Origin of the sequence: Clostridium moutaii, assembly GCF_041205085.1 — a bacterium.
Taxonomy (GTDB): domain Bacteria; phylum Bacillota; class Clostridia; order Clostridiales; family Clostridiaceae; genus Clostridium_B; species Clostridium_B moutaii.
Genome location: NZ_JBGEWD010000017.1, coordinates 1 through 53,054, shown reverse-complemented (window position 1 = coordinate 53,054; position 53,054 = coordinate 1). Strand labels below are relative to the sequence as shown.

The following is a 53,054-nucleotide window of genomic DNA, read 5'->3' as shown; positions in this document are numbered from 1 at the left end:
CCCATAAGTTAGATTTTTAGGTCTAACTTATGGGGGTCAGTTCAATGTACAGGTTCTTTTTTATGGGGAACAATATTAATTGTTAATTGTGTTTATTTGAAATATCTGTTTAACAATCCTTGAAATGCACATCCATGCCTTGCTTCATCCTTGCACATCTCATGTACTGTGTCGTGAATTGCATCATAATTTAATTTTTTAGCCAGAGTTGCCAGATCTTTTTTGCCTTTGCATGCTCCCGCTTCTGCATCTATTCTCATCTGAAGGTTTTTCTTTGTATCTGGCACCACCACTTCTCCCAATAATTCAGCAAATTTAGATGCATGCTCTGCTTCTTCAAAAGCTATTCTCTTATATGCTTCTGCAACTTCTGGATATCCCTCTCTATCAGCTTGACGGCTCATAGCAAGATACATTCCTACCTCAGAACACTCTCCAGTAAAATTAGCTCTCAATCCTTCTAGTACTTCAGGATCTACTCCCTTGGCAACACCTATTCTATGCTCATCTGCCCAATTAGCCGAGTCCTCTGACTTTTCTACAAATTTATCTGATGGAGCACCACATACAGGACATTTTTCAGGTGCTTTTTCTCCTTCATAAACATATCCACATACTGAACAAACAAATTTTTTCATATAAAATTCCTCCTAAATTTATTTTATGTAATTAATTTTATTAACTCTTTTGAACAATTATTATTATATAACATTAATTATTATTTTGCAAGAACTTTTTAGTTAAATTATATAAAAAAATTAGAGGTATGCCATAGGCATATCTCTAATCTAAAATTTTACAATTTCCTTCAATATATCATTTCCCACTTTGCTGCAGTCTGGTACATAACTTTTAAGTAATTTCATCTTTCCTTTTAATGTATAATCTCCTAAAAATGCAGGGATAAGAAAGCTATCTCCTTTAAATATGTTTTCGGCTCCATCGTCATATATTATCTGTCCCTGTCCATCAACGCAAGTAAATATATAAAACCTTTCCCTATCACTTGTTTCTGAAGCTTTATCATAAATATCATACAACTCCAGTGAGAATTCCCTGGCAAGGCATAAATAAGTTTTCTCAAATCCATTCCTTTTTAAAGTGATACCACTGCTTTTTTCTCCCTTTAAGCTGAGATCCACTACATCCAATGCCTTTTTAACATGAAGTTCCCTTCCTCTGCCATAGTCATAAACCCTATAGGTGACATCACTGCTCTGTTGAATTTCAGCTATGATAACTCCTTCGCATATAGCATGAACGAGTCCGCTTTTTATAAAATATACATCACCTTTTTTAACAGGCACTCTATTCATAAACTTCTCCAGATTTCCCTGTTTAATAGCATTTCTAAACTGATCCATAGTACATTCTCTTTTAGTTCCCACTATTAAACTTGCACCTTCAAAAGCATCTACAACATACCACACTTCTGATTTACCGGAATCATTTTCCACCTTATTAGCATACATATCATTTGGATGAACTTGTATGGAAAGTTTATCTGTAGCATTGATTAATTTTATGAGAAGGGGAAATCTTTCTTTTTTAATTTCAGTTCCTAAAAGTTTCTCCCCTAGTGTATCAATGAGTTTGTCAAATTTAACTCCTTTTAATTTTCCATTAGCTACTGTTCCCATACCATTTTTATGGCATGCAATGTCCCAGCTTTCCCCTATCTTTCCTTCCGGAAGGTTATTCCTGAAAGCTTCTAAATCTCTTCCTCCCCAAATTTTCTTATAATACAAATTTTCAAATTTTATAGGATACAAAGTAACCCATCTCCTTACATTAAAACTACGTAATTATATTATAACTCTACAAGACAGCCTATTTTCATCACTATAAAAAAATAATACACAGAAAAATTTTATCCGCTGGATAAGTTTTTCCATATATTATGATTTAATCTTCAATATATTTTTTTATCTCTTCAAAACCAGTCTTATCTAAACTGCTGACTTTAAACACGGGTTCAGCACCTGCCATATTTAAAATTTCTTCTACAATCTCAATGTCACTGCTTTTTTCGCAAAGATCTGTTTTAGTTATTATACCTATAACAGGCTTGGCAAACATACCTGCAAAACTAGGTGGAAATATTATATCCAAATTTGTACACTCCTGAAAAACAGCTATTACATCACAATCTGCCGAAAGAACTGAAATTGCACTATAGAGCCTGTTTTCTATATATTCTCCCGGTGTATCTACGAATGCACCATTTAAAAATTCTGGAGCCTGAGTTTTTTTATAACTTATTTTCTGACCTGCCATAGCCTGACAAAAAGTAGTTTTCCCAGATCCCGCTTTGCCTATCAATAATAAAGTTTTCATAATAATTCCCCTGCAATCCCTATGATTTAGTTATATCAGCTACAGAAAATTTAAGTATTTTACTCAATACATTAATCACTTCTCTCAGTGCAGATTCCACACTGGAAACATCCCCAGTTATAACTAAGGATCCACTAAATCTATCTACAAAGCCAATATAAACCTGTGCCGCTTTCGTGGCTACATCTGCTGCTATGATTGCCGCTTCACTTGGAGTTATAGTGAGTATTCCTATGGCGTTCATATTTTCACTTATTAGTCCAAGTTTCCTGTATAAATCTTTATTGGGATTTGCTATTACATGTGCTAGTGTAACCTGTTTGCCTGGAACATATTCTTGTATTACCCTTTGCTTTTCTTCCATAATCATCACCATAAATACCTTTACAAATATTAAAAGATATACCTTCCATAAATACCGTCCTTGTATTCTTATGTTTAAATTTTATACTTGAACTAAATATTTGTCAATAATTATCCCTTTCCGAACCTTATTGCTCCATAATATTAAAAATGCAAATTATACTGTTTATTAATAAATATCTTCAAATAATTTTTTTACATCCTCTTTTTTCGGTTTTCTGGGATTTGTACTGGTGGATCTGTCTTCTATAGCTATTTGAGCCATTTCTTCCAAACTATTATGAAATTCTTCTTTTGGAACCCCAAACTCTCTCAATGAATCAGGTATATTCATGTTCTTCAACAGATCCTTTATAGCATCCATAAGATTTCTAACAGCTTGCCTTATGCTTGTAGAAGGCATTCCAATAATGTTTGCCAGATATGCATACCTTTGAGCTGTCTTTGTATATTGACTGGAATTAAAGTCCATAATATTCGCATTATATTCTATTACGTGAGACAATATTATTGCGTTACTCCTTCCATGAGATATATGATATCTGGCGCCAATGGTATGGGCCATACCATGGTTTAGGCCCAATGAAGCATTATTAAAGGCCATACCTGCCATACAGGATGCATTATGCATCTTTTTTCTAGCCTCTAAATCATTTCCATTTTTATATACCTTCAAAATATTTTCAAAAACAAGTTTTACAGCCTTTTCTGACAGTGCATCAGTGAAATCATTAGCTTTAGTGGATACATATGATTCTATGGCATGAGTAAGAACATCCATTCCGGTGTCCGCAGTAACAAAATCTGGAACTGTCCTTACTAAATCCGCATCCAATATTGCTTCATCAGGTAAAAGTTCTTCTGTTACAAGTGTAGATTTTATATTATTTTTTGTATTCGTTATAACTGAAAAATCAGTGACTTCCGAACCCGTTCCACTGGTGGTGGGTATAGCTACAAATTTTATCTTCTCGTCATTATTTGTTTTCTTTATTTTTGAGCTAAAATATTTTATGGCCTTTGCCGAATCTATAGCCGAACCTCCTCCTAAAGCTATTATAATATTAGAATTAAATTTTATCATGGTTTCCGAGCCCTTTACCACTACTTCTGTAGATGGATCAGGAGTTATATCCGAAAATACCAGATATTCAGCATTGGCCTTTATTAATTCATCAGTTATCATATTTATAGTTCCGGATTTAATCATAAATGGATCTGTCACTATAAATACCCTCTCATTTTTAAATTCACTTAACCTCTGCAGAGGGTTGTTTCCAAAATATACTTGAGTTTGAACCTTAAAATCACTCATAAATTTTCCTCCCTTAGTGTAAAAAACAGCTTCTATATTTATCCCATGGCTTATATTAAAAAAATATTATTATAATTATACCTATTGTATAATTAGTATGTAAAATATAAAAATATATTATTCTTCAATACTTTAAGAATAACCTTAAATTAATCATGTAAGTTAAAATTTAAATTTATGGGAAATTAGATAATTTGATGCAAAAGCAATTTTTAGGCATCAGGTATTATTAAGAAGAAGGTAGAGGGTAAGATTTTTGAACTTTTTCTTTTGTAGTTTATCCGGTGGCTGCCATTGCTAACGCCCACAGTTTCATAAAGTGGGAGATGATAAACAATGCTACGCCCCCGGATAAATTTTTCTAAGATTCGGTACGAAAAGCATTTCTTATGAGAAAGCTTCACCTTACCTAAGAACCACTTGATAGTTTTAAAAACTACTTTTCTATTACAACTACCGGCTTAATTAAATCCTTAGGTTTATCTTTCATAAGTAAAAGCGCCTTTTCTATATTTTCAAAGCCATTATACACATGAGTGACAAGCTTACTTATATCAACCCTGTTATACCTTACAAGATCTATTAATCTCTCAACTCTCAGCCTTCCTCCAGGGCAAAGTCCCCCTCTTATGGTTTTATGAGCCATCCCGCATCCCCATGCTTCACGAGGTATAGGCAAGAAGTCTCCTTTCCCATGATAATTTACATTGGAAACCACTCCTCCGGGTTTAACCATGGTTATGGCCTGTGCCAAAGTATCAGTATTTCCTCCAGCTACAATTACACGATCAACACCTTTTCCGTTGGTTAGATCCATAATTTGATCAACAATATCTCCCTCTTTATAACTTACTATATCAGTTGCCCCATAACTCTTAGCAACTTCAACACAAACTTTTCTGGTTCCAACACCTATAAGCCTACCTGCTCCACGAAGCCTAGCTCCTGCCAAAGCCATTAATCCAACTGCTCCTATACCTACAACTACTACGCTTTGTCCTAATTCTATTTCTGCCAACTCTGCGCCATGAAAACCCGTAGTCATCATATCTGTTATCATGACAGCACTTTCTACAGGTATCTCATCCGGTAAAATTTCAAGATTCGCATCTGCTTCATTTACGTGAAAATAATCTGCAAAAACTCCGTCTTTAAAATTTGAATATTTCCATCCTGCAAGCATTCCACCTGAATGTTGTGGAAATCCTGCCTGAGATTCTAATGTTCCCCAATCAGGTGTGGTACATGGGACTATTACTCTATCACCTGGCTTAAAATATTTAACCATACTTCCTACTTCAACTATTTTCCCTACTGCTTCATGTCCTAAAATCATATTATTTCTTTCGCCAAGTGCTCCCTCAAATACGGTATGAATATCAGATGTACATGGTGAAACAGCTAGTGGAGAAACTATAGCATCATATGGACCTGCTTTTGGTTTATCCTTTTCAATCCATCCCGTCTTACCAGCACCTATCATCGCAAAACCTTTCATAAAATAAAACCTCCTAAATTGCAAAATGTTATATCTTCATTATTAAAAAGAGCAAGATTCATTCCAACATGTTAAAACTTTAACCGAATCATCATATAAATGGAGTTTTTAACTTTATGAGAAGTTTATTTACATCACAAGAACAATTAGGATTGCACCTATGCACTGCCTACAACGAGTTTAAAATAAATTAAACGTTTAATTATTTATTTATAGGCTAATTTTTTTTTAAACATAAGTGTTGTAAAATGCTACAATATTCATTAAAAAAGCGTAGTGTTTTACAACACTGTTGTCTTTTTATACAATATTTTAAATTATAGAAGATAAAAATTTGACAAATATTTATCATCGAATTTCTATGTTGAATTTTTTTATTTTGCTATATAGGGTACTCCTGTTTATCTGCAAGACCTTAGCCGCCTTAGTAATATTGTAATTACATTTTTGTATGCAATCCACTATGGCCATTTTCTCCCATTGCTCCAGCGAGTACATGCTATACTTAAAGCCTTTCTGTTCATAATTCATTTTCATTTCATGATAGCCTGTATCTTTAAAACTAAATGAAGTATTTCCATTCATATTTACAATGTTTTCAATACAATTTTCAAGCTCTCTAACATTGCCGGGCCAATTATAATTCAAAAGTTTTTCATATAATTCACCATCTATTCGAGGTATAGGTTTTTTCAATTTAATAGATTTAACCTTCAAAAAATGTTTAATGAGTATTTCTATATCTCCTTCTCTGTCTCTAAGAGGTGGAACATAAAGCGGAATTACACTCAATCTATAATACAAATCTTCTCTAAAATTTCCCTTTTCAACTTCCTCTTTCAAATTCTTATTGGTTGCTGCAATAATTCTCACATCCACACTTATGCATCTGTTTCCACCAAGCCTTGTAACGCATCCTTCTTGAAGTACTCTCAATAAGTTGACCTGCATATCCAATGGCATTTCACCTATTTCATCTAAAAATAAGGTTCCATCATCTGAAAGTTCAAATTTTCCGGCACGTCCACCTCTTCTAGCTCCCGTAAAAGCACCTTCTTCATATCCGAACAATTCACTTTCTATTAAATTTTCAGGTATTGCACCACAGTTTATAACTACAAATGGATTGTTTCTCCTACTGCTTCCATTATGAATTGATTGAGCAATCAGTTCCTTACCTGTCCCACTTTCACCTTGAATTAGAACTGTAGATGGACTATTTGCTATATTTTTTGATTGATTTATCAATTTACGTACTATTTCGCTTTTCCCTATTAAATCATCGAAAGTGTAGGTAGCCGTTTTACCTATATATTTGTTTACAAGATTGTATACTTTATTCATGTTTTTAAACATGGCCACCATTCCTATTATAGTACCATCTTGATTTTTTATAGGATATACATTTAAATTAAACCTTTGTCTTTTATCTCCATAAGAATATACGATCTCCCTATTCTCATAAATTTGGCCTTTTTTTAATTCATTAAATATATCTGCCCAATTATTTAAAATATTGTCTACACTCTTACCAACAACTTCTTTTTTTACATATAGAATATCACAGGCACTATTATTTATAGCTCTTATCTTTCCATTATCATCAACAGCAAGAATTCCCGAGCTAATAGAATTTATAACTTTATCCATATATTGATGAGCTTGAAACAATTCATATTGAGTTTCTTCCACTTTTAATTGGTTTTCAACATATCTTACTGATGCAACTACAAGTCCTAAAGTATGAGGATGCACCAACTGACGTCTTCCCGTTAAATTTAAGCATCCTATTATACTGCCTTCTCCATTATGGATGATATCTGCTGAACAAGTCCAAGTATAATATGTAGTTATAAAATGTTCTTCTCCTGAAATCTGAACTGCACAATTTTCATAAAGGGCAACACCTATGGCATTAGTACCTGTGCTTTTTTCACTCATGTCAGCACCTTCTACAATGCCCATTTTTTTTTCTTGTTCTATTATATCTTTATCACCTATAATAGTAAGGACAATACCTTTTGCATCCGTAAGATACAGTGAAAATCCTGAATTTTTCAAAAATTTATACAGTATTTTCATAAACGGCTTTACAATTTTTATAAGTCCTCTATTTTTTTCTACTACTGCATGAAATTCCTTATCCTTAAGTATTTTTGTAGGAAAAACTCTGTCTTTATTTATTCCATACTGAATACATCTTTTATGAGATTCTAATATTTCTTCATCAATCTGAAAAATAATAACACTTCCTTCTTAAATATTTAAAGAAAATATAGGATAAATTATAATAAAATTATCTATATTTAAATTATAATATACAACCTTAAAATTTCATATCATAACTTTTTCAAATAATATGTGCAATCTGTAACTATAAGATAGGCATAAACATATCATTAGAGTAAGAGTAAAAAATAGGAGTTGTATACATGTACGATTATGATTGCTTTAGATTTGAAGATGAATACGACAATGAGATGGATGACAAATCCTTTGAGCAATTTTACTGTCCTTACTGCCAATTTTGTGCCTCCCAGTATCCTATGCAAATGGCGAGACAACAAAATAAACTTCCTCCAGGCCCTCCTCCATCTAATCCCCCTTCAAAAGAAAAATCCACTTTAAAATCCGGTTCTCAACTAAAAGCAGTTGATTCCAGTTCTTTAAGACCCTGTGTATTTAAATACGTATATATCTGGCCAAAAAGAGGAAATCCATTCTGGGCATGGATAACTACTGTAGGAAGAAGATCTGTTTCCGGATATAGATGGTACAGAGGTAGATGGGCATACTTCGGAATGGACTTAAATCAAATAAAAAGTTTTATATGTTATTAGAAAACTTGCAGGGACGATTTTGCATCTATAATTTAAAAAAGATAACGCAATATTATATACATTGAATGGTGTAAATATTATAAACCTCTTCCAAGTTTAATTTAATAACTAACCTTGAAAGAGGTCTTTTACTTATAAGTTATCGTTTTCTCCTGGCTACAGCCAAACGTGACTTGTTAACTCTTTTTATACTAGAAGGTCCCATTTTTAAAATTAATTTTACATAAAGTATATCTATGATAACAAGTTGTACAATTCTTGAAACCATTGCATCTGAACGATATTTCGTCTCATTCGTAGAACTTAACAATACTGCATCTGCAACTTTAGTTATTGTGGAATGTATATAACTTGTTAAAGCTGCAACTTTAGTGCCATTTTCCTTTGCTATATCTATACAATCTAAATCTTCACTGCTCTCCCCCGAATGTGAAACTATAAATAAAAGATCAGAGGGAACCGTATGAGCACATACTATATTCATTATATGGGAATCATCACAGGTAAAAACATTTAACCCAATTCGTGAAAATTTATGAAATGCATCTTTTGCAATTATACCTGAAGCACCCATTCCAAAAAACAGCACTCTCCTGGCATTAAAAATTAAATCTATCACCTTATCAATTGATTCATCATCTACCATTTTGCTAATATCTTTTATAGAATTTACGGTGGAAAATATAACCTTTTCTTTAACATCCCCGGTACTATCATCAGGTTTGATTTCTTCATATATGGCTTGAGTTGATTCTGCGGATATATCCTGTGCAGTTCTCACTCTAAATACCTGATATGAACTAAATCCTATTTTCCTTAAAAATCTCATTATAGTTGTCTCACTAGTATTACACTGTCCGGCAAGATCACTTATAGAAAGAAGAATAACTTCATTTCTGTTATTTAAAATAAAATCTGCAATATTCTTTTGTACAGGGGATAATAAATTATATTTTGTTCTTATTATAGTAAATACATTATTATTCACACTAATTTTCTCCTTAATATTAATTAAAACTATTACATGCTATTAGCCAACAAATTAATTATAGTAAATATATCACCATTTTACACTAAAAGCAGTAATTAATTTACTATAACCAATGATAATACATTGTATTATCATTGTCAATAATTATGACAAACTTGCTTCAGCCACTTGCTGTAATTGGCATGAAAAATACATAATGCTATACTTTGGATAAAATCATAATTATACGAATATTCATGTCTTATTTATTACAAAAGTTTTGGTTGGTATAATTTTTGATTTTTGGTTGCAGACATAACCCTATCTAATAAATATAATTGATTGTATCAAATATATTTACTTGGAGATGGAAATATGATTAAATATTTTATACAAGGTCTTTTATTGGGGCTCTCTTATGCAGCACCAATAGGTATGCAAAATCTCTACGTTATCAATTCTGCCATATCAAATAAAAAAATTGATGCATATAAGGTAGCTTTCATAACAATATTTTTTGATATTTCTCTTGCACTTACTTGTTTTTGGGGAATTGGAACTATAATTCAAAAATCAAATGCTTTAAAAAGAATTGTTTTATTGGTTGGCTGTATTGTGGTCATATATATTGGAATAAACCTTATAATAAACAAACCAGATACGGACAAAAGAACAGTTAGGGAAAAGAGTTTAATTAAAATAATTGCATCTTGCTTTATTGTGACTTGGATGAATCCTCAAGCTATTATTGACGGTTCCCTGCTTCTTGGAGGATTTAAATCATCCCTTTCCCATGAAGCTTCCTCATTTTTTATATTAGGATCTTGCGTTGCATCAGCCTTTTGGTTTACATGTCTCACAACTATTGTATCTACTTTTAAACATGGCTTTAATAAAAAGTCCATACGGATAATCAATATAATATGTGGTATAATAATAATTTATTATGGACTAAAACTTGGCTTTAATTTTATCCGAACGCTACCTTGCTAAATTAGCAGCAAACACCGCTAAGCACCTGTATAAGTTCTTCCCCTAAAGGATAACGTATTCTAAGCGCTAAAGACACTAAGAATACTGTTAATAAAGTTCAGGTACGGAAATCATCCCTTATAGACAAACTCCACCTGAATCTAAGAATCACTTGATATAATATAGATAAAAGGATCTGAATGTGTATGGTAAATATAGATTGGAAACCTGATAGAAAATCTTCCATTTCCCTGTACAGACAAATTGTAAATTACATAAAAGAAAAGATAGGAAATGGAGAATGGACTGTAGGGTCCAGACTTCCAGTACAAAGGGATTTAGCAAAAGTATTTCAGGTAAACAGAAGTACTGTAGTGGAAGCCTTAGATGAATTAAAAGCAGATGGATTAATTGAAGGCAGGGGTAAAAACGGCACTGTAATTTTAAATAATACCTGGTCTTTAATGGCTTCAAGACCTGCTGGAACCTGGGAATACTATATAAAAAACGGAATACAAAAGCCCAATTTATTTACAATTCAAATTATAAACAAACTGGAGTACAGAGATAATATAATAAGGCTTGGTACGGGAGAACTTTCACCGGAGCTATTTCCAAAAGAAATGATGAAAAAAGTACTTGGCCACATTTCCAGTAAAATAAAATCACTGGGATATGAAAGACCTAAAGGCTCATTATATTTGAGAAAAGTTTTAAGTCAATATGTAAAAAAACTTCATATAAATGCATCACCTGCTTCCATATTAATTGTTTCAGGCTCGCTTCAAGCGCTTCAATTGATTTCAATGAGTATATTAGAACCTGGTTCTACTGTACTTGTGGAAAAACCTTCTTATATAAAATCGCTTCATGTATTTGAGTCCTCTGGAATTAAATTAAAGGGAATATCCATGGATAAAGATGGAATTATATTAAATGAGTTTTTAAAAAACTTAGATAAGACGACCTCACTTTTATATACTATTCCTGTATTTCACAATCCTACGGGAATAGTAATGTCAGAGGACAGGCGAGATAAATTATTGAGTTTATGTATGAGGGAAAGGCTTCCTATTATTGAAGATGATGCCTACAGAGAATTATGGTTGGATGAAATTCCTCCTGAAACTTTGAAGTCAAGGGATAAAAACGGAGTTGTACTATACATGGGAACTACTTCAAAATCTCTAGCCGCAGGAATGAGAATCGGATGGGTCATAGGGCCTGAACCTGTTATAGAACGTCTGGGAGATGTTAAGATGCAGACAGACTATGGCGCCAGCTCTATTTCACAGTACACAGCGGCAGAATGGATAGAAAGTGGATTATATGAAATATATCTAAAAGAACTTAGGAAAAAACTCAATTTAAGAAGGCAGGCTGCATTAATAATTCTTGAAAAATATTTTTCTGATATAGCTGGATGGAATGTTCCAAAAGGAGGATTCTACATATGGATGAAATTGAAAAATAAGCTAGACATGCAAAAGCTGTTTTACAAGTGCTGTAAAAATGGAATACTGATTAATCCCGGGTACATATATGATTTTACTGAAAACTACAATATAAGAATCTCCTATTCTTATGCTTCAATACATGATTTACAATTTGGTCTAAAAAAACTTTCAGATATAATTAAAAGTTTATAGGGCAGCCTGAGGCCATACCTCGGGTTGTCCTTATTAACGGTTTTTACGTTTCTAAAAAAACATATTTAAGATTAATACTCCCGCCAAACCGCATAGCGAGATTATTGTAACCATAACGGACCATGTTTTAATTGTCTTCTGTATTGAAATATTAAAATACTCTTTAAATATCCAAAAACCAGCATCATTAACATGAGAAAAGGTTATACTTCCAGCACCCGTGGCAAGAACCATAAGCTCAGGACTCACATTAGATACTGCCACAAGAGGAGCTATCATACCAGCTGCGGTCATACCAGCCACTGTAGCAGAACCAAGAGTTATCCTTAAAACAGCAGCTATAAGCCATGCCATTATTAATGGTGAAAGTTGAGAATGCCCCATAAAGGATACTATATATTTATCCACTCCGCTATCCATAATTACCTGCTTAAATGCACCGCCGCCGCCTATAATCAATATTATCATACCTACTGATGCGATTGATTGTGAAACACTTTCCATTACCTCTTTCATCTTTTTTCCTCTGAATAATCCAAAAGTAAATATGGCAATCAATACGGAAAGCAACAATGCCGTTGCTGGATTACCAAAAAAACTTGAATAGGCAACTATAGGAGACTTTGGAGCAAAAATTTCAACAACGGCCTGAAAAGTCATCAATATAACTGGAATAATTGCTGTAAAAACGCTTATACCAAAACCTGGCATTTCTTCTTCTTTTAATTTTCTAGGATTAAACAATCCCTTTGGAATCTTACAATCCAGATCTTTAAGAAACTTTGGATATACTATACCTGCAATAAAAACAGATGGTATCATAAGTGGTATACCCAATAATAAAGTTTTTCCTAAATTTGCTTTATAAATATTAGCTATTGCAGTTGGACCAGGATGAGGTGGTAAAAAGCCATGAGCTGTTATGAGCGCTGCCACCAAGGGCATACCTACGTAAAGTATTGGCAACTCAGCCTCTGCTGCTATAGTAAATACCAATGGTATTAATATTAAAAAACCAACTTCATAGAATAATGCAATTCCAACTACCAGACCTGTTATAACCACTGCCAGCTGCACACGCCTTTTCCCAAATTTATCAATCAATGTAGTAGCTATTCTCTGGGCTGCTCCACTGTCCTCCATAAGTTTTCCAAGTATTGCACCAAAACCTATTATTAAAGCCAAGCTACCCAAGGTTGACCCTACACCATTTTCAACTGAAGTTAATGCTTTTACCCAAGGCATACCTTCCATGATACCAACTACAAGCGACACTAAAATCAATGAAATAAAACTATTTAACTTAAAAACTATCATTAATAAAAGCAGCAATAGTACCCCGAATCCTATAATAGCCAATTGCATTTTCCATTCCCCCTAATTTATTTATTTTTTATAAGTGTAAGATATGGGTATCTTACACTTATAAAATATTTAACGAAGTTATATTAACAAATTAACTTCTCTATATTATTTAATTATCGACATAATTTCAACTAAATAACTTATAAATATCACCTTTTTCCAAGGCATTATAAAGACTGTTTTTTCTTTTTAAAAGTTCTGCATATTTGATTGCATTATCTTTATCAGGTTCAAATATTTCCTGCTTGCCGTTACATATATTTTCAAATGCCTCATTATAATTATCATAAATACCTAATGTAACCGCCGAACTTATCAATGCCCCCAGTGAGCTTGCTTCACTGTTCTCATATTTAATCACATTTTTGTTGAATGTACTGGCCTGAATTTCATCAAACAAATCAAATTTAGTCATTCCACCTGCTACACTAACCATATTGATTTCATCAGAAATATTTTCAATAAGATGAATATTATCAGCTATTTCAAGTGCAATTCCTTCAAGTACAGCTCTTGCTACGTCACCTCGCTTAGTTCCTAAAGTAAGATTAAAGATTACTCCCTTTGCCATAGGATTCCAATAAGGTGCTGCGCTCCCCTGAAAGTGTGGAAGCAACAATACACCATTTGCGCCTACTGTGGATTCTAAAGCTTCATTGTTTAACATTTTAAATGAACTTTCAACACTTTCACTGTAAAATTGTTCTTTAACCCATCTATATATAGCGCCTGTATTAAAAATACCTGCTTCAGCTATCCATTTACCAGGCATGGCAGCAGCACTGCACAATGTTCTCATATCTTTATCAAAAGCAGGTTTTTCAGAAAATGCGATTACAAAAGAACCTGTACCTGTATTGGCTTCCGCAGAACCTGGTCTTAACACGTTTAAAGCCAACGCTGCACATTGCTGATCTCCGCCTCCTATAATTATAGGAATACCGGATTTCAACCCAGTAATTTGTGACATTTCCTCCGTCAAATTTCCAACTATGGAACCAGGAGCACAGAGTTCAGGTAACAATTCTGCATTTATTCCAATTCCACTGAGCAATTCTTCATCCCAATTAAAATCATTTATATTCATAAGCATGGTTCTTGATGCTTGTGTCCAATCAGTAATAAATTTACCCGTAAGCAAATGTATCACAAAATCCTGTACACCTAATAACTTATATGCATTTTTATATATTTCAGGCTCTTTTTCCTTGAGCCATAACATTTTCGGGGCTGAAAAATACGGATCCAGTCTTAATCCCGTTTTATGATAAAGATCATTAATGCCAATTACACTTGAGATTTCAGAACACTGTATGGTACTTCTTTTATCCTGCCACATGATGGCATTGTACAATGGTTGTCCTTTTATATCCACTGGAATTACGGATGCTCTCTGGGAGGTTACAGCAATTGTGCGTATATTTAACTTATTTTCCTCTACATATCCGGCAGTATTCATAAGTGCAAAAACCAATGCATCATGCCAAGTTTCAGGATCCTGCTCCACATTATTACCATTTGTTATTACCGTATGATATTCTTTAGCCTCTTCATGTATAATCTCACCTTTTAAGTTATAAACTATAGATCTTAAACTGGATGTACCTACATCAATTATAATTATATACTCCATAATCTACCTCCAAATTTTAAACCAATTCTACATAAAAACGTATTCATTTTGAAACAAATTACACTTCTTTATTAATTATTTAACAGTTTGTCCATCTTTGCGAATTCATCAAGTAATTCTTAGATTCAGGTGAAACTTGCTCATAAGGTATTAATTAAACTATTTTTTAGAGGAATACATACATATATTCCTCTGAAAATAGTTCAATATCTTAATTTAAAAAATGCAAATCATATAAATGCTTATGCAGCATAAAACATATTCATATATTTTTTTACAACTTCTTTAATATATTCTACTTCCATTAAAGATATCTTTGAAAGATGGTAATTTGTATTCGATTTAAGTGCTTCTTTTATTTTATTTACAGTGTACATTGATATTTCAGTGTTTACATTTATTTTGCAGATACCATTTGATATACATTCTTTAATAGTGGCCTCAGGAGTTCCTGATCCCCCATGCAGTACTAAAGGTGTATCTATCTTTGAGGATATTGCCTTCAATACTCCTATATCTATTTTAGGTTCTCCTTTATACATACCATGAACAGTACCTATTGATACAGCAAGAGCATCTACTTCCGTCTTTTTTACAAACTCTTCAGCCTGGCTTGGATCTGTATAAATTTGTTTTCCCTCATCTTCATTTGAATACTCTCCACGGGACAGTGCTCCAAGCTCTGCTTCTACTGTTACGCCTACTGCATGTGCAATTGATGTTATTTCCCTTGTCTTTTTTAAGTTCTCTTCAAAGCTAAGACTGGATCCATCAAACATTACTGATGTAAAACCTGCCCTGACAGCCTGTATAATATGTTTAAAAGACTTGCAATGATCTAAATGAAGTGCAACTGGAGTATTGATATCTTTTGCAAGAGAATTTACCACTTCATAAACCGTATCTACATCCATATTATCTAAATACTTTTCTCCAAATGCTACTATAACAGGCTTTTTCAATTCATCAGCTGATTTCAATACACCTTTTATAGTTTCAAAATTATAGACGTTAAAAGATCCTACTGCATATTTCCTTAAATGAGCATCTTTTAACATTGATGATAAACTGACTAGCATCCTATCACCTCATTAAGCCATTTCTTAAATTCTTCATTTTTAATAACTTCAGGATTTACCACAAATCTAGTTTCTTCATTCTTTAATAATTTTCCAACATCTTCCATGAGAAGCTCTGGTGATCTGCTCAATGCCTCTTTAGTCGTACCTGCTATATGAGTTGATAAAGTGACATTATCCAATTCTAGAAATTCATTGCCTTCAGGTATAGGTTCTGTCCAGAATACATCCAAGCCTGCTCCAGCTATCCTTTTTTCTTTTAATGCCTTTAAAAGTGCCTTTTCCTCTACAAGACCTGCCCTTGCAGTATTTATAAGATACGCTGTAGGTTTCATTTGTGCCAATTCTTTTTCACCTACAAGATTTTTAGTTTCTTCACTTAAACGAGCATGCAGTGTTATAAAATCACTTTCTTTAAATAAAGTTTCCTTATCAACAGGAGTGCAGCCTGCTTCCTTTATAACTTTAGGATCTACAAATGGATCATAAACCATGGTATTTGTTTCAAAGCCCGAAAGTTTTTTAGCTACAAGTCTTCCTATATATCCAAATCCAACAATACCAACATTTTTTCCTTTTAATTCTGGAACCCAGCTGGAATTAGAAAATTCTTTTCTCCACTTTCCACCTTTAATTGAATGAAAGGCTCTTGCAATATTTCTACATTCGCTCAACAGCATCCCCACTGCATAATCGGAAACTGCTTCTGCATTTCTTCCTTTAACATTAAAAACAAGAATTCCTCTCTTTGTAGCTTCTTCCACATTTACATTCTCAAGTCCTGCACGTGATACTCCCACAATACGTAAATTTGGCATAGCTTCAAAAACTTTTGAGGAAACAGGTAGAAATAATCCCATAAGCAGAGAAGCATCTTTTCCTTCAGCTTTTATCAAGGAATCAACTTCTTCTATTTCAGGGCCTTTCTTTTCTACTTCCAATCTTCTATTTTGAAGTTTGCCCCAATCAGATTCCCAATCACCAACTTTAACATCGTTTACGAATTCATTTAAATACTTTTCACAAGCTCCCTCAAAACTTTTTCCTGGAATCATAGCATCTCCAATTAACAATGCCTTAACTTTTTTTGTCATATTACGTCCTCCTTATTAAAATAATTTATTTTAAATTTTAATTGCAATAAATGTCAATATATTTTATCTTTTAGATATACTAAGTATATTTTATTCTTAATTGAACAAAATATTATTTTTTATATTAGTTTATTTACTACGTTATAGTGTATATAGCAGTAAATTTATTACTAAATACAGTATGTCATATTAAATTTTATTTGTCAATACATATTTCTTATGAAATCTAAGAGCAAAAACATAAGCAATTTAATATGGATTTATAATATGATTTAATCAAATCATATTATAAATCCACAAATACTTGCCTATAATAAAAATTGAACTTATATGCCTATTAACTTATACTCCGTAGATCCAAGACCTATTTCTTCTCCATAAATCAACTGAACCTCACCATAAGTATTTTTTCTCATAGCTTTAAATTTATCTTCACACTTATGATCATTGTGCGCTTCATTGTCTTTTAGAAAAGTATTACTCAATGCTGCTGCTTTATTCACCAAATCATAACATGCGCTGTCCAGAGCTACAGGATCCGTAGATGCCAATATTCCTATATCCGGTACTATAGGTGCATCACTCCAGGGAACACAATCACAATCAGGCGTTACATTAATGATGAAATTTATATATCCCACTTTGCCTTCTTTTCCTTTCACTGCTCCATAGGCATATTCAGTAAGCTTTTCTGTAAATATTTTTGATTCCATTTGGCCACCTGCTTCAATGGCCTTAACAGGACATACCGTCATACATTCCCCGCAACCTATACATTTCATTTTATCTATAGATGACTTTTTGTCTTCAACCGTTATGGCTTTTTGTGGACACACTTTTTCACATTGTCCACAACCTATACATTTTTCCACATCCACGCTTGGTCTTATAGAATGTTGGTCCTTTTTACCATCAGGATTTGCACATCCCATGGCCAAATTTTTAATAGCTCCGCCAAATCCTGCAACTTCATGGCCTTTAAAATGGGACATCACAATCATACTGTCAGCTCCAGCTATGGCACCGGATATTCTGGTATTTTTAAAGTGCCTTTTATTTATTTCCACTTCTTTTACATTTTCACCCTTTAAACCATCCGCTACTATTATAGGTGCATTTACCACAGCATAGTTAAAGCCATGCAATATGGCTGTATTTTCATGGTCAACTGCATTTGATCTACTTCCAGAATACAATGTATTCGAATCGGTCAAAAATGGATTGGCACCAGCCTCCTTTATCTTGTCAACCACTTGCCTTACAAATACAGGGTTGATATATCCATCACTGCCAAGTTCTCCAAAGTGGAGCTTCACGGCAGTCAGATCTCCTTTATTAAGCAGGTTCTTGAATTCAGCCCTGTCAAATAGCTTTCTTATCTTCGTTATTTTATTTTCTTTTGCCTTCCTAGCTCTCAAATTCACAAAATATACATTGCTTTTCATAAAATCACCTCATAACATTTTATAGCAAAACCTATTAGCTTGAAAATTTCAATACTTTAATTATTCAAGACTTTCAACCGCCCTTTTAGCCCAATTGGAATCTCTATATATAGCTCTGCCTACCCCGATGAGATCCGCTTTATTTTCAGATAACAATGTTTCAGCAGCTTGAACTTCTGTAATGCCTCCAGTTAAAATCACTGGAATAGATACTGATTTTTTAATTGCTTCAGTGAGAGGTGAAAAATATCCCTGCGAAGTATTTCCTGGTATGGTATATCTACAAAATCCACCGGAAATATCAAGAATATCCACTCCTGCTTTTTCAAACTCTCGGGCTGCAATTTTACTATCTTCAACAGTACTTCCCCCGGGCATATAATCAGAAGCACCTAGACGTAAAAGAATTGGGAAATCATCACCTACAGCTTCACGGATTGCCTTAATAACATCCATGTGTATTTTAATCCTGCCTTTTACATCTCCTCCATATTCGTCAGTTCTTTTATTGGTAAGAGGAGAAAAAAATTGATTTAAAAAATAACCATGTGCAGAATGAATTTCAACTCCATCAAATCCTGCTGCCTTTACACGAAGTGATGCCGCTTTAAACTCCTGAACTATGTCTTCAATTTCCATACAAGTAAGTTCTCTTGGCATATCTCCTTTTGTTGGATTTGCTACAGCAGAAGGGCCAATTACCTCAGTACCTGTAATGCTTCTGATAGCAGCACTGCCAGCATGGTTAATCTGCATTACAGTTTTGGATCCGTTTCTATGGATAATTTCCGATAATTTCTTTAAGCTCTCCACTACACTGTCATCTGCTATAGAGAGCTGTCTTTCACTGGCTTTTCCTGCCTGAGAAATAAAACTATGTTCAATAATAACAAGTGATATATATCCTCCCTTGGACTTTTCATCATAATACTTTAAAATATCTTCACTTACCTTGCCATCCTCTTCAGATTTTGAAGTAGCCATAGGCGGCATAACCAGCCTATTTTTCAAAACTAATTTGCCTCTTTTAAGCGGCGCAAGTAAATATGACATATTCAGTACCCCCAATCATGATTTTCTTCATAATAATATTATATCATATCACATGCTAAATTTTTTATTGATCAATAAACAGAATTTCACTATGTGATTATTATCTTTAAATGTAATCAAAATTATAAAAGTAATTTATATACCATTTTAAAGCACACTGTCATTTTTACTTTAAATTATACTGTAGGAATAAAAAAAGCTGTCCTAAGAACTATTTAGAGCATCTCTAAATGGTTCCCAGAACATCCCTATATCTATCCAATCTTATTCATAAAATTCAGGAGCATGTTTTATTGTTTGAAAAAACTCCATGTCATGTGCAAAAATTACTTTTGCATTATACTTTTTCTCAAGTTTTCTCACTTTTTCTATTGATTTAAAAAATGCTAAACTGTCATATACTAAACCTGAAAGCTTTGCTGGAGGCCCGTAGTTTTCCCTTGTATAGACACAATCCTGTGGAAATATAAATGTACCATCTTTTTCCAAATGAACTACTATTCCTAAAATTCCCGGAGTATGTCCTGGAAGAGTGATTACTTCAATACCATCTACAATTTCAAAATCTTGCTCTACAAGGTGATATTGCTTAACAGGTACTTCTAAATCAGCTTTTATATAAGCCCCATGCTTATTTGGATCGGGACTTAAATGAACAAGAGTCTGCCCATATTCAAAATCTTTTTTATGGACAAAAACATCTGCGTGCTTAAACAAATCCAAATTTCCGGCATGATCTAAATGCATATGTGAAAGAATAACTGTTTTAATTTCTTCAGGCCTAGTATTGCACAATGCCAGTTGGTTTGTTAAATCTTGCTCATCAGTTTTATAGAATGGGAATACTTCTTTTAATCCTTCAGGCCAATACCCTTCCATTGCTTTAGGATTACATCCAACATCATATAATATTTTTCCATCCGGATGATCTATTAATATAGCCGGTACAGGTATTTTTATCCATTCACATTTCGCGTCCTTGTTACTTAATGTTGCTGCAGCTGACATAGCTACCATACTATTTTTGTCACATTCCAACCAACCTGTATTTAAAACATATACCTTCATAAATTAATCCTCCTTAAATTTTAACATATAACTATGGATAGCTCTTTTACTTTGAATTAAACCTTTTTTCAAATTCTTTCATCAGCGATTCTCTAAAATCCGGATGAGCAATGTTTATTAAAGCCCTTGCTCTATCTCTCAAAGTCTTACCTTTAAGATGGGCGATGCCATACTCTGTGACCACATAATCTGCGTCACACCTAGAAGTTGTAACCGCAGCACCAGGATCTATTATGGAAACTATTCTTGAAACCTTTCCTTTCGCTGCAGTAGAAGGTATGGCTATAATTGCCTTTCCATCCTCAGCCATATTAGCTCCTCTTATGAAATCCACCTGTCCTCCAACTCCGCTTATTTGTTTTAATCCTATACTTTCCGAACATATTTGGCCCATTAAGTCTACCTGAACACAGGAGTTTATTGACACCATCTTATAATTTTTCATAATAACCCGAGGATCATTTACATAATCAACAGGATAGGATGCTATAACAGGGTTATTATCCGCAAAATCATATAATTTTTTTGTGCCCATTAAAAATGTTATAACCATTTTCCCAGGATGAAGAGTTTTTTTACTATTATTGATAACTCCTGCATTTACCAGATCTACCACACCATCTGATACCATCTCAGAATGTATTCCCAAATCCTTTTTGTCCTTTAAAAACATAAGTACAGCATCTGGAATGGCACCTATCCCCAATTGAAGAGTTGACCCATCATCAATTAAAGATGCACAGTACCTTCCTATGGATTTTTCCACTTCTCCCAATTTAGATGGTTTCAGTTCTATCAATGGATGTGAAACTTTTACCATATAATCAATATCCGACACATGTATAAATGAATCCCCCAAAGTCCTCGGCATATTCTTGTTTACTTCTGCAATTACAAGTTTGGCATTTTCTGCTGCTGGTTTGGTATAATCATTAGAAATTCCAAAACTGCAATAACCATACTTATCCGGTTCACTTACCTGGATAATTGCTACATCCAATGGCAGATAACCTTTTCTGAATAGATCTGGTATTTCGTAGAAATAACAAGGTGTAAAATCTCCTCTTCCAGAATTTACAGCATCTCTAGTAGTGGCACCTACAAACAGTGAATTGTGGCGAAAATGCTTTTCCATTCCAGGTTTTGCATATTCACCTTTACCCATAGCTACCATATGAACTATCTCTACATTTTCATAATTTTCTCTATTTTCAACCAATGCATCTACTATATCCAGAGGCTCTCCCGTAGCATGTGCAATAATTATCCTATCATTGGATTTTATTTTAGAAACAGCTTCTTTTGCACTTACCAACCTACTTTTATATATCTCTTCCCAACTCATAAAAATCATTTCCTCCTACATTTTATTGGAATATTGATCTAATAGATTTTCAACCTCACTAAAGTCTTCTTTTGATTTTACCAATATCTTTTTAGACTTAAATTTAAACTCACTATGATTAACACAGCAACTATTACATCCACACAAAACTATAATTATGTCATAGACTTTATCTAACTGAACTATTTCAAAATTATAATGAAAATCTCTTTTTAAATCATATAGAAATTTTTTTCTGTCATATCTGGGATTACACCCTCCACAATATTTAATTCCTATATCTAACACCCAAGCACCCTATAAACCTTTACTTAATATTTTTTTTGCTAGATTTAAAGTATCTTCACTTATATAATCTATGATCTCTACTTTTTTTATCTCAGGAATTTCTGATTTTAAAGAAGATTCAATTACATCTTCTATAGTATATCTGGTTGAAATACAATTACTGCACTGACCCAAAAGCCTAATTTTAACTATTTCATCTTTTATTTCAACAATCTCAATATTTCCATTATGGCTATTCAAATAAGGTCGTATCTTTTCATCAATTACTTTTAATATTTTTTCTTTCATAAATCCAGCACCTCATTTTAAGATGAGGTGAGATCCACCCCATCTTATCCTTATTATTCCTCTATTCTAGCTATAGCTTTTGCCAGTGTTTTTTTCTGTCCCAGGTTTCCCTGTCTGGATATCATTATTCTTTGGGCTTGTGGTGACCCCGCTCCGTGCATGGACTCAGTTCTATAACCCACTGCTGCTGTACCAAGACTTAAGTTTTCTATCAATCTAAGTATCTTCATTCTGTTCTCTACAGGAACAGATGCAACACCAACTAAATACTTCTCTACATATTTTCCTACTTCCGGACTTTTGTAGTCCTTTTCAGAAGGCATAGTAACCATAAGTCCTCCAGCAATATCTTCTGCCAATCTTACAATTTCATAAGGAAATCTTGTTACATTTTGCTTACATACATTTGCAAGCAGCAAATCTATTTGATAATTACCCGCTTTTGTCGGATATCCCTCAGCTGAGCAGGCGATTCCACATGCATATAGAGTTTCATTCAAGTGCATCATTTCTATTAATTTATCCTTTATATGAGATGCCCTAGCAGCTCCATTATATTCAGCAGCCAGTGCAGCAGCTCCTATCAGCACATCTCCGACTCCTACTTTACATCCACCGTAGCTCTGCCTGTGGTAGCCCGCAAATCTTTCTACTAACATTCCTGCATATTCAGTTTCACCATTCAAGAATATTCTATCGTTTGGAACAAATACATTATCAAACACTGTCAGTGCCTCTACACCACCAAAATTTTTATTACCCACATCAATATCAGCATCTTTCTCCATCTTTCTTGTATCACATGACTGTCTTCCAATTATCATAGTTATTCCCTTTGTATCAGTAGGTATTGCAAAAGATATTGCATAATCTTTATCTTCAGGTTTCATAGCACTAGTTGGCATTACCAGAACTTCATGAGAATTACATATCCCCGTCTGATGGGCTTTTGCTCCTCGTACAATTACGCCGTCCGCTCTTCTTTCCACAACTCTTAAGTACAAGTCTGGATCAACTTGTTTGCTTGGTGACAGTCCCCTGTCTCCTTTTGGATCTGTCATTGCTCCATCAACTGTCAAATCGTTATCCTGGACATATGTCAAAAATTTTTTAAAATTGTTAAAGTAATTTGTATTATATTGTTTATCTATCTCAAAAGTAGTGCTGTATACTGAATTAAAAGCATCCATTCCAACGCATCTTTGAAAACAGGCAGCAGTTTTTTGTCCACATAATCTCTGCATTTTAACCTTTTTTACCAAATCCTCAGCACTCTGATGTAAGTTAGCAAATCTATTTATCTTTTTACCTGTTATATTTGATTTTACTGTCATAAGATCCTCATATTCCGGCTGCTGAGCTAAATCATAAGTCATCTTTACAGAATTGAGAGATGGGCGAAGTACAGGATTATCCACAGGGTTGTCTATTTTTTCCCCCAGATAATAAATGTTTAACTTTAACTTGCGTAAGCTTTCTACATATTCTTCTCCTGTCATTAGAGACATCACAATCATTCCTTTCATATAAACATAATTTTGTTATTATATTTATAATACAAGCAATTTTAATGCCAATTCTATATACAATATAAAAATTGATATAACCAACTCCTTAACTTGTCAAGTGCCTTTAAAGACATATCAATATTTATTATAATAAAAATGTTATATTTTAAATTAGAGATTTGATGTAATATTGCAATGTAAAAGTTTAGCATTCTATTAAATACGATATCTTTACCTGTATTACTTATTTAAACGGCATATATGCATAATTGCAACTAATTTCATTTCTGCAACGCACATTTATTTTTATATCTCTTTCTCTTTCTAACTAAAGTAGATGCATTTATTCCAAGTTCTTTGGCTGCACCCCTTACATTACCATATTTTTTAAAGGTCTTTTCTATTAAAGACTCTTCCAAATTTTCAACTGCATCTTTCAGAGTCAAATTCTTATTCTCCACATTAATTTCATCAACTTCAAATTTGTTACTACCCCAAATCTCCTTAATAGGCAGGTCACTTCTAAGTATTTTATCTCCTGCACTCATGATCATAACTCTCTCTATTATATTTTTTAATTCTCTGACATTCCCGGGCCATCTATATTCTTTTAAGGAATCCACCGCCCCACAGGTAATTACCTTACCAAAATTATATTTTTTATTGAATACACCTATAAAATAATTTATAAGAGGTTCAATATCATCCTTTCTTTCCCTAAGTGGTAAAATTCTAATAGGTACTACATTCAACCTATAGTATAAATCCTCTCTAAAGGTCTTTTTATCAACCATTTTTTCCAGATCCCTATTAGTTGCAGCAATTACCCTTATATCAATCTTAATAGTATCCGTTCCACCTACTCTTTTAATCTCCTTTTCCTGAAGTACCCTTAGGAGTCTAACCTGCATATCGAGATTAAGCTCACCAATTTCATCCAAAAAAACTGTACCACCGTCAGCTAATTCAAAAAGTCCTATTTTCCCTTCTTTATTTGCGCCTGTAAATGACCCTTTCTCATAACCAAAAAGTTCCGATTCTATAAGATTATGCGGTATAGAACCACAATCTATTCTTATAAAACTCTTATTACTTCTATTGCTGTTTTTATGTATATATTTAGCTACCTTTTCTTTGCCCACACCAGTTTCTCCCAATAAAAGTACAGTCGTATCCACTTTTGCCACTTTTTTTGCCATATCAAGTATATTAATCATTTTTTCATCTTCTACTATAATATCCGAGAATTCAAAAAGCTGCCGTCTCATTGCCTCCAACTGTAAATGATATCTTCCCATAAGTTCTTTATTCTTTTTTAATTGCTCTTTCAGCTCATAAAGCTCCGTAACATTTCTCACATTTGTAACCACCATTATTATTTCATCATTTTCATTAAAAATGGGACTGCTGGAAACCAATACTGTTTTACCGGTTTTAAATTTTTGTTCAATTGTAACGTTTTTTCTGCTATCAAGTACCATAAGCGTTCCGGACTTAGAAATGTAATTGTTTTTTACGAGATATCTCATATTTTTACCAAGCATCTCACTTTTTTTCATTCCTGTAATTTTTTCATAGGATTTATTTAGAAATATAGTATTTGCATTTCCATCTGTTATATATATACCATCATAAGAGTTTTCGATAACCTGATACAGCTGTTTTATATTGGATTGCAAAGATTTTGCATCCCCTTTTAACAAATTACCAAAATTCATCAGTTCCCTATTTTTCATAACATAAAACCTCCTCTTAAAATTACACAATACAACACTTAATTGTTAATTAAAATACAATCAAATATGTAGTATAATTTATATCCTATATAAAAATCATACCATACATTTGATCGTTTTCATGAATAGAAAATACTTTTTTAGAAAATTCAATTTTTATTTGATAGTGATTATAATACTGCTTATACGTTTTTAAAAATTTATACTACTTTAATGGAGGCATAACAAAAGCTTCACCGCTTAAAACTTTATAACCTCTACAATTAGTACAGGTAGTTTTAAGTTTTACTATATTCTCATCTTTATATATTTCTAAAACTTCTACTTCCACTTTTATAATATCTTCAAAATACACCGGCAAATTAAATCTGGAGTTTTGACTCAGATAAATAGTACCCGGACCTGGAAGATACATTCCTATACATGCTGATAAATAACCTTCTATTAGAGCTCCATGTGCTACTCTTTTCTTAAACGTATCCTTGTATTTCTTCTTATCTACATGAAGTGGATTGAAATCCCCCGTTATTTCAGCAAATGAATATACATCATCTTCAGATACAACTTTTTCAAAAGAGGCCTTGTCTCCAATTTTCAATTCACCAATAGGCAGTCCTTTCACAAATATACCCCCCATCCATAAATTCAGGTCAGCAGCCATTACTTAAAAGTCTCCTGCTCAATAAACAACCTTCTAAGTATCTAAACTACACCACATTACAAGTTCATTTATCATAAAATATCCATCCCATGGAGAATCATAATTATTCATGCTGCCAACATTCACTACTCTATTTACACCAACGGCTGTAACCATATCTGCAAATTTAAAAAGCTTGTTTTTATCCCCAATAGCATAACCTATAGTCTGTATTCTACGAGTAATTAAATCCTTTATATCAAATATGCTGTTTATTTTCTTTATAAAAATACACCTTCCACCTACTGGTTTTTCTAGAGTTATTTTATCGTCAATTAGAATAGTATATTCCAAACCTTTACTGCAACAGATATCTTTATCTAAACTAAGGCTGTATATTCCCCTTTGGTTTATAATATCTGCACATATACTTTCATCCAGGGTATTTTTATATCTTCTACCCATTTTTTGAAAAGATCCTTCCAACATTTTAACAATATCTTTTAAAGAAACATTACTTTCTTCTACGAAAAGTACATGAGGTGAAGAACAAGCTTTCTGCTCAAATAAAGCTATATCCATTACAAATTTATCCATATATGCACTGCATCTGTCACTTTCAACAGCATCCCTATCAAATACAGCGAAAGAATATTTGGGACCAAATATCACATCCTTGCAGGTGGTTTTTTTAGGAAGTGATGTAATATAATTTACTGCTTTTTCTCCTCCCCATATAATTCTTGAATCCGCCGCAATTGACATAGATTTATTAAGGAATTGGTCTTCACTTGGGAAATACACTAAGACTATATTTTTAAGTATATCCTTTGAGGAATATATTTTATTATTATATGGCACTTCTATATTATCCAAAGGTTTTAACAATTTTAATACTATAGGAATACTTTTCTCAGGCACTCTTACAAGGTTTGAATTTTTAGCTATCAGTGATTGAAAGATCGAATAAAGTGCAAGAGTGTACACGTTCCCCGCTATCCAGTGGCAGCTGTATCCTCTTCCTTGAGCCTTTATGAATCTACCATTCCCTATGGATACGAATTCATCTAAATATCTTTTATCTTTTAAATTAATTTTTATTAACTTTTCCACATTTGATTTTCTAAAATAAAAGCAAAGGTAGGCAGCTCCTTCAATCTTAAGGAGCTGTTTATCTTTAGATAATCTTTTACTATATTCATCCAGCATAAGGATAATAACTTCTACTGGCATTGAATTTAACAATTTCAGATTTTCTTTTAAGCTATTATTTATTTCAGTTAAATCATTAAAACTTTTCTTTATTTCATAGAAAAATCCATTTAATAGATAACAATCTATCACCTGATAGCCTCCTTTTCTGCAAAAGTATCACCACAGCCTCTAATCTCAGCTCTTTCTATTCTAGACTTGAATTTAAAATATTTACCCCGCCTACCACATTTGCAATCATCAATCCCCACTAATTCTCCTACATCTTCTGTTAAAATTCCTTGTGAAGGATAACTAGATCCCAAAATACTCATCACCTCTATAATTCCACGCTGACCAATTTTTACTTCGTCTAATGTGTTAAAATTTCTTATTATAACATCTGCAAAATCCGGTACATGCTTATATCCACATTCACAATCCACAAATATTACCCCCAATTGTTCAACCATACCATAAAAATCCAATATATTTTTTTCTTCAGTCCCAAATATTCCCGCCGTTCTTCTATTGAATTCCTCTTTGCCAACGCTTTCAGAAACAAGTTTTTTCCACCCACCACTGTGCAGAAGCTTCATTTTTGCAAGTGACAGTCTAACATTTCTTCTTTCCAATTCTCTTATGAATTTACTCCATATTATATAAGTAAATCCATATACCAATACTTCCTTATCTCTATTTTCATCTTCAAATTTCTTCAATCTGGGAAAATTTATTACCAAATCATTATCTTTCTCATCCATAATATAAGTTATGCTACTGGCAAAATTGCTAATTCCTCTAATAGCTGCTCCCCTGGCGCTTAATATCCCCTCTCTTCTATTCACAGCTTCTGTATCTAAAATTAAAAGAGGTCTTCTATTTCCTCCTAGAAAATTCTTTAAAGTGCTCATAAGTGCCTGAGCCTGCCTTATAGATGTAATTTTATCCAGATATATTTTACTTGGAATTCCTGAAGTGGTTGAACTGGAATTTAATATTCTTATTATATTTCTGTTGCTACAGGTTGAAAGGTCAAATTTTTTAAACATATTTACCGAGATAAATGGAACTTCACAAAGTTTTGAAATTTTAAGAATATCTACAGAAAGTTTTTCGTACATACTATTTATATTGGGATTGATTTTATTTAATTTAAGCTGTTCTTTAATTATATCCAGCAGCACACTTTCCTTTTTTTCTTGAAATACTTGAAACTGGTCATTTAACACTATGTCTTCTATTAAACGTTTTATTTCCATATATATTCACCTGTTTCACATTATTTTATATATGCTTTAACTTTTTAAACAATACTTTACCTGATGAATTCTTTGGAAGTGAGGATAGAAATCTTATATATTTAGGAACTTTGTATCTTGGCAATCTCTTTGAACAATAATCAATTATATACTTTGAATCTATGCCGTTATTATGAGCTTTTAAAACTATAAAGACCTTTACAGCCTCTCCTAAAATATCGTCTTCAACTCCTATAACAGCACATTCCACCACCTGTTTTATACTGCATATGGTATTTTCAATTTCCTTAGGGCTTATCCTATTTCCTGCACATTTTATTATATTTTTCTCTCTGGAAACCACAAATATATATCCATCTTCATCTCTAAAAGCTAAATCACCTGTGTATAAAAATCCATTTCTGAGTACCCTTTTTGTTTCCTCCTCATCATTAAAATACCCCTTCATTATATTGCCACCTCTAGCAGCTATTTCTCCAACTTCTCCAATTCCAGCATGAATACCCTTCTTATTTAAAACCATTAATTCTGTTCCTGGAATACCCTTTCCTATAGAACCCAATTTACTCTTAATCTGAGATGGTGGAAGATATGATAATCTGGCTGTAGCCTCAGTTTGTCCATACATAATATATATATCTATCCCTTTAAGTGCTTCACATAACTCCAATATAAACACTTCAGGTAGCCTACCTCCTGCCTGGGTTACATACCTTAATGAAGGCATTTTTGAATCTTTAAGATTGGTCATTCTAAGCAGTATCTGATATGTACTGGGAACTCCTGCAAAACCGGTACAATTATATTTTTTTATATCTTCTATAACAGTTTGCGGAAACATGAACCTATTATTTAACACAATACTTCCACCACATTTAAAATGTGTATTCAAAAGAGATGTTCCATAACAATAATAAAATGGAAGCACAACTTCAACTCTATCTTTTCCTGTCAAATGTAAGTACTCCACAATGGAATCAGTATTATACATCAAATTATAGTGGGTGAGCATCACCCCTTTAGGCTTTGAAGTGGAGCCAGATGTAAACATGATAAGTGCTGTATCTTTTTTTATATCTACAGAATTATCTAAAATAAGTGTATTTTCACTTACTTCTATACTTTCTTCACTATATATTGCTGTATTCTCAGAAATTAATTTCTTTATTTTAGACTGATATTTTCCTTGGCAAAATATCAGCTTTATTTTTAAAATATCTATAATATATATTATATCGTTTTCAGAGATATTGGGATTAATGGGTACACAAATACTTCCATTTTTAATTATACCAAAATAAGCCTCTATAAAAAAAACTGAATTGTCAGAGACTAAAAGTACACTATCTTTTTTTGAACAGTTTTTTTTTCGCAATAAATCAGATATATAGTTTATGCTCCCGTAAATTTTCCTGTAGCTTATTTTATCTTTATCTATTACAGCTGTTTTCTCTAAATTCCTAGATTTCTCGAACACATAATCCGTAAAGGTCATATTTCTACCCCATATTTTTTTAGTATCTTCTTTATATCTCCAATAGTGTACATTCTTGATATATCAACTACGTCAAAATTTACTCCAAATTCATCTCCAAGTGCTGTAATCAATTCTACATGGGCTAAAGAATCCCAATCTTTTATTTCATCTGGTCCCATTTCATCCTTAATACTGTTTGTATCCCCTATATTTAAAGTATCACAAATTATCTTATTGAATTTATCTAGGTTTTCCATAAACATACTCCTCCAATCAATCATATTATTTTCTATAGGAAGCACTTATTATACCAGAAGCTAAATATCCATATGATTAAAGAATTATGTAAATTTTCTATACATGGTTGCTGCATTAATGCAACAATTGCATCTAGAACCTGTATATCATAACAGCAATTGCCCTATATAACTTATATGTTGCAAATATACACTTTGTTTCCTTTTTGCAACATATTATCTTCAAATTTAATTTTTATTAATTAATTCTATACACACATACTGATATTCCTAAAATAATATCAAAAATAAAAGGCAGAGCTAGGATTATTTTCGCTAAAAACCCCGCTCTACCTTTTTATATTAAATATTAATTTTTTTCAAAATTATATTCTTACTAAATTATGAACATCAATAATTTATGGCAGGAATATACCTTCCGGATCAATATCCTTATAAAGTAATTCAACCTGCTTTTTCGTAGGTGGCAATGTTTCTCCAGACACCCTGGATACATTAAGCTTAAAACCTACATGATCAATAACATCCTGAACAGTAAAACCAGGATGTACGGTATCTAAATACATCTCGCCATTTTCGTCAAAGCGAAATACTGCCATATCTGTAATTACAGCAGAAACTCCACCCTTAAAATATGATCCATAAACTTCTTTCTTGGAAACCCACTCTCCAGATGGCCAATTTCTTACCTTCCAGCCCGGTGAAGTTACATAATCAACATGTTCTTTAAATCTACGTTTTTCCTGTACCATAATAAATACAGTTTTTTTGGCGAAAGAGCAGATATCTGCATTGCCGCCGCTTCCTGTAAATCTTTTTTTAGGATGATTATAATCACCAATTACTGTACAATTTACATTTCCGTACTTGTCAATTTCAGCCCCGCCTAAAAAACCTAAATCCACATAACCAGAATGCAGCTGTCCATAAAAGGCATCAAATAATCCTGTAGCTCTGGAAGCTTGATAAACGCAGCGAGCATCACCGACAGAAGTAGGTATATCAAGTGGTCTCCCATCAATGCTGCCGCCCTCGTATACACATACTGCATTAGGTGCCTGCTGATGCTGGGCTAAAGTTATAGCAAGCATGGGCAGGCCAGTTCCTGCAAAGACAACATCTCCATCATGAACTTCTCTGGCAGCTGCAGCAGCCAATAAATCTATAGGCTTGAACTCCCCAGGTTTACAATACTCATCAGAATTAATCATTTATCTCTTCCCCCTTTTCGCCCTAGTTGAATAACCCATAATGGAACTAGCACGCAGCTCTTCCAACTTTCTTACACCCAGTTTTTCCAGGTATTCTTCATGACTGTCCACACTAAATATCCATTTTTCTGCAAATTCATCAAATGCTTTCTGATCACGTATATTACGGTTATAATCCTTTAAAAATTTGGCATCGGTATCATAATAGTATTGTGATCCCGTTGGATGTGCTGCCCATGGACATTCTACCACATAATCCACCTGATATCCTGAAGCTATATTGGCATTGGGTTCTCTTCTCAGATATTCATCAGGTACAATCTCCTCACATATTACAATTACTTTCTTAGATGCCTTAATAACTTCTTCATCATTATAAGGCTGCGCAAGTACACGTACAGTACCTTCATCTCCCACTATAGGCGCATAAACCAAAGCCACATCAGGATTCACAGCTGGAAACAATGCACATTTTCCTCTACCGAAAAAAGGATCATCCGCCATTACATATTTTTTGGCTGGTATATTACGATGCTTGCCATCTCTTAAACCGGCCTTAGCCAGCTGATCATATTCAGGGTTAAATATATCAGTACCCATGGATAATGCACAAGGGAAAAAGGGAAGTCCCAATGCTCCAGCCATAAGTCTTCCTGCGGTCTGTCCATGACTATAATCATCCACTAGAATTTCACCGTTTATCTGTTTACGTGCTAAATTCTCTCCTATCTTTCCTAACATCTCTTGTCCCATCCAGGCACCTTCCCAAATGCTTACACATCCTGCACCAACCAATAGGTCACTGTGAAATCCACCCTGCACCTCAAATAAATGTAGATTTTTCTTGTGCTGTCTAATCATTTCATAACAAATTGCCACTGGACGTCTCCAAATAGTAAAGCCACTAAAAGCTAATTCATCACCATCATTAATTAAAGAAGCCGCTTCTTTTAATGTAATCTTTTTAGGTCTGCTCAATTTATTTCCCCCTTTTAATTCAACAATAAATTTTATTTTTCATCACATTTATTTTAAATAAGTAATTACTTCAGGAATTGTAGTCATATTCTCCAATCCTGTTTCTGTCATCACAAAACTGCTTTCTGTACCAATAGCACCTTCAGGAAATACAAATTTAGGTTCCATGGCAAAAGTCATTCCAGGCATAATTGGAATCTTGGATCCTTTTGCAAGCACCGGCCACTCATCCAATTCTAAGCCTATGCCATGTCCTAAAAATTTAACTCTATCTTCCTTATATCCCATAAAATTATCCTTATAACCCATTTCTTCTGCCATTTTCAAAGCTAAAAAATATGGCTCTTGTGAAAGTGTTCCCGGTTTAATACTTTTAGCTACCTCCGATTCAATAAGCACCGCATCTTCAAAGGCCTTTGCCATTCTAGGTGTAAGCTGACCCATACAGAACACTCTTGTTTGATCTCCTGCATATCCTTCAATAATGCAGGTGTAATCTATATAAACAACTTCATCCCTATTTACTTTTTTCCATCCTGCACCTTGAGGATGAGATGCCGAAACTCCTGATCCTCCTACAGGTCCGTCAAAAAAGCTGGGACAAAATCCGCTGCTTCCAGTACATACATTTCCGTAAAAAAATTCCTGATTAAATGCTCTATTCCTACAACATCCAGAATATCCACGTTTACGCATTTCGGCCTCAAATAATGCTGCCAGTTCTACCTCCGCCATGCCTTCACGCAGAAAGGAGGGTACTTGCAAGAATGATTCATCTATTACACCTACTGCATTTCGTAAAAGCTGTATTTCATAAGGTGACTTTATAGATCTCATCCCTCTTATAAGAGGAGAAATATCGTAGAACTCAATATTTGGAAATATCTTTTCATAAGTTTTATACACGTTAACTGGAAGTACATCCAATTCAAATCCTATCTTTCCCATAGAATTATAACCAAAATCTGATAAAATCTGAGGAATCTGTTTAGGGCTTTTAATAGATACGATATTCTTAAGAGGTGATTCATCCAGAGCACGGCGCATACTCCTTTTTACCATAAGTATAGGTTCTCCGCTATCAGGTATATATAAAAATGAATTTTGAACTGTGCCTGTAAAATAAAACATATCACTATTTAATAAAATAATTGACCCTTGAATGTTCTTTTCCTGCAGCTTTTTTTGGAAATGTGAAATTCTAGTACATATTTCAGATTCGGGAGTATGTTTCATATCAATTTTCCCCTTTCGTATCTACTTATTTCATATATTTACGAGCTACTTTTTCAGCTAAAGTATATGGATCCGTATCCTTATTAATTAACCTGTCAACCATCTTTTCCATTTCTCCCCTGGAATTCAAATCATCAAGCACCGGTTGAAGTATTTTAGCCCATAATGCCTCATTGAGTTCTGCTGCAGTTTTTCTCCTTGCACGGCTGGACAAAAGGCTGCTCTTCAATAAATATTCATAATGTTCATCTATCTTATTGCATAATTCTTCAACGTTTTCAGAAAACTTTTTAGGTTCCTTAAATCCCGCTACTTTAATAACAGGAATCTTCCAACCTTGGTTTTTAGAGGACATAGATATCATATTTATAAGTTCCTGATAAAGTTTACCCGTGCCATCTCTATCAGCTTTATTGATTACAAAAATATCTGCAATCTCCATTAAACCTGCCTTAATAGCCTGCACTTCATCGCCCATGCCTGGTACGAGAACAACAACTACTGTATGGGAATGATTAAATACATCTACCTCCTGCTGTCCTACCCCGCAAGTTTCTACAATAATTTTCTCTTTTCCAAGGGCCTCCATAACATGAATTCCTTCACCTACAGCCTTGGATAATCCCCCCATATAACCTCTTGTAGCCAAACTCCTCACGAATACATCTGGATCTTCAGAATGATTCATCATACGAATTCGATCCCCTAAAATTGCCCCTCCTGTAAAAGGACTAGTTGGATCAACTGCCAATACACCAATAGTTTTACTTTTTTTACGATATACTGTAATAAGTTCATCAATCAAGGTGCTTTTTCCAGCTCCCGGTGCACCGGTAAATCCCACTATGTGGGATTTACCAGAGGCCGTAAATAGATCTTTCATAATTTCGTCAGTGCCTGGAATTTGATCTTCTAAATTTCTTATAATATGTGAAGCTGCACGTACATCTCCATTCAAAACTTTTTTACTTAATTCATTCATCATATTCACGCCCTTGGAGTTACATTTTTATTAATCCAGTCCACCGTTTCATCTAAAGGAGTTCCTGGAGTAAATATAGCCTTGATTCCAGATTTATATAATGCATCCATATCCTGTTCAGGAATAATACCTCCACCTATAACAGAAATATCTCCTGCACCCTTTTCTTTTAATATTTTAGTTACTTCTGGAAATAAGGTTTTATGTGCACCTGATAAACAACTCAATCCAACTAAATCTACATCTTCTTGAATAGCAACAGATGCAATTTGTTCAGGAGTCTGATGGCATCCTGTATAAATTACTTCAAAACCAGCATCACGAAAACATCTAGCCAGTACTTTAATACCACGATCATGTCCATCAAGTCCTGGTTTAGCCAACAATACACGAATCTTTCTATTTGACATTACATTTTCCCCCTTGAGTTATTTTATTAATATATGCCAGGATCACGGTATTCACCGTAAACTTCTCTATAAACATTGCAGATTTCCTCAACAGTTGCATAGGATTTAACTGCTTCTATGCAATAAGGCATAACATTTTCTCCCTTTTTACATGCAGTTTCCACATCTTTAAGACATTTAGAAACTTGACGTCCATCACGCTGTCTTTTAACATCAGCCAGACGTTTAAGTTGTTCCTTTTCCACGGATTCATCAATTTCAACCATTGGGATATCTACTTTTTCATTTTCTTCCACATATTTATTAACTCCGACTACAACTTTCTTTTTAGCATCTATTTGCTGCTGGAACTTGTATGCTGCATCTGATATTTCCATCTGAGGATATCCTTTCTCTATTGCAGCAACCATTCCACCCATTTCATCAATCTTATTGATATATTCCCATGCTTCTTCTTCCATCTTATTAGTAAGGGATTCAATAAAATATGAACCTGCAAGAGGATCTATAGTATTTGCCACTCCAGTTTCCTCTGCCAGAATTTGCTGTGTCCTAAGTGCAATTTGAACTGCCTGTTCAGAAGGTAAACATAAAACTTCATCCAATGAATTGGTGTGAAGTGACTGAGTTCCGCCCATAACAGCTGCTAAAGCTTCAACCGCTGTTCTTACCACATTATTATAAGGCTGCTGAGCAGTTAGTGAGCATCCCGCAGTTTGTGTATGGAAACGCATCCACCAAGAACGAGGATTCTTAGCTTTAAAACGCTCACGCATAATCTTTGCCCACATCCTACGGGCAGCTCTCATCTTTGCGATTTCCTCAAAGAAATCAATATGTGAATTAAAGAAAAATGACAATCTTGGAGCAAAATCGTCTACATCTAGTCCCTTACGTTTTATGGCATCTTCCACATATTCTACACCATCTCTTAAAGTAAAGGCCAGTTCCTGAACAGCAGTTGAACCCGCTTCTCTGATATGGTATCCACTGATACTTATAGTATTCCATTTAGGCACATATTTAGTACCGAATTCTACCGTATCACTGATAAGTTTTACAGATGGTTCTGGTGGACACATAAAAGTCTTTTGAGCAATAAATTCTTTAAGCATGTCATTTTGAATAGTACCACTTATCTTGTTAAGAGGAACATTCTGCATCTGCGCTGATGCGCAATACATAGCCCATAGTATTGTTGCAGGAGGATTAATAGTCATAGAAGTACTTATTTTATCCAAAGGAATACCTTTTATGAGATCCTGAAAATCTGCAATAGTATCTATAGCAACTCCACATTTTCCAACTTCACCCCTGGATTTAGGAGAATCACTGTCATAACCCATAAGAGTTGGAAAATCAAAGGCGGTACTTAAGCCAGTTTGGCCTGTAGACAAAAGATAATGCCATCTTTCATTAGTTTCTACAGCTGTTCCCATACCCGAAAACATTCTGAAGGTCCAGTACTTTCCACGGTAACCAGTAGGATGATTACCTCTTAAAAACGGATATTCTCCCGGGTATGATATATCTTTTTCAAAATTCATACCTTTAATATCTTCAGGACCATATACCCTTTTTATCTGTTGATCGGAAACTGTAGTCCAATTTTCTTTTTGATCTGGATGTTTAGCAATTGTCTTTTTAACTTCATCTTCCCATTTTTTTCGTAATTGACTAGATTTATCGAGAACTTCTTTATCGAACAATTTTCTTACCTCCATTCTTAGTTTAAAGAAATATGTTACAAAATATTGATTTAATATTCAATTCCTGCTTGGCCTTTAATCCCAGCATTATAATGATGTTTAACTTCAGTTATATCACTCACCATATCTGCAATTTCCTCAATTTTGTCCGAGGCATACCGACCAGTTAATAACAGGTTTAACTCAGGTGGCTTTTGTTTAATTAAGTCTATAACATCTTGTTCAGAAATTAAATTGAAATTGACAGCGACATTAATCTCATCTAGGATAACCAGGTTATATTCTTTGCTTTTTACAGCTTCTTTAGCCTTCTCAAAACCCTGCTGTGCAAGATCAATGTCTACTGGAGCCGGATTGTCTTTCATAACAAAACTATCAAGACCACATTGAACAATTGTAAGATCCGGAAGATATTTTTCTGCAGCTATAATTTCTCCATATTTTCTGCCTTTCATAAATTGAATGATAAACACTTTATATCCATGACCAATGGCACGTAAGGCCTGACCGAACGCAGAAGTCGTTTTACCTTTACCATTACCCGTAACCACCATTACCAGACCATGCCTGGCAATAGTTGATTGCACTGATTCCACTGTCGACATCTTATCACCTTCTTTCTCAAATTGTGCTAATTTAACATAATCCTAAATCCCTTGTTCTATTATTTTCTAGTCTGTCATTTATCCGACGGCTAACATTGTTAAGACCAACATTTCATAAAGTGTAAGATAAGCAATGCCATACCCCTGGATAAGTTCTTCTAAAATTCAGGTACGGAAATAATCATTCCTTATGGACAAATTCCCCACCTGAACCCAAGAATCACTTGATTATTAAATATATATCATAGGATTTTCCTCCAATTTTATAAATCTAAAACTTATGAAATATAGGGGAAAAGCTTTCTATGCAACAAAATTAAAAACTTTTTCATTTTAATTAAGTTTTTATGTTTAAAAATAATTCTCAATTCTATATCTATATTTTAAAAAACGTAAAATACATCTAAATAATAAGATACTAGATGTTATGTTATATAGAGATATAAAAAACAAGTCGAAAAACTTATTAATAATTAACCATATCTATGCAAAAACAGCATCTGAAACATATATTTTCAGATGAAGAAATTTAACAGTACATATTTGTTCTTTTTTTAACAATCTAAGATATAGATAGAGTGAAGCACAGTATTCATTCCCATTTATTTTATCAGAAACCTTTGCTTTTTGCAAGTTTGAAATGCCTTTAATATATCACAGTATACCCTTAAGTTCTGCAAATTCATTTACTTTTTTACAACCATTAACAGCACTTTTTTTCTTATCCAAAAAGATGCTGGCAAGTCCTATTCTTCTGGGACCTGCATAGTCATTTATAAAATCATCTCCTACAAATAATGTCTCATCACAAGAAAATCCAGACATCTTTATAGCTGAAACATATATATTGGGATGGGGCTTTCGCCAGCCTTCTTCATCTGCATTTTTTAATAACGAGCTAGCATCTAAAATAAAAGTTTTATACGAAAAAGCTTTTAAGATTTAAAATATAGCAGATACAGTAAATGAGATAAGCAAGAGTACTAATCTACTTTCATTAAATGCATCTGTGGAAGCCGCAAAAGCTAAGGAATCAGGATCTGGATTTGCTGTAGTAGCAAATGAAATAAGAAAACTTGCTAAAAGTTCATCTGAGCAGGCTAGCGAAATTCAGAACATAGTAATAGTAAATGATATAAAAGATGAAATCACAAGTATATCCATTAGCATGAATAATGATATCAACATTCAAAATAAAAAAATAATTGATATACAAAATATAGTAAAAAAAATATCTATTATATCTGAAAATACAACATCTTCAACACAACTGGAATAAAGCAGCAATCAATTATAACTGTTCCTATTTATTTTTAATGCATAAATCTATGAACTGTTTCATTGATTCCGTAAAATATTTGTTTTTATGATAGATGATCTTGAACTGCCTCTTAAATTCAATTCCCTTCACAGCTGTTTGACAAAGCTGTCCAGTGGCCACCTCGTTTGCAACCGCACGCTTGGAAATAACAGAGACGCCAAGTCCTTCCGCAACAGCCATTTTGATAGTGTCCGCATTATTGCATGTCCAAGTAACTTTCCACGTCAAATTATTGGCTGTCATCCCGTCCTCAAATGTTTTACGGGTTCCGCTGCCTTTTTCACGGATAATAAATTTTTCCTGCTCAAGTTCTTTCGGTTCTATAACAGAAAATGGAGCAAATCTGTGACTGGTTGAGCAAATCAGCACCAATTCGTCATTCATAAATGGTCGATTCAGAACATCCGGTGAGGTTGTTTCTCCTTCCACAAGACCTATATCAATCTCATCGTGAATAATCATATTTTCAATTTTTTCAGTGTTATCCTCAAATACTTCGATATCAGCTTGTGAATCTATTTGTTTAAAATGTGAGACAAGCTTTGGCAGTACATGGGCTCCCACAGTAACACTGGCACCAATACGTATGTAACCTTTTTTACGCAGAGATTTCATATCGTTTTCCACCTCTACGTTCATTCGGATAATGTGGCGAGCATAGCTTAAAAGCTTTTTGCCTGCCATCGTCATGTATAATTTCCTTGATAACCTTTCAAAAAGCCGGACATCATAATAATTCTCAAGTTCAGCAATTGCCTGACTAACTGCAGACTGTGACATAAAAAGTATTTTGGAAGCTGAAGTCATATTCATGGTATCGCACACCGTGACAAATATTTTAAAATGCCTTAAAGTCATAGTATCACCTCATACATTACTATTTACTTATTATAATAATTAAATAATAATATTTTACTTATATTATGTCAAGGCGTATGATAGACGACAGAGAGGGGAAGATGTTATGAGAACAATAATCAATAAATTACCAGGTGTAGCACTCGCAGGCTTCATAGCAGTCCCAGCATGGCTGATAGGAAAAACCATTCCTATTATTGGCAGTCCGGTGCTTGGGATCTTATTTGGAATGCTTTTGGCATTTTGGAAAAGACCGAGCTTATTTAACGATGGTATAAGCTACACCTCAAAAAAGCTGCTGCAGTATTCCATTATTCTGTTGGGGTTTGACATGAATCTTTTTAATGTTTTCAGGGTTGGAAAACAAACGCTTGTTTTAATGGTTTTCACACTGACAGCAACATTCGTCACCGCCTTTGCTGCAGGGAAACTCTTAAAACTGGATGGAAATATAAAAACTCTTATTGGTGTGGGTTCCGCAATATGCGGTGGATCGGCCATTGCAGCAGCGGCCCCTGTTATTCATGCAGATGAAGAAGAAGTTGCCCATTCCATTTCCACCATATTTCTTTTTAATGTAATTGCCGCATTTTTGTTTCCCTTCCTTGGACATGTACTTGGTATGAGCGATCAAAACTTTGGCCTATGGGCCGGAACAGCGATTAATGATACTTCCTCAGTAGTAGCCGCAGGCTACTCTTTCAGCAATACAGCAGGCAATCTAGCCGTCATCGTCAAGCTGACAAGAACATTAATGATTGTTCCCGTCACACTTGTTTTAGCTGTATATACTTCCAAAAAAGAAGCAGGAGATAAAGATAGTAGCTATAATATCATTAAAATATTTCCATGGTTTGTACTGGGATTTATAATAACTTCAGTAATCAACACCTTCGCTTCCATGCCAGTTGGAATGAGCGGTCTTCTATCAAATTTAGGTAAATTTATCATTGTTATGGCTATGACATCTATTGGACTAAACACCAATCTTGTTAAACTTGTGAGAAACGGTGGAAAGCCAATCTTACTAGGATTTATATGTTGGATAATCCTGGCGCTCACCTCGCTTGGTGTTCAGCATGTGATACTGAAAGTGTAAATAGAAGTAATTGATTGGTTAAATATATGCCAAGTAATCCTTTAAAAAGATATATTCGGCATATATTTAAGCTTTTATGAGATCTAACCTTTAATTCTAGGTATTCTACATTCACAAGGTACACCTACCTGGCATTTTCCGCAACCATATCTAGGTTTATATTTCTCAGCCGTTTTATTCAAAAATTCAGAGCATATAGTGTGATTTTTCCCATTTTCCATGGATATTGCATTGGCTGGACAATTCTTTATGCATTTACCACACATTAAACAGTATTCGTATACTTTTTTATATTCTCTCCTGTCAGGTGACAGGTACAATTCTGTGAGGATACTACCAAATCTTCCAGCTATACCTCTTTGTGTTATAAGTCCTTTAGAAAGCCCGAACGTGCCAAGTCCACATACGAAGGCAACGTGCCTTTCAGACCAATTGCTTGTGAATAATACTTCAGGATGGGTGGAATCATTACTGGATGTTACCGTCCAGAATCTTTTGTCTAATGAAGGTACAAGGCTATTATATCCTGCATCTATCAATTCTGATCTCAAATATATGCACAACTTATTCAAAAAATTTTGACCTTCAATACGTCCATGGAGCCATTCTTCCGAAGGCCATAGCATATTCTTTCTATTTCCTTTCCTAACTGCCTCACTAAAGGATAAAAAAAATGATATAACAGTTTTGGATCGAGGTAACCATTCTTTGGGAAGTAAGAAGTGTTTTCCAATGGCTGACGGTTGCTTCAATAATTCAAAGTACTCATCATCTGTATCTCCAAATGCAAAAATCGGTTTTTCAAAAATTTTCATTCCTATAACATTTTCTGAAATAGCTATTGACTTTGTTATATAATTATCTTCTGAATTTTCAACAAAGTTCTCTGCAGTTTTTATTAAATCTTGCTTGTTCATTTATTTCACCTCTCTTTATTTTTCAATTTATAATAGAACTTCTAATAGGTAGAGAACCATTTTCTGTACTCTTATATATAAATTTTATTCAAACAATACTTTAACATTTTTTAATTCCTTACGAATTGATATGTTTTGTGGGCAATGAGTTTCACATCCACCGCATTCTACACAATTTGAAGCCTTTTGATCAGACGGAATAAAGTTATAAGTGTCATCTTTACCAAACATACCGTAATTATTATAAGCATTGAAACATCCTGGAATATTCACACCTGACGGACATGGCATACAGTATCCACAAGCTGTACAGCTAACCTTCACTTTTTCTTTAATAATATTCTTAACCTCATCAATTATCTTTAATTCTTTTTCTGTTAACGAATTTGCTTCCGTTTCACTAGCTATTTTTATATTTTCTGTAACTTGATCCATGGCATTCATACCACTGAGAACAACTTTTACTTCTGGATGATTCCATACCCATTTTAATGCCCACTCTGATGGTGTTCTTTTTACATCTGATTTATTGAAAGTGGCTTTAGCCTCCTCTGGAAGATTATTAACAAGTTTTCCTCCTCTAAGTGGCTCCATAATTGTAACTCCTAACCCTTTTTGAGAGGCATACTTCAACCCTTCTGTTCCAGCTTGAAAATCCTCATCTAAATAATTGTATTGTATTTGGCAAAATGACCAATCATAGTAATCTACTATTTCTTTAAAAAGATCCAGTTTATCATGGAATGAGAATCCTGCATATTTTATCCTGCCATCTTTTATAGCAGAATCTAAAAATTTATCAATACCATTTTCTTTTAACCTATCCCAATCTTTATGATTAAGTGAATGTACCAAATAGAAATCTATATGATCTGTTTCAAGACGTTTTAATTGTTCATTTAAATACCTGTCCATATCACTTCTTGTCTTTATTAACCAGCTAGGAAGTTTTGTAGCTAGTTTAACTTTTTCTCTGTAACCATCTTTTAATACCCTTGCTACAAATGGTTCACTTGCTCCTCCATGAGCCATGCCAGTTCCATGATAAGGATATGCAGTATCTATATAGTTTACGCCCGTATCAATTGCATGGCGAACTAATTTTATAGCTTTTTCTTCGTCAATCTTAGTTGGATCCCCTCCTGGAAGCAGCGGAAGCCTCATGCATCCAAATCCTAAAATTGAAACTTTTTCATTTGTCTTGCCAAAATTTCTATATAACATTTATAATTCCTCCCTTTAGATAGATAATAAATATTAGTAAAGCCATAGGCTAAATATGAGCTTTCTTGTTACTATTTTCTTTTATAGTATTACTTGGATTACAAGAATCTATATGCTTACCAGCTATAAAATCATTATAATATTTAAGTTTTCTATTAATCATATCTAAATGTTTATTCATTTCCTCTATTTTTTGTTCAGTGACTATTTTCTGATTGAGAATTATTTGTCTGCGTAGTTCTATAGTATTATCACCTTCTATACAAAGGTTAACATAATCCTTTATTTTTAAAATTGACATTCCCGTATCACGGAGACAACATATTAATCTAATCCATTCTATATCATTATCTTTAAATAATCGTACTCCATGTTCATTACGGTCTATAGATGGCAGCAATCCCTCTTTTTCATAATATCTAAGTGTATATTCTGTCAATTCAACTTTTTCAGCAACTTGTTTTATTGTATATTCCATAAAGACAACTCCTATTTTACTAATAAATCTTACTTAATATTTATCAATATTATACTGCTTAGAGTTAACTCTAAGTCAATATGCAAACTTAAAATAATCTATAACGTCATTAAATTTGCATACCATAAAACATAATTAGAGATTTTTGGGGATAAATTAGGGAAGTCATTATATGCTCAAAGTATACAAGAATATAAAAAATGAGTAGATATATTACCTTTCTCGATAAATATGGGGAATAAAGGAACAAATATCCATAAATGATATGATTATATATTTAGAAAAATACTTGGGAACGTACCTAAAGGTACGTTCCCTTATTAGTTAAGCCAAGATTTTGCGTCTTTCTTTTTTTAGCTTGCTCATAGTAAATTCATTAATGGCATCTTCAAGTACGTCCAGCCCATACTGGATTTGTTCTTTAGTTATTACAAGGGGTGGTAAAAATCTTATCACATTACCCAGCAATCCTGCATTTAAAAATATTACTCCATGTTTAAAGCTGTAACCTATAATTTTATCCACCAACTCTCCATAGGGTTCCTTGGTAGCTCTATCCTTAACAAACTCCAATCCAATCATTGCTCCAATACCTCTTACATCTCCTATTACATCATATCTCTGTTTCATCTTATCAAGCCTATCCAATATATATTGTCCAATTTTATTGGCTCTATCGCATAGTTTTTCTTCTTTTATTTTCTCTATAACTTTAAGTGCCGCAACACATCCAAGAGGACTTCCCGAATATGTGCCTCCTATACCACCAACACAAGCAGCATCCATAATTTCTGCCTTTCCTAGAACTGCACTAAGCGGAATTCCATTGGCTATGGATTTGGACATTGTTATAATATCCGCATCAATACCAAAATTCTCATGAGCAAATAATTTACCTGTTCTAGCAAAACCAGCTTGAACTTCATCTACAATAAACACTATATCATTTTCATTACATATTTTTTGAAGCTTTTTAAAATACTCCTTTGGAGGCACTACAAAGCCACCCTCTCCTTGTACTGGTTCCGCTATTAGACAAGCTATTTCATCCTTGGAGATTACAGTATTTAGTCTAGTTCTCAATTTTTCTGCACATGCTATACCACAATTGGGATATTTACAGCCAAGTGGGCATCTATAACAATATGCCGAATATGTCTTATAAGTCTCTGCGGAAAATGGTCCAAAATTATCTTTATATGGTTTATATTTGCTTGTTATGGACATTGTCATGTTGGTCCTTCCATGAAAGGAACCCTGTAGTGAAATAACTCCGGATTTTTTAGTATAGGCTCTGGCTATTTTAATGGCATTTTCCACAGCCTCAGCGCCGCTGTTTGCAAACATAACTTTCTTAGGATAATTTCCTGGAGTAACCTCCACTAGTTTTTCTGCCAAAGAAATATACGGCTCATACATGTTTACATGAAAGCAGGGGTGAATGTATTTGTCCAGTTGAGCCTTTACAGCTTCTACCACCTTATCATCTCTATGTCCGATATTTTGAACACCTACAGCTCCTGCAAAATCAACAAATACATTGCCATCTATATCCTTTATAAGTGCCCCTTTTGCCTCTTCTACAAATATAGGTGCTGCACATCCAATTCCTCTGGCAACATATTTTTCCCTTTTTTTAGTAAGCTCTTCCGATTTAGGTCCAGGTATTTTAGTTATAATTTTTGCACTGCTTTCTTTAATCATTTTTAATACCTCCAAATATCATTTTTATTAATTTATATATTTTAATCTGAAATATACTGATTCCATATATCAGAGATCTAAACTATATTTTCAGTTACGCCGTCAATTTTATCATCTACAACAATTTTTTCATCAACATGCTGTTTAAATTTATGCTCCAGTATAAAACCTAAAGCAATCCACCCAAGAACTATATATGGGAACAAGTTATTGGGAAATTGAGGAATGGGACAGATATTTGCAACTAACACATACATCAACACTAATATTGATAAAACGGGCATAGCCAAATGCACTTTTGACCATATTTTGTTTCTTGTAAAATAAACTATTGAACCTATACTCGTAAACAAATAGGACACAAGTATGGCTAGAGAACCAATGGTTGCACAATATTCAAATACTTCAGTACCTTCTTTATAAAACATGGAAACCTGGATGACCATGGAAACAACTATTATGAGTATAAGTGCCACATAAGGCGTACTGTATTTATGATGAAGTTTTTTCATGCTTCTATGCATTATCCCATCTCTGCCCATTGAAAAAAGCATTCTGGCTCCAGCACAAGCTGCTCCAAGAGAACATGAGAAGAAAGACAATACAGCCGATAGTATCAGAAAAGTTCCATAAGTTTTAGATATAAATTTATCTGCCAGATAGGTAAGCGGTAATGAAGATGCAGACAGTTCCTTAAGTCCTTCCGAACTAATCCCAAATCCTACAACTTGTGAATAACTGGATAACAAATAAAATGATCCAGTTACAAATACGGCACTTATTATTGCAATAGGAATATATTTTTTTGGATTTTTTGTTTCCTCCCCCAGACTGGATGCACTTTCAAAACCTATAAAAGCTAAAAATGCAAGAACAGAAGTACTGGCAATAGACGACATTTTATTTCCATTGGTTTTAAATGGTACTGAACTTAAACCTGTAGTGGTTGCAACTTTGTATATAATAACTACAGACAATATCAATATGAGCATAATTGATATTCCTTCCATTATGAGCATTATTCTCGTGCTGATTTTAGCATCTGTAATTCCAACAAATATCATGACAATTGAAAATATCAATGAAAGTGGCAGCCATGCAATATGAATTCCAAATACATTCAGCAGGCTGGAACAGAATGTACCAAGTCCAGCTGTACACCCTGCTACCAACATCATATATGCAAGTAAAAGGGTCCATCCAGATGTAAATCCCATTTTTTTCCCTAAAGATTTTTTTGTAAAAGTATAAAGAGAACCTGCACTAGAAAAATACTGATTGAATTTGATTATAGAATATGATACAAATCCTACAACTATCATGGAAACAAAGAATATAAACGGTGAAGAAAATCCTGCTGTTTGTGTCATCAGCGGCACGTTAAGTGACATCGAAGCTGTTGGGGCCACAATAGCAACTGACATGGCTATTGTTTCAAGCATACTTAAATTGTCCTTTTTTAAATTAGATCTTTCCATATTCTGTTCCCCCTCCATTAAAGTTTAATTTTCATTTATTGATGTAATATAAATCTGATAATATATTGATATGTTATTAAATATATCATCAAATTTTCATTTATAAATTTATTAATATCATAAATATATTATATATAATTTATCACATCGTTATTAGAATTTATATATATATAATGGACAATTATAAGGCATAACATTTGTCCTTTAAATACATGTTATAAAATTTTTTACCTTAAAAGCCATATCAAAGTTCAACAGCACATGCATATCCTTAAGATCGCAGTTGGATATTTCCTCTATCCTTTTGATTCTATATTTTAATGTGTTTTTGTGTATAAAAAGCAGCTTGGCTGTTTTTATCAGATTACAATTTTCATCTATATATGTTTTCAAGGTTTCCACCAATTTTGTGGAATTCTTAGTATCATAATCAATCAATTTTCCAAGTATTTCATGGTAAAATATCTCCATACCATCTTTTTTCCCTATTTGAAATAACAATCTATATATACCGATTTCATCATAACTGCATATATTACTTTTAAAAATTTTTAAAATTTTTAAGGCTTTTTCTGCTTTATTTACACTGTATTTAAGATCCTTCAGCCTCTGCCAGAAGCCCCCTATGCCAATACTTATTTTAATGTGTTTCAATTTATGAAACATGCTATTCACTATATCCTGTGCCATTGAATTCACCATATCTTCATTGGCCTTATCCACAAGAAACATGACTATAATAGAGTTATTTTCAATCACACGGATAATATTCTTATCATAACAATTCATGGTATTTATTATAACTTGACTAATCTGCTGCATAACTCCAAATGCAACTTCTTCATCCCAAATTTTATTTTTCACAACAAGCTTTGTAAAATTATCAACGTATATTACAAATGTACAGTATACTTTATCCGGGTCATATCCATAAAAAACCGCCCTGTTTATAATTTCTTCACTGCAAGGTATGTCCCCATGAATTATATTTTTCATAAAACTGTTCATGGATTCCTGCTGAAGCTTGCCCATAAAAATTGTCTTACATATACTTTGACTTATATCAATGAATCTTACTTCAAATGGCAGTTCAAATATCGGGAAACCTAAAAAATTTGCAGCATCTATGACTTCTTTAGGAGTTTCATGAATATAAGGTCCTACATTTACAACAAGTCCAGCTGCCTTTCTGGAATTCAAATCTTTTACAAGTTTTAAAAGCTCAGAGGTCACATCCTTCATAAGTACACAAGTTGTTAAAATTAATTCACCTCCCTTTAACCATGCAATATATTCTGGATTCTCCATATAATGAACCCATTTTATAATCCTGTCCAATCCATTTTTTCCTGCTTTGAGCTTCAATTTGTCCGCATAAGGCAAAGTATTTACATTCCCGCAGTTAACTATCATGATTCATAACTCCCTCCCATGATTAATTGGTGAATTTTTATAATTATAAGATTTAAAACTATAATTTTAAAATAATGTCTTTATCTTGAAATAAATAAAGCAAAAGCATCAAAATGATTTTAATATTTAGATATATCTTTCAATTATTTGTTTAATATGAAAGTGCCCCGTTTTTCATTTCATAAAAACAGGGGCACTTCTATAAATTTCAGTATATGTTACTTAAACAATTTTTAAATTGATGCTGTTTATTTTATTAAATATATTATTTAAACATGATAATATTACAATTTTGTAAAATCGTCAATACATTTTAGAAGATAAAATCATGGAGCTAAGGGGAATCATCTGCAATGGCAAGACTCAAAATATTAAGTGTTACTAGAACTATTAACTTAAAAAAATGCAGAAAAAGCACTATTAAAATTACCAAGTTTCAGTAATTTAATAGTGCTAACTAAGATCATTGTATCAATATTCCTGATCCTATGGGAACATTATCGTAAATATATTTTGCATTTTCAAGAGCTAATCTTATACAACCATGAGAAGCAGATCTGCCAAGTGTACCATCTACTAAATTTCCCCTTTTATCAAATAAGACACTATGAAATAAATAATTTCCCTGGAATTGCGTAAAATACTTAAGTATGACTCCATTTTGTGATTCAAATTGAGGTCCCTTGATTCCTACGAAAAAATGCCCTTTGACCGTTGGTGTACCGCCTGTTCCTGATGCACACTGAAATGAATTTATCAATTTCCATTTTCCGCTGCTGCCATTAAAAATGTATACCATCTGCTGTGGTATACTTACCATGATGTAGTAATCAGTATAGCTTGAAGTATCTAATTTATCTATTATGCCTTCAACTTCAGCTGAATTAAAACCAGACACTACCTGGGCTGTAGGCTTGTACATTACATCAGATGCAGGTTTCTTTTTTAAATCATCCAATGTAGAACCTTTTACTATTCCATCAGTAGTAAGACCATGCCTGTGTTGAAAATCCATTACAGCATACACTGTCTGTTCCCCAAAATCTCCATCTTCATTTACAGTATAACCAAATTTATTAAGTCTCTTTTGAATATCTTTTACATCATTTCCTTTGTCCCCTGCCTTAAGAATATTTCTGGGTGCAGGCGATGCCGGTTTTTTTCCTTTTGGATGTGGATTTATGTTACTGACAACATTTATCTTTTGGGTATCCTTTTTATTATACATATCAGATAAACTGCTGCATGCAGAAAAACTAAAAATTATTATACCTACAATTCCTATTAATAAAACTCGTTTCATATGGTCCCCCCATCCATCTTATTATTTTTTATTTAAAAATAAAAATTCCCCCTTTAATCATAATTATGATAAAAAGTTGTAATATGTTACATATATAGTTTTGTAGATTATTAGTGTTTAAATAACTACAGCTCGTCTACTATTTTATTAAGTTAAAGCACTTTTTTTTATAAGTTAAATAACACTAAAAGGGATGTGATATTAAAATTGACTTAAATATTCTATACTTACTTTATTATAACACCTTTAAGTAAAATTTCTATTTTTCTACATCTATTTTCTACATTAAACAAGGAGTAGTTTCATAGGTTTTTTACATACTTACTTAGCTCATTATATTTTAAAGCTTTTTTAAATAGGAACTTATTCCTATAGTAATTTCCAATTAATTTTTACTATGTCTATTCTATTTTACACAAATCTGTGGACGTTCTCTTTGATTTCAAAATAATATATTTATATGGTGCCCGCACTTAGGACATTTGCTATGGTCCATGTGAGCTTTAGTAAAAAATTCGTTTCTCTCTACCAGAAGTTCTCCACAATCAGGACAATATGTAGAGTTGTCAACACCTTGAACATTTCCAAGATAGACATAATTCAAATGCTCCCTGGCAATTTTTCTAGCTTCTGTCATTATGCCCATGTCCGTAGCTGGGCGCTCCATCTTGTAGGTTGGAAAATACCTTGATAAATGAAGTGGAATGTCTTTGTCTAAATCTTCAAGGTAAGAGGCTATGCTCTCCACTTCTGAAATGGAATCATTTAAATCCCTTACCAGCAGCGTGGTCACTTCTACATGGGTCTTTTGAGAAGCCTTTCTTATGATTTCGAGTACAGTCTCAACATCTCCGCCACATACTTTTTCATAGTATGTGGGGTTAAATGACTTTAAATCTATATTCATGGCATCTACATAAGGTAAAAGCTTTTTAAGTGGTTTTTCTTCAATATATCCATTTGTAACAAGGACTACACTAAATTCCGGATGGCTTTCCTTAAGCTTTTTTGATGTTTCATATACGTATTCATACCATATTACGGGCTCATTATAAGTAAACGCTATACCAACATTATTTCTTATATCCAAACACCTTTCTATTAATTTATCAGAAGATATATACTGACTTTTAGGTCTATACTGAGCTATTGTATAATTTTGACAAAATCTGCAGGAAAAGTTACACCCGAAACTTCCTACAGATAAAATACTGCTGCCAGGTTTAAAATGATACAGAGGCTTCTTCTCTACAGGATCAACCGCCATTGATGTTATTTCTCCATAATTTACAGATTGCAGCACTCCGCCTCTATTCACCCTAACAGAACATCTTCCCTGCATTTTATCACCTATAATGCAATTATGGGGACACAACCTGCATTTTACACTATCATCCTGCTTTTCATAAAACAATCCTTCATGTAACAAAAATTATCTTCCTCCAATACTCAAAAAACTTTTACTTATGCCTTATAACCTGAAACTTTTCAATAGTATATTCTTCATCTGGAGATATGTCTCCCTTTTCAAGTACAATTTGAAGCTGTTTATCCACTGTATCCACACCTTCCAAATCCGGAAGCAGCAGACCACATCTAGATCCCTTTGTAACTATTACTCCATATTTTTCGGGGTCCAGTTCTTCTCTTAAAGCTTTTTCTGGCCTGGTAAGCACATCTACAGAAAAATCTATATCTTCAAGTTCTTCCTTCCTCACCGGCATAAATCTTGGATCATGCATTCCTGCCGAAACAGCATTTTTTATAATTTCTTCAGCTGTATTTTCCGTAGCTGAGAAAATAGTTCCAATGCATCCTCTGAGCCGGCCTTCCTTTTTCATGGATACAAAAACTCCTCTTTTACTGTTTTTCATTTCAGTGGTTACATATGCCGGAGTTTTTAAATATTGTCCATGATCCAGATAATAAGTTAAGCTTTCACGTGCAAGCCTTACATAAGGATCTTCAATTTTCTTCTTTTCTGCAATTATTTCTTGTTTTTCTTCAACTAATCTCTCATAGGTATCCCTATTGTCATCTTTGAGGGAAAAACTCATCACCCCGTATCCCACTCCGAAAGGACCTTCATAAGATAAGATGCTGCCTTTAATATGACATCCATTCATTGCCCCCAGCATTATGTAGTAGGATCTCAATCCACATTGTCCTGCTTCATTTATGGTCTTGCTGTCAATATTGAATATTCCTGAAACATCGCCTTTTTCAAGCAGTGAAGTAATTTCTCTGTCAAATTTTTTTCCATAGGAACTGTATTCATAAGGCCCATCTTCAGTAAGCCTGTGAGATAAATCCCCACTTGCAATGAATACTGCTCTGGTATCCACCTCGCCTACAGCTTTTTTAATACACATTCCAAATTTATAAAGCTGCATCTTTGAAAGCATTCCATAAGTTATATGAACCAATTTGTAATGTTTGTATTTCTCATTTACAAAATACAAGGGCACTAAAGCTCCATGATCCAATTCATATTTAATTCCATATTGCTCCGCAGACCTTGCGGTTATCTTTCCCGTCAAGATATTTTGTTCTTTTGAATATTCTATTATTTTTTCTGTTAATGTCAAATTTATATTGTAGCTCTGACTTACCTTTGGTGCCCCGAATTTGGCCAAATCCCCCTGTATACTGTCCTGACAGGACAGGGCAATTGCGTCACTAAACACTGGACCATGGGGTGTAATTATTATTATCGTGTCTGGTTTTATAGCTGCTATATCTTCACCAATTTTACAGCAGGCGTCCAGGGTATTTTTTATTTCTACCTCCTGACCGCACCCTACTTCTGGAACTGCAATGGGAGGATGGGGCATTGCATAAAATCCGTATATTTTTCCCATAATAATCACCTTACTTTAATATTTTATGTTTATTTTCCGCTATTCTTATTTGAAATATGATCCAGCAAGTCACCTTTACCGCCAAAATATACTAATCCAACTTGTTTTTAGGTCATATTTACCATTTGTTTTATTATAACATTATTTAAGACCTTTATTGCCATTTTTCATTAGGATTTTTTTCCTTAGCCGTAAATTTGTAAAATTTTATTGACTAATTCAGTCAATAAAACTACAATAGTAATTGACTGAGTTGGTCAACTACTATTGCAGGAGGGNCCTTTATTGCCATTTTTCATTAGGATTTTTTTCCTTAGCCGTAAATTTGTAAAATTTTATTGACTAATTCAGTCAATAAAACTACAATAGTAATTGACTGAGTTGGTCAACTACTATTGCAGGAGGGATTTTCTAAGTGGAAGAATTGGCAAAACACAAGATATTTACAATGGAGGATACGAAACGTGATGCTCTGCTTACTGTGGCAATGAGCAAGTTTGCTAATAACGGTTATAAAAAAACTACTACAGATGAAATAATTTTGGAGGCAGAAATATCAAAGGGTTTACTTTTTCATTATTTCGGCACAAAAAA

General features: G+C 33.5%; 49 protein-coding genes. 6 read left to right on the top strand and 43 right to left on the bottom strand.

The features are described from left to right. Positions 1 to 92: 92 nt before the first annotated feature. The 7 genes from AB8U03_RS14520 to AB8U03_RS14490 all read right to left on the bottom strand — a co-directional run bounded on the left by AB8U03_RS14520 (position 93) and on the right by AB8U03_RS14490 (position 7,754). On the bottom strand, positions 93 to 638 hold the full coding sequence (locus AB8U03_RS14520; protein ID WP_369705276.1) for an NADH peroxidase: 546 nt from the start codon (positions 636 to 638) through the stop codon (positions 93 to 95). 150 nt (positions 639 to 788) lie between these two features. Further along, the gene (locus tag AB8U03_RS14515) at positions 789 to 1,772 is read right to left on the bottom strand and encodes a type I phosphomannose isomerase catalytic subunit (RefSeq protein WP_369705275.1); all 984 of its coding nucleotides are present in this window, start codon (positions 1,770 to 1,772) and stop codon (positions 789 to 791) included. A gap of 133 nt (positions 1,773 to 1,905) precedes the next feature. Beyond that, entirely contained in the window at positions 1,906 to 2,337 is a 432-nt protein-coding gene (locus AB8U03_RS14510) for a EutP/PduV family microcompartment system protein (protein ID WP_369705274.1), read from the bottom strand. Positions 2,338 to 2,356: 19 nt separating this feature from the next. Beyond that, positions 2,357 to 2,707, bottom strand: coding sequence for an ethanolamine utilization microcompartment protein EutS (gene eutS / locus AB8U03_RS14505; RefSeq protein WP_369705281.1), 351 nt, complete (start codon positions 2,705 to 2,707; stop codon positions 2,357 to 2,359). 162 nt (positions 2,708 to 2,869) lie between these two features. Further along, a complete protein-coding gene (locus tag AB8U03_RS14500; RefSeq protein ID WP_369705273.1) occupies positions 2,870 to 4,015 on the bottom strand; it encodes a 1-propanol dehydrogenase PduQ in 1,146 nt (381 codons plus the stop codon). Between the two features lie 436 nt (positions 4,016 to 4,451). Continuing rightward, positions 4,452 to 5,513, bottom strand: a complete 1,062-nt coding sequence (locus AB8U03_RS14495; RefSeq protein ID WP_369705272.1) for an NAD(P)-dependent alcohol dehydrogenase — start codon at positions 5,511 to 5,513, stop codon at positions 4,452 to 4,454. Between the two features lie 348 nt (positions 5,514 to 5,861). Next, a complete protein-coding gene (locus AB8U03_RS14490) occupies positions 5,862 to 7,754 on the bottom strand; it encodes a sigma-54-dependent Fis family transcriptional regulator (protein ID WP_369705280.1) in 1,893 nt (630 codons plus the stop codon). A gap of 191 nt (positions 7,755 to 7,945) precedes the next feature. Here AB8U03_RS14490 and AB8U03_RS14485 point away from each other — a divergent pair, with 191 nt between their 5' ends. Continuing rightward, on the top strand, positions 7,946 to 8,353 hold the full coding sequence (locus AB8U03_RS14485; RefSeq protein ID WP_369705271.1) for a hypothetical protein: 408 nt from the start codon (positions 7,946 to 7,948) through the stop codon (positions 8,351 to 8,353). Positions 8,354 to 8,492: 139 nt separating this feature from the next. Here AB8U03_RS14485 and AB8U03_RS14480 read toward each other — a convergent pair whose 3' ends face one another. Further along, the gene (locus AB8U03_RS14480; protein ID WP_369705270.1) at positions 8,493 to 9,341 is read right to left on the bottom strand and encodes a MurR/RpiR family transcriptional regulator; all 849 of its coding nucleotides are present in this window, start codon (positions 9,339 to 9,341) and stop codon (positions 8,493 to 8,495) included. A 357-nt stretch (positions 9,342 to 9,698) separates the two neighbouring features. On the opposite strand from AB8U03_RS14480, the gene AB8U03_RS14475 reads away from it, so the two are divergent. After that, positions 9,699 to 10,316, top strand: coding sequence for a LysE/ArgO family amino acid transporter (locus AB8U03_RS14475; RefSeq protein WP_369705269.1), 618 nt, complete (start codon positions 9,699 to 9,701; stop codon positions 10,314 to 10,316). Between the two features lie 185 nt (positions 10,317 to 10,501). Continuing rightward, positions 10,502 to 11,944: an aminotransferase-like domain-containing protein gene (locus AB8U03_RS14470; protein WP_369705268.1), complete on the top strand. Its 1,443-nt coding sequence runs from the start codon at positions 10,502 to 10,504 to the stop codon at positions 11,942 to 11,944. 51 nt (positions 11,945 to 11,995) lie between these two features. Here AB8U03_RS14470 and AB8U03_RS14465 read toward each other — a convergent pair whose 3' ends face one another. From AB8U03_RS14465 to AB8U03_RS14345, 25 genes are all read right to left on the bottom strand, one after another. Next, positions 11,996 to 13,309: a gluconate:H+ symporter gene (locus tag AB8U03_RS14465; protein WP_369705267.1), complete on the bottom strand. Its 1,314-nt coding sequence runs from the start codon at positions 13,307 to 13,309 to the stop codon at positions 11,996 to 11,998. Positions 13,310 to 13,436: 127 nt separating this feature from the next. After that, positions 13,437 to 14,942 (bottom strand): FGGY-family carbohydrate kinase, encoded by a 1,506-nt coding sequence (locus AB8U03_RS14460; protein WP_369705266.1) that lies wholly within the window; start codon positions 14,940 to 14,942, stop codon positions 13,437 to 13,439. 242 nt (positions 14,943 to 15,184) lie between these two features. Next, complete coding sequence (locus AB8U03_RS14455) at positions 15,185 to 16,021, bottom strand: class II fructose-bisphosphate aldolase (RefSeq protein WP_369705265.1); 837 nt, start codon at positions 16,019 to 16,021, stop codon at positions 15,185 to 15,187. Next, the gene (locus AB8U03_RS14450) at positions 16,015 to 17,115 is read right to left on the bottom strand and encodes a 2-hydroxyacid dehydrogenase (protein ID WP_369705264.1); all 1,101 of its coding nucleotides are present in this window, start codon (positions 17,113 to 17,115) and stop codon (positions 16,015 to 16,017) included. Before AB8U03_RS14450 ends, AB8U03_RS14455 begins: the two co-directional genes overlap by 7 nt. Before the next feature lie 326 nt (positions 17,116 to 17,441). After that, positions 17,442 to 18,560: a DUF362 domain-containing protein gene (locus AB8U03_RS14445; RefSeq protein ID WP_369705263.1), complete on the bottom strand. Its 1,119-nt coding sequence runs from the start codon at positions 18,558 to 18,560 to the stop codon at positions 17,442 to 17,444. 60 nt (positions 18,561 to 18,620) lie between these two features. Continuing rightward, positions 18,621 to 19,613 (bottom strand): NADH:flavin oxidoreductase, encoded by a 993-nt coding sequence (locus tag AB8U03_RS14440; protein WP_369705262.1) that lies wholly within the window; start codon positions 19,611 to 19,613, stop codon positions 18,621 to 18,623. Positions 19,614 to 19,877: 264 nt separating this feature from the next. Continuing rightward, entirely contained in the window at positions 19,878 to 20,681 is an 804-nt protein-coding gene (locus tag AB8U03_RS14435) for an N-acyl homoserine lactonase family protein (protein WP_369705261.1), read from the bottom strand. Between the two features lie 46 nt (positions 20,682 to 20,727). Then, the gene (locus tag AB8U03_RS14430) at positions 20,728 to 22,026 is read right to left on the bottom strand and encodes an acetyl-CoA hydrolase/transferase family protein (protein WP_369705260.1); all 1,299 of its coding nucleotides are present in this window, start codon (positions 22,024 to 22,026) and stop codon (positions 20,728 to 20,730) included. A gap of 15 nt (positions 22,027 to 22,041) precedes the next feature. Beyond that, positions 22,042 to 22,314 (bottom strand): hypothetical protein, encoded by a 273-nt coding sequence (locus AB8U03_RS14425; RefSeq protein ID WP_369705259.1) that lies wholly within the window; start codon positions 22,312 to 22,314, stop codon positions 22,042 to 22,044. Positions 22,315 to 22,323: 9 nt separating this feature from the next. Next, a complete protein-coding gene (locus tag AB8U03_RS14420) occupies positions 22,324 to 22,602 on the bottom strand; it encodes a NifU family protein (protein WP_369705258.1) in 279 nt (92 codons plus the stop codon). Between the two features lie 53 nt (positions 22,603 to 22,655). After that, positions 22,656 to 24,110, bottom strand: coding sequence for a 4-hydroxyphenylacetate 3-hydroxylase family protein (locus AB8U03_RS14415; RefSeq protein WP_369705279.1), 1,455 nt, complete (start codon positions 24,108 to 24,110; stop codon positions 22,656 to 22,658). 281 nt (positions 24,111 to 24,391) lie between these two features. Further along, a complete protein-coding gene (locus tag AB8U03_RS14410; RefSeq protein ID WP_369705257.1) occupies positions 24,392 to 25,846 on the bottom strand; it encodes a sigma-54 interaction domain-containing protein in 1,455 nt (484 codons plus the stop codon). 205 nt (positions 25,847 to 26,051) lie between these two features. Beyond that, entirely contained in the window at positions 26,052 to 26,468 is a 417-nt protein-coding gene (locus AB8U03_RS14405; protein ID WP_369705256.1) for a MaoC family dehydratase, read from the bottom strand. 72 nt (positions 26,469 to 26,540) lie between these two features. Then, positions 26,541 to 27,830, bottom strand: a complete 1,290-nt coding sequence (locus AB8U03_RS14400) for an acyl-CoA reductase (protein ID WP_369705255.1) — start codon at positions 27,828 to 27,830, stop codon at positions 26,541 to 26,543. Beyond that, complete coding sequence (locus AB8U03_RS14395; RefSeq protein WP_369705254.1) at positions 27,827 to 28,939, bottom strand: LuxE/PaaK family acyltransferase; 1,113 nt, start codon at positions 28,937 to 28,939, stop codon at positions 27,827 to 27,829. Before AB8U03_RS14395 ends, AB8U03_RS14400 begins: the two co-directional genes overlap by 4 nt. Positions 28,940 to 28,964: 25 nt before the next feature. Next, entirely contained in the window at positions 28,965 to 30,434 is a 1,470-nt protein-coding gene (locus AB8U03_RS14390) for an AMP-binding protein (RefSeq protein ID WP_369705253.1), read from the bottom strand. After that, positions 30,431 to 30,673 (bottom strand): acyl carrier protein, encoded by a 243-nt coding sequence (locus tag AB8U03_RS14385; RefSeq protein ID WP_369705252.1) that lies wholly within the window; start codon positions 30,671 to 30,673, stop codon positions 30,431 to 30,433. Before AB8U03_RS14385 ends, AB8U03_RS14390 begins: the two co-directional genes overlap by 4 nt. A gap of 398 nt (positions 30,674 to 31,071) precedes the next feature. Then, the gene (locus AB8U03_RS14380) at positions 31,072 to 31,884 is read right to left on the bottom strand and encodes a CoA-transferase subunit beta (RefSeq protein ID WP_369705251.1); all 813 of its coding nucleotides are present in this window, start codon (positions 31,882 to 31,884) and stop codon (positions 31,072 to 31,074) included. Further along, positions 31,885 to 32,862: a CoA transferase subunit A gene (locus AB8U03_RS14375; protein ID WP_369705250.1), complete on the bottom strand. Its 978-nt coding sequence runs from the start codon at positions 32,860 to 32,862 to the stop codon at positions 31,885 to 31,887. A gap of 48 nt (positions 32,863 to 32,910) precedes the next feature. Beyond that, a complete protein-coding gene (locus tag AB8U03_RS14370; RefSeq protein WP_369705249.1) occupies positions 32,911 to 34,098 on the bottom strand; it encodes a M24 family metallopeptidase in 1,188 nt (395 codons plus the stop codon). Between the two features lie 25 nt (positions 34,099 to 34,123). Next, positions 34,124 to 35,083 carry a methylmalonyl Co-A mutase-associated GTPase MeaB gene (gene meaB, locus AB8U03_RS14365; protein ID WP_369705248.1) on the bottom strand — a complete coding sequence of 320 codons (960 nt, stop codon included), beginning with the start codon at positions 35,081 to 35,083 and terminating at the stop codon, positions 34,124 to 34,126. 2 nt (positions 35,084 to 35,085) lie between these two features. Continuing rightward, positions 35,086 to 35,490 (bottom strand): cobalamin B12-binding domain-containing protein, encoded by a 405-nt coding sequence (locus tag AB8U03_RS14360; RefSeq protein WP_369705247.1) that lies wholly within the window; start codon positions 35,488 to 35,490, stop codon positions 35,086 to 35,088. Positions 35,491 to 35,516: 26 nt separating this feature from the next. Next, positions 35,517 to 37,214, bottom strand: coding sequence for a methylmalonyl-CoA mutase family protein (locus AB8U03_RS14355; RefSeq protein WP_369705246.1), 1,698 nt, complete (start codon positions 37,212 to 37,214; stop codon positions 35,517 to 35,519). Positions 37,215 to 37,249: 35 nt separating this feature from the next. Then, on the bottom strand, positions 37,250 to 37,804 hold the full coding sequence (locus AB8U03_RS14350) for a cob(I)yrinic acid a,c-diamide adenosyltransferase (RefSeq protein ID WP_369705245.1): 555 nt from the start codon (positions 37,802 to 37,804) through the stop codon (positions 37,250 to 37,252). Between the two features lie 654 nt (positions 37,805 to 38,458). Continuing rightward, a complete protein-coding gene (locus AB8U03_RS14345) occupies positions 38,459 to 38,716 on the bottom strand; it encodes an HAD family hydrolase (protein WP_369705278.1) in 258 nt (85 codons plus the stop codon). A gap of 97 nt (positions 38,717 to 38,813) precedes the next feature. On the opposite strand from AB8U03_RS14345, the gene AB8U03_RS14340 reads away from it, so the two are divergent. After that, positions 38,814 to 39,083, top strand: a complete 270-nt coding sequence (locus AB8U03_RS14340; RefSeq protein ID WP_369705244.1) for a methyl-accepting chemotaxis protein — start codon at positions 38,814 to 38,816, stop codon at positions 39,081 to 39,083. Between the two features lie 24 nt (positions 39,084 to 39,107). Here AB8U03_RS14340 and AB8U03_RS14335 read toward each other — a convergent pair whose 3' ends face one another. Then, entirely contained in the window at positions 39,108 to 39,983 is an 876-nt protein-coding gene (locus tag AB8U03_RS14335; protein ID WP_369705243.1) for a LysR family transcriptional regulator, read from the bottom strand. 106 nt (positions 39,984 to 40,089) lie between these two features. On the opposite strand from AB8U03_RS14335, the gene AB8U03_RS14330 reads away from it, so the two are divergent. Continuing rightward, positions 40,090 to 41,082: a YeiH family protein gene (locus tag AB8U03_RS14330; protein ID WP_369705242.1), complete on the top strand. Its 993-nt coding sequence runs from the start codon at positions 40,090 to 40,092 to the stop codon at positions 41,080 to 41,082. A gap of 83 nt (positions 41,083 to 41,165) precedes the next feature. Here AB8U03_RS14330 and AB8U03_RS14325 read toward each other — a convergent pair whose 3' ends face one another. From AB8U03_RS14325 to amrA, 9 genes are all read right to left on the bottom strand, one after another. Beyond that, a complete protein-coding gene (locus AB8U03_RS14325; protein WP_369705241.1) occupies positions 41,166 to 41,999 on the bottom strand; it encodes a 4Fe-4S binding protein in 834 nt (277 codons plus the stop codon). 84 nt (positions 42,000 to 42,083) lie between these two features. Then, the gene (locus tag AB8U03_RS14320) at positions 42,084 to 43,223 is read right to left on the bottom strand and encodes an aldo/keto reductase (RefSeq protein ID WP_369705240.1); all 1,140 of its coding nucleotides are present in this window, start codon (positions 43,221 to 43,223) and stop codon (positions 42,084 to 42,086) included. A 49-nt stretch (positions 43,224 to 43,272) separates the two neighbouring features. Then, complete coding sequence (locus AB8U03_RS14315; protein ID WP_369705239.1) at positions 43,273 to 43,701, bottom strand: MerR family transcriptional regulator; 429 nt, start codon at positions 43,699 to 43,701, stop codon at positions 43,273 to 43,275. A gap of 324 nt (positions 43,702 to 44,025) precedes the next feature. Next, a complete protein-coding gene (gabT, locus tag AB8U03_RS14310) occupies positions 44,026 to 45,405 on the bottom strand; it encodes a 4-aminobutyrate--2-oxoglutarate transaminase (protein ID WP_369705238.1) in 1,380 nt (459 codons plus the stop codon). Between the two features lie 77 nt (positions 45,406 to 45,482). Next, entirely contained in the window at positions 45,483 to 46,883 is a 1,401-nt protein-coding gene (locus tag AB8U03_RS14305) for an APC family permease (RefSeq protein WP_369705237.1), read from the bottom strand. A gap of 204 nt (positions 46,884 to 47,087) precedes the next feature. Beyond that, entirely contained in the window at positions 47,088 to 48,296 is a 1,209-nt protein-coding gene (locus AB8U03_RS14300; protein ID WP_369705236.1) for a PucR family transcriptional regulator, read from the bottom strand. A 463-nt stretch (positions 48,297 to 48,759) separates the two neighbouring features. Beyond that, positions 48,760 to 49,599: a L,D-transpeptidase family protein gene (locus tag AB8U03_RS14295; RefSeq protein WP_369705235.1), complete on the bottom strand. Its 840-nt coding sequence runs from the start codon at positions 49,597 to 49,599 to the stop codon at positions 48,760 to 48,762. A 442-nt stretch (positions 49,600 to 50,041) separates the two neighbouring features. Continuing rightward, positions 50,042 to 51,028: an AmmeMemoRadiSam system radical SAM enzyme gene (amrS, locus tag AB8U03_RS14290; RefSeq protein ID WP_369705234.1), complete on the bottom strand. Its 987-nt coding sequence runs from the start codon at positions 51,026 to 51,028 to the stop codon at positions 50,042 to 50,044. A gap of 31 nt (positions 51,029 to 51,059) precedes the next feature. Then, entirely contained in the window at positions 51,060 to 52,460 is a 1,401-nt protein-coding gene (amrA, locus tag AB8U03_RS14285) for an AmmeMemoRadiSam system protein A (protein ID WP_369705233.1), read from the bottom strand. Between the two features lie 448 nt (positions 52,461 to 52,908). On the opposite strand from amrA, the gene AB8U03_RS14280 reads away from it, so the two are divergent. Further along, a partial coding sequence (locus tag AB8U03_RS14280) for a TetR/AcrR family transcriptional regulator (protein WP_369705277.1) occupies positions 52,909 to 53,054 on the top strand: 146 nt, incomplete at its 3' end.

Excerpts from the sequence above, each read along its gene's own strand:
- AB8U03_RS14520 (WP_369705276.1), bottom strand. The coding sequence starts at position 638 with ATGAAAAAATTTGTTTGTTCAGTATGTGGATATGTTTATGAAGGAGAA.
- AB8U03_RS14510 (WP_369705274.1), bottom strand. The coding sequence starts at position 2,337 with ATGAAAACTTTATTATTGATAGGCAAAGCGGGATCTGGGAAAACTACT.
- eutS (WP_369705281.1), bottom strand. The coding sequence starts at position 2,707 with ATGATTATGGAAGAAAAGCAAAGGGTAATACAAGAATATGTTCCAGGC.
- AB8U03_RS14500 (WP_369705273.1), bottom strand. The coding sequence starts at position 4,015 with ATGAGTGATTTTAAGGTTCAAACTCAAGTATATTTTGGAAACAACCCT.
- AB8U03_RS14495 (WP_369705272.1), bottom strand. The coding sequence starts at position 5,513 with ATGAAAGGTTTTGCGATGATAGGTGCTGGTAAGACGGGATGGATTGAA.
- AB8U03_RS14485 (WP_369705271.1), top strand. The coding sequence starts at position 7,946 with ATGTACGATTATGATTGCTTTAGATTTGAAGATGAATACGACAATGAG.
- AB8U03_RS14475 (WP_369705269.1), top strand. The coding sequence starts at position 9,699 with ATGATTAAATATTTTATACAAGGTCTTTTATTGGGGCTCTCTTATGCA.
- AB8U03_RS14470 (WP_369705268.1), top strand. The coding sequence starts at position 10,502 with ATGGTAAATATAGATTGGAAACCTGATAGAAAATCTTCCATTTCCCTG.
- AB8U03_RS14465 (WP_369705267.1), bottom strand. The coding sequence starts at position 13,309 with ATGCAATTGGCTATTATAGGATTCGGGGTACTATTGCTGCTTTTATTA.
- AB8U03_RS14460 (WP_369705266.1), bottom strand. The coding sequence starts at position 14,942 with ATGGAGTATATAATTATAATTGATGTAGGTACATCCAGTTTAAGATCT.
- AB8U03_RS14455 (WP_369705265.1), bottom strand. The coding sequence starts at position 16,021 with ATGCTAGTCAGTTTATCATCAATGTTAAAAGATGCTCATTTAAGGAAA.
- AB8U03_RS14450 (WP_369705264.1), bottom strand. The coding sequence starts at position 17,115 with ATGACAAAAAAAGTTAAGGCATTGTTAATTGGAGATGCTATGATTCCA.
- AB8U03_RS14445 (WP_369705263.1), bottom strand. The coding sequence starts at position 18,560 with ATGAAAAGCAATGTATATTTTGTGAATTTGAGAGCTAGGAAGGCAAAA.
- AB8U03_RS14440 (WP_369705262.1), bottom strand. The coding sequence starts at position 19,613 with ATGTCATATTTACTTGCGCCGCTTAAAAGAGGCAAATTAGTTTTGAAA.
- AB8U03_RS14435 (WP_369705261.1), bottom strand. The coding sequence starts at position 20,681 with ATGAAGGTATATGTTTTAAATACAGGTTGGTTGGAATGTGACAAAAAT.
- AB8U03_RS14430 (WP_369705260.1), bottom strand. The coding sequence starts at position 22,026 with ATGAGTTGGGAAGAGATATATAAAAGTAGGTTGGTAAGTGCAAAAGAA.
- AB8U03_RS14420 (WP_369705258.1), bottom strand. The coding sequence starts at position 22,602 with ATGAAAGAAAAAATATTAAAAGTAATTGATGAAAAGATACGACCTTAT.
- AB8U03_RS14415 (WP_369705279.1), bottom strand. The coding sequence starts at position 24,110 with ATGTCTCTAATGACAGGAGAAGAATATGTAGAAAGCTTACGCAAGTTA.
- AB8U03_RS14410 (WP_369705257.1), bottom strand. The coding sequence starts at position 25,846 with ATGAAAAATAGGGAACTGATGAATTTTGGTAATTTGTTAAAAGGGGAT.
- AB8U03_RS14395 (WP_369705254.1), bottom strand. The coding sequence starts at position 28,939 with ATGGAAATAAAACGTTTAATAGAAGACATAGTGTTAAATGACCAGTTT.
- AB8U03_RS14390 (WP_369705253.1), bottom strand. The coding sequence starts at position 30,434 with ATGACCTTTACGGATTATGTGTTCGAGAAATCTAGGAATTTAGAGAAA.
- AB8U03_RS14385 (WP_369705252.1), bottom strand. The coding sequence starts at position 30,673 with ATGGAAAACCTAGATAAATTCAATAAGATAATTTGTGATACTTTAAAT.
- AB8U03_RS14380 (WP_369705251.1), bottom strand. The coding sequence starts at position 31,884 with ATGATTAATTCTGATGAGTATTGTAAACCTGGGGAGTTCAAGCCTATA.
- AB8U03_RS14370 (WP_369705249.1), bottom strand. The coding sequence starts at position 34,098 with ATGAAACATACTCCCGAATCTGAAATATGTACTAGAATTTCACATTTC.
- meaB (WP_369705248.1), bottom strand. The coding sequence starts at position 35,083 with ATGATGAATGAATTAAGTAAAAAAGTTTTGAATGGAGATGTACGTGCA.
- AB8U03_RS14360 (WP_369705247.1), bottom strand. The coding sequence starts at position 35,490 with ATGTCAAATAGAAAGATTCGTGTATTGTTGGCTAAACCAGGACTTGAT.
- AB8U03_RS14355 (WP_369705246.1), bottom strand. The coding sequence starts at position 37,214 with ATGGAGGTAAGAAAATTGTTCGATAAAGAAGTTCTCGATAAATCTAGT.
- AB8U03_RS14350 (WP_369705245.1), bottom strand. The coding sequence starts at position 37,804 with ATGTCGACAGTGGAATCAGTGCAATCAACTATTGCCAGGCATGGTCTG.
- AB8U03_RS14335 (WP_369705243.1), bottom strand. The coding sequence starts at position 39,983 with ATGACTTTAAGGCATTTTAAAATATTTGTCACGGTGTGCGATACCATG.
- AB8U03_RS14330 (WP_369705242.1), top strand. The coding sequence starts at position 40,090 with ATGAGAACAATAATCAATAAATTACCAGGTGTAGCACTCGCAGGCTTC.
- AB8U03_RS14325 (WP_369705241.1), bottom strand. The coding sequence starts at position 41,999 with ATGAACAAGCAAGATTTAATAAAAACTGCAGAGAACTTTGTTGAAAAT.
- AB8U03_RS14320 (WP_369705240.1), bottom strand. The coding sequence starts at position 43,223 with ATGTTATATAGAAATTTTGGCAAGACAAATGAAAAAGTTTCAATTTTA.
- AB8U03_RS14315 (WP_369705239.1), bottom strand. The coding sequence starts at position 43,701 with ATGGAATATACAATAAAACAAGTTGCTGAAAAAGTTGAATTGACAGAA.
- gabT (WP_369705238.1), bottom strand. The coding sequence starts at position 45,405 with ATGATTAAAGAAAGCAGTGCAAAAATTATAACTAAAATACCTGGACCT.
- AB8U03_RS14305 (WP_369705237.1), bottom strand. The coding sequence starts at position 46,883 with ATGGAAAGATCTAATTTAAAAAAGGACAATTTAAGTATGCTTGAAACA.
- AB8U03_RS14300 (WP_369705236.1), bottom strand. The coding sequence starts at position 48,296 with ATGATAGTTAACTGCGGGAATGTAAATACTTTGCCTTATGCGGACAAA.
- AB8U03_RS14295 (WP_369705235.1), bottom strand. The coding sequence starts at position 49,599 with ATGAAACGAGTTTTATTAATAGGAATTGTAGGTATAATAATTTTTAGT.
- amrA (WP_369705233.1), bottom strand. The coding sequence starts at position 52,460 with ATGGGAAAAATATACGGATTTTATGCAATGCCCCATCCTCCCATTGCA.